Here is a 57,671-nt window from a genome sequence, read left to right as displayed (position 1 = left end):
GTATGAAGTGTACCGTAGGCGGCGCGAAAGAGGCATACCGTGAATTAAGGGCACTTATCTTTTTTTAATATTTCCAAAATAAAAATAAGCCCCTCGACGAATCGAAGGACTTACCATTTCTATCTGTTTAACTCGTTGCAACAGTCTGTTTAAAGTGCCCCACGCTTGGCCTTGCCAACTCCAAATGTTCTCGCAAGGTGGAACCCGTGTACTCGTTTCTAAACAATCCTCTTGCCTTCAAAATAGGAATAACCTTATCAACGAAATCCGTTAAATCATCCGGGAGAACAGGCGGCATGATGTTGAAGCCGTCGCACCCATAAGAATGGAACCACTGTTCCATGAGATCCGCCAGCTGCTCTGGCGTGCCTACGAATTGCATGTGTCCTCGCGCTGCGAGCATACGACGTCCAAGTTCAAGAATAGAAAGCTTCTCTTTCCTCGCCACATCCATGATGAGTTGAATGCGGCTTTTCATCCCATTGGAGGCTTCCACTGGATCTGGAATTTCAGGAAGTTCCTCGTCCACGGGGTAACTAGAGAGATCGAAGCTTAGAAATCCAGATAGCATCCGAACTGCCGCATCTGGCGGAATCAGGGCCTGTAGTTCCTGATATTTGCGCTGAGCCTCTTCCACTGTGTCGCCAAGGATCGGTGAAAGTCCTGGCATAATGCGGATCTCCTGATCGGTTCTGCCATACTTCGCCAGCTTTGCATGAACCTCACTGTAGAAAGCCTGTGCAGCTGCCAGCGATTGTTGTGCCGTGAACACGACTTCGCCTATACTAGCAGCAAAATCCTGCCCTGGCCCAGAGGATCCAGCTTGGATCAGCACGGGATATCCTTGCGGTGGACGTGGAACATTGAGAGGGCCCTTGGAGGCATACCATTGTCCTTTGAAATCAATCGGTGTAATTTTCGCAGGGTCAGCGAATTGGCCTGATTCTCGATTCAAAACGAGCGCATCATCCGCCCAGCTATCCCACAATTGCGTGACCACGTCAACGAATTCACGCGCCATTTCGTAGCGAAGTCCATGTTCAGGATGCTTATCCTTCCCGTAATTGTGCGCTTCAATATCCTGCTGGGAAGTCACGATATTCCAGCCTGCTCTACCACCGCTGATGAAATCAAGCGAAGCAAATTTCCGCGCCACGTTGTAGGGCTCACTATATGTCGTCGACACCGTTGCGGTAAGGCCGATTCGCTCTGTTGCTTGCGATAGCGCTGACAACAGTGTTAACGGTTCGAGCATACCCGATGCGGCTTGTTCAACGCCATATACATACAGCAAATCAGCAAAGAAAATCATATCAAATTTTCCACGCTCCGCTGTTTGTGCCAACTTTTTATAGAGCTGAATATCGAACATTTGTTCCACGCCAGAGTCAGGATGACGCCAACCTGCACTATGATGTCCTGTATAATAAATGAAGGCTCCTAGATGTAGCTGTTCATCTCTTTTTGTCATCTTATCTTCCTTCTTTCTCGTTCGCTAGTTTTTGCTTATCCTTTGAAGGTATCGCGCCACGTGAGCCATTTGCGTTCGAGCAAGCGTACTGATGAGTCGGATAGCTTACCCACAAGGGCAAAGATCACAATGCCAACAAACACGACATCGGTCTTCGAATACGTACGGGCATCCTGGATCATATAACCAATTCCCGCGCTCGTTCCCATCAACTCAGCTACGACGAGTACAAGCCATGAAATGCCAAGTGAAAGCCGCAAACCTAGTAAAATATGAGGTAAAGCTGCTGGCAAAATAAGCTTGGTAACTTGCTGATATTTGGAATATTGCAAAACACGGGAAACTTCATAAAGCTTCTCATCGACACTTCTCACACCTTGAAAGGCATTAATGTAGATGGGAAAAAATGCCCCCAATGCGATCATTAGCACTTTAGAAAACTCCCCAATGCCAAACCATAAAATAAATAACGGAATAAGTGCCAATAACGGGACGGTTCTTAACATTTGAAGAGAAGGATCCATGACCCGCTCCACGAATTTACCTAACCCCGCGGAAAGTCCGAGCAATAGCCCTATGCCTCCCCCTAGAAGAAAGCCAAGCGCAGCTCGATACATACTAATCTCTAAGTTACTCCACAGTTTGCCGCTCGCAGCCAAGTCGATGAACTGTTTCAAGATCGCAAGTGGTGTAGGCAATAGACTCCCGGGTACTAAGCCATACATCCCGGCTGCCTGCCAAGCGATCATGACGATAACCGGAACGATCCAACCGTGCAAATAGGGAGGTATGCGATTTCCTGATGGACGCAGCGTTGGCCGAGTACTGACTGGTAATTGGCTCATTGTCCACCTTCCCCTCTAAACGTTCCACGCCAACGCAATAAGCGATGTTCTAACCATTTAACTAAGGAGTCCGTCAGCTTGCCTACAGCAGCGAATACGATAATTCCCACAAATACGACAGACGTAATGGACATAAACCGTGCATCATTGATCATATAACCTACACCTGAGCTGGAGCCCATCATTTCGGCAACAACAAGTCCTAGCCAAGCAATGCCTAGCGATAAGCGAATGCCTAGAAAGATATGAGGCAGCGCTGATGGCACAATGAGCTTCGTAATCAATTGCCATCTGCTAAATTGGAGAACGCGTGCAACCTCGATTAGCTTAACTTCTACGGACCGAAGACCGAGGAACGTATTCACGTAGAGCGGGAAAAATGCCCCTTTCGCGATGAGCAGTATTTTGGACGTCTCCCCAAAACCGAACCAAAGCACAAATAATGGCGCAAGCGCAAGGTGAGGCAGTGTGCGCAGCATTTGTATGGAAGGATCGAGAAGCCTTTCGGTTCGATAGGAGAACCCCACCCATAGGCCCATTAGAAAACCAAGTCCACCGCCAATAAGAAAACCGACGAATGCTCGCCAAGCTGAGATTTGCAAATTACGCAAGAGCTCACCAGAAGCTGTCATGGAGATAAATTCCTTAACGATCGTCAGTGGCGATGGCAGCAAGATCGGATTCAAGATGCCGAGTGCGCTTCCCACTGACCAGATGATAAGAAGAACGACTGGCAGCAGCATGCCCAGCGCGATATTAACAACTTTGATGGACGGGCGGTACCCTCCTCTTACCTTCCTACTCCTGACTACAGAAACAGGAAGGTGTTGTTTGATCTGAGATTCATTTGAGAGCATAGGAAACGCCTCATTTCTTTTTCTCATCAGCAATCTGTTTAAGTGCTTTCTCTACATACTGATTATCTATGATATCAGCGACTTGGATTTGTTTACGGATCGACTTGATACCGAATTGGAAATCTGCCGTCTTTTGCAACTCAGCAGCAATTTCTTTGCTTGTCGCGATATTGATCATTGTGGAGCGTTCGAATGTTCCCTTAATGACTTCCACAGGAACCTTGCGTTCAGCTGCATATCGTTTCAAAGCTTCGTCTTTGTTATCATTTTCCCACAGGCGTGTTTTCTCCAACACTTTCAAGTAAAGGGTAACCAGATCCGGATATTTCTCAGCAAATTGCTTGCGTACAATATTGAATGAAGGTGATAGGACGCCCAATGCCTCGCCATCTGCTAAAACACGGCCTTTACCGTTCAACGTATTCAAGGTGATGTACGGATCCCAAGTTGCCCAAGCATCTACACCGCCATTTTCAAAAGCAGGCTGAGCTTCATCTGGCTGTAGTTGAATGACTTCAACCTCCGATGTTTTCAACCCACTTTGCTCTAAGCTGCGGTATAAGAAGTTGAAGGCGTTACTCCCTTTGGCAACCGCGATTTTCTTGCCTTTAAGATCTTCAAGCTTTTTGACCGGACTGTTCGTCGGAACGATGAGAGCCACATTCTTCTTACCATCTAGAATCTGAGAAATAATTTTGAATGGAATATCGGCGGCTTGCGCTGCAACGACCGGCATGTTGCCAAGTCCAGCAAAATCAAGTCGATTGGAAGCCATCGCTTCCGTCATCGGAGGTCCGCTTTGGAATTCAGACCATTCTACCTTTACGCCTAGCTTTTCAAATTCCGTCTCAAACCACTTTTCCTCACGAGCTTTTCCGAACAGCCCTCCACTGCCTTGCACCCCAAGCTTTACCGTTAGCCCCTCATAATTCGTTGCTGCCGCTGTAGATGTTGCATTGGCAGGCTTATTTTCCGTTTGTTTGGCGCAACCACTCAAAACGATAGTAAAGACAACCAGTATGGCGATGAGTAAACGAATATTTTTCATAGTAATACCCCCCAATAATTTGTGTAATTAAATGCCCGCTCCATCTATGCTTACGGGTTCTTCAACCTTCTCAAACTCACTGAGAACAATACGTCGCAGCTCCTGAAAAGAATGACTAGCTTTCTTACGTGGAAAAGGTAAGTCGTTCTGCACGATATTGCGGATATGCCCTGGTCTCGCATTCATAATGACTACCCGCTTGGCTAGGAATACCGCTTCATCGATATCGTGTGTGACGAACAGCATCGTTGTGCGATTCTTCTGCCAAATGTCGAGCAGCACTTCTTGCATATGCGATCGCGTAAAGGCATCCAGTGCACCAAAAGGCTCATCGAGCAGCAGCACATCAGGGTTCCGCAGCAATGCTCTTGCAATCGCTACCCGCTGAGCCATGCCCCCAGATAATTCGCGGGGATACGCTTTGGCGAAGTCTTTCAACCTCACAAGCTCGATCAGCTCATCCACCTTGCCTCTAATCACAGGATCCTTCAAGGAGTAATTCGCAGCAATGTTCTTTTCCACGGTGAGCCAAGGAAAGAGTCTCGGCTCTTGGAAAATAACCCCCTTCTCGATGCTCGGTCCGTCAATCGGTTTACCGTTGAGAAGCACTGTCCCGCTGTACGCTGTATCCAAGCCAGCTATAATCTTGAGCAGTGTGCTTTTGCCGCAACCACTGGGTCCGATGATGGTAATAAATTCACCCTGTTGCAGTTCCAACTGAATATTACTCAGTGCAATTGTACGGCCAGTCGGCGTATCGAACTGCTTATTCAAACCGGAAATCGTAAGCGTTTGAGTCGACACGATGATCACACCTCTCTTATCATACTATTCACATAATATTACTCGGTATTAAAATGCAAAAAAGAGACTCAACGCTTCTAAATGACACTTAAGAAAGCATACGTCGAATCTCCAGTTGGTCTGGTCGATTGATCTTATGTAGTTATTCGTTTTTTGTTATATCCCACAAACCGAATTTCGATTCGGTTTGTATGAACCATATCTTAACAACTACGCGGACGTATTGTCAACACTTATTTTCTTAATTCCACTTGGAATAATCGGATTATACTTTCGGTCTTTGGTGTAATGTTAATTTCAAGACCAGGTGCCCTTTGCAGCGTTAATCCTTGAATTAAGCTAACGAAATAAAAAGCCAGATCCAATGGGTCTTCTTTGCCAATGATGATGCCGCCGTCTTGGCCTTCCTTCATAATCGCAGCAACAGGCTGCAGATTGTTGGTGAACCGCTCCGTAACAGCTTTTCGAATTTCGAGCGGGACACTTTCTGTTGTTCGCGCTGTTTGGATAAGAATTGTGAACGCCCAGTTGTTACTATTCGCCAGCCACGTCGAGCAGATATACCGCAGTTTCTCGATCGCGTTGCCTTTCATTTGCGAAACCTCTGTTACGAGATGTCCGTAATCACTCTGTGTCGCATAGAGCAACTCGCCAAAGATCTCTTCCTTCGATTTAAAATAATGATATAGATTCCCGATGCTAATGCCTGCTGCTGCTGCAATATCATTCATATGGGTAGCACCAATTCCCTTGGTTGCCGTGACCTGAACCGTCGAGTTTAATATGTGTTTCTTGCGCTCTTCTCGCAATTGCAGATCTTTTTCGATGTTCCGTGGTGACATGAATTCTCCTCCTACTCGCAAGTAATACTATAGTCATTCTACGTCCTGTTACAGGAACGTTTCCAAGTATACTAGAGGTACCCTCATCTTTCAAAGCTCAAATCGTCGTTTGATGGTTGGCCATACGAAATAACTGGATTTTCTCCAGCTAAATTCGCTCATTTCGCCAGGTAATCAAGATGAACTGGATAACGTACATCTAAATTCGGCCATATGTGCCATATCGAGCTCATTCAGCCGAATTAACTACATGTTTTACATCTATTTGGCGAAATGGTGGGTGATCGGCGAAATTAGCTGTATGTTTTCCAGTTATTCGGTGGGGGGGCTACACTTCACTATACTACACTACACTACACTACACTACACTACACTTCACTTCACTTCACTTCACTTCACTTCACTTCACTTCACTTCACTTCACTTCTCTTCTCTTCTCTTCTCTTCATCCCACTCATTCCGCTATTTCCATCATTCCCATCATTTCCACTCATTCCACCATCTCCACCATCCGAGCTCCAAAGCTCCACCTTAGTCATTTGAGTAGCTGAGTTTGAAGTGACTGCTCCACCTATTGCCTCTCTGCAGAAATAACTGGATTTTCTCCAGCTAATTTCGCTCATTTCGCCGGGTAATCAGGATTAGCTGTATAAAGTACATCTAAATTCGGCCATATGTGCCATATCGAGCTAAACCCACCGAATTAACGACATGTTTTACATCTAATTGGTGGAATGGTGGGGGAGCGGCGAAATTAGCTGTATGTTTTCCAGTTATTGGCTGCTAAGGAGCTGCTTGAGGCATGATGAAGGATAGATACTGGGGAGGGCTAAGGAAAGCTACTGTAGTGAGACTGAGGTGCGTTACTGAGCAGCGTTACTACTACTGGAGTTGGGTTACTTCGCCCCCCACTACTTAACTCCACGTAACTAAGTGAACTAATAGTGCCTTCTTGTCGGCCAACCCTGCCTCCCTTATACTTACAGCACAATGGTAAATGAGAGGATGATCATAGCAAATGAAATATCGAAATATGGGACGCAGCGGGTTAAAAGTAAGTGAAATCGCCTTAGGAAGCTGGCTTACCTACGGGACTGCAGCCGAGCAAAAAGCCGCGGATGCTTGCATCGCGAAAGCTTTTGACAGCGGCATTAATTTCTTCGATACCGCGAATGCTTATAATCGTGGCGAAGGCGAGAAAGCGATGGGTGCAGCGCTGAAAGGGTACGATCGCTCGAGCTATGTGCTCTCGACGAAGGTCTATTTCCCGATGGGCGATGGCCCGAACGATCGCGGATTGTCCCGCAAACACATTATGGAGCAATGTGATGCCAGCTTGAAACGACTTGGTGTCGACTACATCGACATCTATTTTTGCCATCGGTATGACATTCACACACCGCTGGAAGAAACGCTTCGCGCGCTCGACGATTTGGTCACGCAAGGAAAGATTATCTACCCCGCCGTCAGCGAATGGAACGGCGCTCAAATTACCGAAGCCGCAGCCATCGCTGAGCGTCTTCGTCTACGTCCGCTGATTTCCAATCAGCCGATCTATAATATGTTCGAGCGCTATATTGAGCGCGAGGTACTTCCCGTATCCGAGCTTAAGGGGCTCGGTCAGGTCGTCTTTTCCCCGCTTGCGCAGGGCATTCTGACAGGCAAATATAAGCTGGGACAGCCGCTTCCTGCCGATAGTCGTGCTGCGAACAGTTCCGTAAATGGTGTCATCAACAGCTATCTGAATGACCGTGTACTGCAGACCGTACATGAGCTGGAACAGGTTGCTCAAGGACTGGATATCTCGATCGCTCAGCTCGCGATCGCATGGGTGCTTCGCCAGCCGGGCGTAAGCTCCGCGCTGATTGGAGCGACAAAACCTGAGCAAATCGAAGAAAACGTGAAGGCTGTGGATATTGAATTAGACGTAGCAGCGTTAGAGCAAATCGAAGCTATTCTCAAAGGTATCGCAGACTTCTCGCCAGCACGATAAAGTCAAAAGCTTGGAACTATATGAATAAACTATTTTCTGCCAAATAAGCTAAACAAAGAAGCCGTTCCTAAGGTCGGAAGACCTTAAGAGCGGCTTTCATGGTAGAGTAGGGTTTATTTCCCCCATAGGAAGTCTTGTAATAAATACCTAAAACGAGGCGTATTACTTCTTATCTAACAAATTAGAAAATGGGAGGCTTTTATGGATAACCGGCATATATTATCCGCTTTAAGCTATTTCAGCGTATTTTTCGCTCCTTTTCTTTTGCCCATCGTTATTTATTTCGTTGTTACGGACCGAGAGGTTAAGCATCACGCCAAATGGGCGTTCCTCTCACATTGCTTGCCCATCGCAGGCTTCATTCTTACCTGGATATTGGGTTTAAACAGCATAGTTAATGGCGGTCACATGTCACAGTTCATCATACCATTGATACTAACCGGGCTTGCCTATTTGGTCGTATTTATCTGGAATATTGTCATGGGCATTAAGGTGTTAGCTCAATAAAAAAACCACCCAACACGCCTTCGTGTCAGGCAGTCTGCATGCATGAAATGTCTTAACTCACATTCACTCTTACCGTTTGCTTATAGAAACCGACCTGACCAGTTTCGACAGCACTCTCATTGATTAAGCGGAGCTTTCAGCTGAATGTCTTATTGTAAGCTTTCACCTCCAAATCATCCGCCGCAGAGTACGACTCGAATTTAAACCTTTTGAGAGGATGAAAAATGTCGGTGAAATTACGCTGGAGGGCATTAGTGAATTGAATCCGGAGTACATCTTCATCGGCAAAGACCGAAATTTGGGGACCTCTAGCCATGGGGCAAGTTAAAGGGTTGGATTACATGTCCAAGCTATTCTCAGTTAAATAAAAGCTATGCGCACAATGAAAAAGCCTGTATGTCTCCTTTTTATGAAGGGATATACAGGCTTTATTTGTTCAACGAAAGTGACGCTCGTGCCCTGCACGGTTACTGCCCCCTTTTTGCATACACATAGAAATTATAGATATACGGATTCTCTGCATCTGTAATTCCCTGTTGGGCGGAAATCTCATCCCACTCCGTATAGTCAACCTCTGGAAAGTAGGTATCTCCATCGAATTCATAATCGATCTTAGTCATATACAGCTTGTCCGCATAGGGTAGGAATAGACGGTAAATTTCCTCTCCGCCAAAAATGAAGATCTCTTCTTCTCCACTGCACATGGCTATGACTTCTTTAACGGAATGGGCGACCTCGCACCCCTTGGCAGAATAGCTCGTATCTCTAGTCAGAATGATGTTCCGTCTGCCAAGCAACGCTTTGCCGATAGACTCAAAATTCTTCCTCCCCAAAATGATTGAATGCCCCATCGTCGTTTTCTTTACGTACTGCCACTCTTTGGGGAGTCGCCACGGCAGATCATTATTTTTACCAATAACGCGATTCTTGTCCATTGCTACGATGAATGAGATTGTCAAAGCGATCACTGCCTTCCAATAGATTTACTACTCCGAAACAGTCAATTTCATCCGTATACCCGCTATGGTTTGTCCCGTATGATTTGTTTTTTTCTCTACCAAATAGGGCTTAAACCCTAGCTTAGTGTAAAATATCAATGCTCTTGTGTTCACATTATGGCAAACGAGATGCAGCTCTTGCACCTTTAGCTCATCTTTTGCTTTTGCCATCATTGTGCGGATTAAAGATTCGGCCGCTCCCGTACCTCTGGCTTCCGGAGAAACAATAACGTTGCCAAGCCAACAGTGTTTATTATCCTCTACACCATATATATTTGCATACCCCAGTATCTGCCCCTTCTCATCTACCACGACCGTTTGCTTTAATCTACTCTTGGTTGATTCCACGAGTTGTTCAGAAGTAAGTGGGTATTGCAGCACAGGTGACATATAGTACAGCTCTTCTGCATTGCGCGGAAAGGAGCTAATAGTCTCGAAATCCTCGATAGTTGCTGATCTACATGTGAACATGGGGACCCCTCCTTTTATGGTTAACGCCCAAAAAGGGCGTTACTGTGCTCTTTCCGCGCCGCGCGGCAGCCGTGGGAGCACTGTAAGGCCCGAAATGGGCCTTATTCTCCTGCGCCCCGGCGCGACCCTAGCTGTAACGCCCAAAAAGGGCGTTACTGTGCTCTTTCCTCGTCGCACGGCAGCCGCGGGAGCACTATAAGGCCCAAAATGGGCCTTATTCTCCTGCGCGCCGGCGCCGCCCCTAGCTGTAACGCCCAAAAAGGGCGTTACTGTGCTCTTTCCGCGTCGCGCCGCGGCTGCGGGAGCACTGTAAGGCCCGAAATGGGCCTTATTCTTCTGCGCGCCGGCGCCGCCCTAGCTGTAACGCCCAAAAAGGGCGTTACTGTGCTCTTTCCTCGTTGCGCGGCAGCCACGGGAGCACTATAAGGCCCGAAAAGGGCCTTATTCTCCTGCGCGCCGGCGCCGCCCTAGCTGTAACGCCCAAAAAGGGCGTTACTGTGCTCTTTCCTCGCCTCGCGGCAGCCGCTGGAGCACTGTAAGGCCCAAAATGGGCCTTATTCTCCTGCGCCCCGGCGCCGCCCCTAGCAGTAACGCCCAAAAAGGGCGTTACTGTGCTCTTTCCTCGCCGCGTGCCAGCCGCGGGAGCACTATAAGGCCCAAAATGGGCCTTATTTCTACTGCGCGCCGGAGCGACTCTAGCTGTAACGCCCAAAAAGGGCGTTACTGTGCCCTTTCCTCGTCGCGCCGCGGCTCTTTCCTCGCCTCGCCGCACAGCTGCCACATCCCTCTCATGCGCATAGCCATACAAATTCGAGAGGAAGCCCGCGTTTCCTTTTTTGTCATCTACGACGCTATCAAACGACAAAATCAGAGACCCCATGTCGAATAAGGAAATATATGGGTGGGTCCATGTAAGCAGGACCATAAGCACTTACTAGACTAGTCGAATCTAGTATTTAATTAAAATAACCATTGGTCAAATACATAGATTGATTTTGTTTTCGATTTCGATTTCGATTTCGATTTCGATTTTGATTTTGTTATCGGTTTGTCTTTCAGTTTCATACTCTATTTTGCAGGAGGTCTCCTATTGAAAAACTACACCTCGAAGATGACTAGAGTTTTACTAGCAACAAGCTTAACCGCAGGACTTTTCTCAACGGCTGCATTCACAACAGCGACATCTGCGTTTGCAGCAGATTCCGATCACGCTGAAGCACTCGAAGCAGCACCGGTCGATTTCAATATCATCGATGATGACCGCTTGGCCAAAGGGTTAATGGACCGAGGTCTATTAAGTAAAAGTGCTACACCTGAACAAATCAGCAAAGCTGTCAAATCGTATGTTGCTGCAAAGAACAATAAACTGGCTCCAACAACCAAAATGGACAAGCAAAATAATGAGATCGACAAAAGATCGAAGGATTTCATTACAAAGCAAAAAGGCAAGCTTTTATCACAATTAAACAAAGGCCATCTCGATTTGAAGAATGGTCTCCCGGGTGGCATCCCCATTCCATCCGCTAAACAAGATGCCTACAACGGTCCCGTGCGCGAGGATAAAGTCCTTGTTCTTTTGACCGAATTCTCGGATTTTAAACATAACAATGTCAAGCAAGAACCTGGATTCATGTTTGCCAAAGATTTTAATCGTGACCACTATCAGAAGCTCATGTTTGGCAATAAAGATTTCACTTTATTCGATGGCTCTAAGATCAAAACCTTCAAACAATACTACGAAGAGCAATCCGGTGGCAGTTATACGGTAAATGGCTATGTCTCCGATTGGTTAACCGTTCCAGGCAAAGCCGTAGAATACGGTGATGACAACCCTGCGGGAGGTCATGATAATCTCAACCCCAAAGGGCCTCGAGATCTAGTAAAAGATGCACTGAATGCTGCGGTGGCTACCGGCCTCAAATTAGCTGACTATGACAAGTTTGACTTATATGATTTAGATGGCGATGGCAATCAAAATGAACCTGATGGTCTAGTCGATCATCTGATGATTATTCATGCGGGTACGGGCCAAGAAGCTGGCGGCGGTCAGTTAGGCGATAATGCCATCTGGTCTCATCGTTGGACACTTAGTAGCGTGTATGCAATTCCAGGAACAACAGCAGGTGTAGATTATTGGGGTGGCCAAATGGCTGCTTATGATTATACGATCCAGCCTGAGGATGGTGCTGTTGGCGTTTTTGCTCATGAATATGGTCATGATTTAGGATTACCAGATGAATATGATACCCAGTATTCCGGGCAAGGGGAGCCCATTGCCTCTTGGTCCATCATGAGCGGTGGCAGTTGGAACGGCAATATTGCTGGGACAACGCCTAGTTCTTTTTCACCTCAAAATAAAGAGTTCTTCCAGAAAACCATGGGTGGCAACTGGGCCAATGTGACTGAAATTGATTCTTCCGACATTACGAAATTAGGTAAAGCCGCCATCATTGATCAGAGTGTAACGAAGTCCAACAATCCAGGTATCGTCAAAGTGACTTTGCCGGATAAAGCAGTGGCAGGCATCCAGCCAGCATTCGGGACGAAGTATTATTACAGCACAAAAGGCGACAATCTTCATACGACGCTTTCCACACCTGAATTTGATTTATCGCAAGCACAAACGGCGAAATTTGACTTTAAATCCCTTTATGAGGTCGAGTTCGAATATGACTACTTAACCGTTACAGCTTCGACCTACAACGAACAAGTTACCCTCGATATCATTGGTGATACGGACACGAATGGCGATGCACGTGCTGAAACCACGAACGGAGCTTGGGTAGACAAGTCCTATGATTTAAGCCGTTTTGCTGGTAAAAAAGTAACTCTCCACTTCGACTACGTCACGGATGGCGGGCTTGCATTGAATGGTTTTGCAATGGATAATGCGAAATTAACTGTCAATGGTCAAGTTGTGTTCTCCGATGATGCCGAAGGAGCTTCCCAGTTTAAACTAGACGGCTTTGTCGTCTCGAACGGGATTGAATTTAAGAAACACTATTACTATCTGGAGTGGAGAAACTACGCAGGGTCTGATAAAGCTTTAGCTTTTAGCCGTGGTGTCAAATATAATACAGGACTTCTCGTGTGGTACGCAGATGACAGTTATTTGGATAACTGGACTGGTATCCATCCTGGACAAGGCTTCCTCGGTGTCGTGGATTCGCACGCTGATGCGATGATTTTCAAGAAAGACGGACAAGATTCTGTCTCTCAAACGACGCGTTATCAAGTAGCAGATGCAGCCTTCTCGCTGGACAAAACACCATCTTGGTACATCAACAACCCTACCCGTGGTGAGTATACGTATAAGTCTCTGCAAGGCGTCGAAGAATTCTCTGATGCCAAGAGCTATATGAATACATTGATACCAGATGCCGGACGCCTAGTGCCGAAATATGGATTAAAGTTCCGAGTCGTCGGTGAAGCCAAAGATAATTCTGCTGGATTAGTTTGGATTCATAAGTAATTATGTTCACACAAAAGCCTGCTACTATGCGGGTTTTTGTGTTTTTTTGCATTGAATATTTGGATATATTTATTTGAAATAAAACTTCAATAAAAACTAATAATTTAAAATTTTATTGCAAACATAATAATTTTTGATTATCATGGTAACTAGTTCACGACAACTACCACAATAAAGGAGGCAAATGTATGTTTAGTTTTAATAGATTTAGAAGGCAAGTTTCTATGATGTTAGCCCTTGCCATATTAATGAGTTCATTTTTAGGATTCAATGTAAACGCTTCCGAAAATGAGAGCCCTCTTCCTACAACCGCAAATTCAGTAAGTGTTACGAACGCTACGTACAGCAAAATAGAACTTACTGCTGCTTCGCTCACGATTGCTCCCAGTACTACTCAGACTTACACGCTTAATGCTTACGATTCAGTTGGCACTCCTGTCCCCATTGCATCTGATCAGGTGACATGGCAAGCAGATAGCAGCATTGGCACCATCTCATCTAGCGGGGTACTAACCGCACCAGCAGCTGTTTCTGGTTTCGCGCACGGGTATGTGCATGCAACTTATGATGGACTTACGACTTCAAGCCTTGTTCTAGTAGGGAATAAAGTGTCTACTGTTTTTGAAGATTTCGAGAGTACAGCTAAAAATGGAAAAACGCTGCTGAGTGCGGACAGAACGACTTCTACAGCTCCTATAGCTCCCCCCTCATCTTCTGTCTTGAGTATTGTCAATCGACAAGCAGATCCGGTACTTTACGGCAATAGTTCAGCAAAGCTTTCATATAACATGTTATTGAGTCCTCCCGGTACATTCGGAGTGTATCTGAGCTTACACGATTTAGCGACTGGAAGTTTAAATCGTCCCATGACAGATAACCCTCTGAAGGTTGGTGTCTGGGTTTATGGAGATGAATCCCTGCATTGGCTTCGTGCACGACTAAGGAATGTAACTACGAGTGCTGTCGCCACAATTGATTTCGTTCCAACTGCAACAGGTATCAACTGGAAAGGATGGCGGTATGTCACCGTCGATATTCCGAGCAATCATAAATTTATGGATCTCTACGTGGTTGAAACGAATAATACGAGAAAGAATGCAAGCGTTATTTACTACGACCAATTAAGCGTCTTCTATACGAATACGACAACGTTTGGTTTAGACATTCAGGGACTTACACCGATGCAAATCGGACAAACGAGAACAGCACAAGCTTATATAACGAAAAAAGATAGTGTAGCTCCTGAACTTACAACTAGCGGTGTCACTTATTTGAGCAGCCGTCCAGATATCGCTTCTGTAGATGGCAATGGTCAAGTAACAGCTCTAAAGTCAGGCAAAACATCGATTGTTGCTCTCTATGCAGATGCACAGCCAGCTGTTTATGAGCTAACCGTAAGCGATACGCCACCTGTTGTTGATGCCATTGAATTATTTGGTTCACCGACGTTGGAAGCAGGTAGAACGAATGCCGTGCTGTTAAGGGCTACCTTTGCAGGTCAAACTGCTAAATTAGATGTTACATCTGTTAGCGGTGCGAATATGACAAGTTCTAATACTGATGTAGCTATTGTGGAAAGCACCGGTAAAGTAAAAGCACTAAGCGTGGGTACTTCAACGATTACAGCTACGTTCGGTGGGCAAACCGCTTCTTACTTAGTAACCGTTATTGAACCCATACCCGTACTTACAAAAATTCAGTTAGCTGATGTGCATTCGCTTACAATTGGGTCTACCCTTCAGGCCAACGTAAATGCCATCTATAACTTGCTTGATCAACCGCAAGCACCTGTCTTGGTGTCCCAAGGCGTTACCTTCACGAGCAGTAAAACAAATGTAGCAACGATTGATGCATCCGGTGTTATTACAGCATCTAATGTCGGGGTAACGCTGATTACGGCCACATTAGGAACTAAAACTGCAACCTATTCGCTGGTTGTCAATCAGGTTCAGTCCGCTCCAAAAAGAGAGATGAGAGCCGCATGGGTAGCATCGGTTGAGAATATTGACTGGCCGAAGAAAGGCGTCGTCAATGCCGAGCAACAGCGGCAAGCATTCAAAGACCTACTAGACAGCCTAGCCGCTACGGGTATCAATGCCATTATTACACAGGTAAGACCGACTTCAGATGCGCTTTATCCATCAGAGCTTAATCCATGGTCGGAATGGTTAACCGGCACACAGGGCCAAGATCCAGGCTATGATCCCCTGGCGTTCATGATTGAAGAGGCTCGCAAGCGGAATATGGAATTCCATGCTTGGTTCAATCCTTATCGGATCAGGAATGATCAAGACACTAGTAAACTTGCCGCGAACAGCCCAGCAAAACTACACCCCGAGTGGGTAGTCAACTATGGTGGAAAGCTTGGTTACAATCCCGGCATTCCAGCTGTGAAACAGTATGTTATCGACAGCGTGATGGAAGTTGTTAAAAAGTATGACATCGATGGTGTTCATTTTGACGATTACTTCTATCCATATCCAGTGACGGGCGTGGATTATCCAGATAGTGCTGAGTTTGCTCAGTATGGAACTGGCCTCTCCTTGGGCGACTGGCGTAGACATAATGTCGATTCACTCATCCAAGCATTATCACAGGAAATAAAACTAGAGAAACCCTATGTACAATTTGGCATAAGCCCATTTGGTATCTGGAAGAATAAGTCCGTTTCACCGGATGGTTCGGATACGAACGGATTGCAAAGCTACGATACGATTTATGCGGATACCGTCAAATGGATTCAACAAGGTTGGATTGACTATGTCACCCCACAGTTATATTGGTATATTAACTACGGTCCTGCGGCTTACGATAAGTTGGTCGATTGGTGGAAAGAGCAAGTAAAAGGAAGAAACGTCAATCTGTATACAGGTAATGGCGTTTATAAAGTCGGTGAAGACATCGATCCGAACTGGCAAGATCCTGAACAGATTTCTAATCAAATTAAGTACAATCGTAATTTTGCAGATGTGAAAGGTACAATGCTCTTTGGTGCAAGCAGTGTGCTTAATAATCCGTTAGGCGTGAGGGATAATCTTGCTAGTTCACTGTTTCGTTATCCTGCCTTATTGCCGAAAATGAGCTGGCTGGATGCAGTTGCGCCTGATGCCCTGCAAGAGGTTTCCGCTCAGTCTGTACGTACGGGTGTTAACTTAAATTGGCGAGATACACAGGCAGACACAGCGTACTATGTTATCTACCGAGCACAAGGCGAAGATGCGCCTGACATCAACAATCCTGCTACCATATTGAAGCAAGTCAGGAAACAGCCAAATACAACTCAGAGTATTGTGGATACAAGTGCGATTTCCTCCGAAACCTACTCATATATCGTAACAGCTGTGGATCGGCTTCATAATGAAAGCCCAGCTAGTGAGCGTAAGACAATTACTTATGTTCAGCCCGAACCGGAACCAGATCCAGATCCAACGCCAAATCCAGGACAAGGTTCAGTGTTGCCGTCTGCGCCAGCTACTGATGTCCAAGAAATTCAAGTGTCTGAGCTGCAAAGCACGAATGAGACACAGGTAACGATTACCGTTAAACCTAATGTAGAAACGATTCAATTGCCTGCGCATACAGCTAGTCTACTTGGCGGCAGCAAAGATCTCGTTCTTCAGTTGAATGCCTTATCCATCACCATACCTAATTCCGTATTAACAGCAGCTGAACAAGTAGTTCCGAGCAATGACAGCACGTCTAAACTTATCTTCTCCGTTATCCCTGTATCGGGGGATCAGTTGACATCCTTGGAGAATAAAGGCGGGATTGCACATGGAGCTAAACTTCATGCCGCTGCTGTTTATCACTTGAAGTTAACGGTTCAGAGCTCTGAAGGGACAAGTACGGAAATCAATACATTTGTCAATCCAATGCGTTTCACATTTGCAGTTCCGCAGGGCATCGATGCATCCAAAGCAGGAGTCTATTATGTGACTGAAAATGGCGAACTCGCTTATGTAGATGGACAATTATCAAACGACAAGAGCTCAATTACAGCAAGTATCTCCCACTTCAGCACGTACGGCATTTTCGAATTCAACAAGACTTACAATGATGTTGCCAATGGACATTGGGCGTACGCAGCAGTGGATGATCTGAGCCGTAAACTTATTGTAAACGGTGTGGACGATGATTCCTTTGGTCCAGAGCGCAGCATAACACGTGCCGAATTTACTGCTCTTCTTGTAAGGGCATTAGGCTTGAAAGAAGCATCTTCCACTCCTTATCAGGATGTGAAATCTTCTGATTGGTTTGCTAGTGAAGTTGCTATTGCTCAACGGTCAGGGATCGTTACAGGCATGACAGATACTATTTTTAATCCAAATGGTACCGTGAGTCGTGAGCAGATGGCGAAGATGCTAGTGAGAGCCTACCTGATTAAACACCCCCTTGTTAAGGAACTGACCGGGGACTCTAAGTTCTCAGATTTCATGAACGTACAGGAATGGGCTAAACCATTTGTTAATCAAGCTGCACAATTAGGCTTGGTTACGGGGCGTGAAGCAAATGTATTTGCACCTTCAGCAATCTTAAGTCGTGGAGAAAGTGCGCAAGCCATATTTAATTTACTTCATCTGAATCCATAATTGAAAACCACCCCTTCGTACAGTCATTGGTTGTTATAACCATGGAAGTATATAAGGGGTGGTTTTTTGGGGATGTGCAATCCCCGTATTAATCTTTCAGCCATTCGAGACCTCATATAATCTCCGAATACCTCCATTTATCTCCCTTTATCTGCCATTCCTTCGGTTGTCAACCTGGTAGGGGTCTGCTACTCTTTGGATAACAAAACCTATAAACGGGAAAAGGGGCTACCCCCATGCTGAATCGGAATCTCATGTTAACGGATACACAGCGATTTTTGCTTCGAAATGTGTCCATCATTGTGCTCGGTCTCTTCATTAACCAAATGCTCCAAACCGTGGGAAGCATCGTTCTAGCTCGTGTCTTAGACGATCCTACCAAATTCGGGCAAGTGAATCTCTTGTTGCAAATTTTCGGTATGGCCTCCTTGTTTCTTAATGTCGGATTCAACTCCTCCTTGATCTACACCTTTTCTAGGAAGCCGGCCCAGGCGATACAAACCAATTTTCGCGTAGCCTTTTTCGGGAGCTCACTATTCGGCGTTATTTTCGGGATCCTACTCGCGCTACTCGCACCAATTCTAGCAAATTATTATCATTTACCTGAGCTAAAAGGTGCCCTGATCCTGAGCTCGATCATGTTTGTTTTCAACTCCCTTATCAATATTGGTGTCGCTTCTTTCTCAGGAAACCGTGATTTCGGTGTTCAGGCCTTCTTCATGGTCATTACTACTACGCTTGCCACTTCGGGTACCGTTGTCGGCGTATTATTGCCCGTTGGTTCGTTGAACCTTCTCGAAAATATCTCGCTATGGATGAGCGTAGGGGCGATCCTTACGGCTCTTTTTATTGGCTGGAAAGTTGAACGTGTGCATAATCCGAAATGGTTCGGTGGCATCCCCATGCAAGAGGTTCGGGGCATGATGGCATACGGCTTGCCTTCCTGGGCGGGTAATATCGCGAAAGCATTTCAGCAGCCTTTTCTGGTCATGATGGTTGGTTCCAGTTCGGTTATCGCTGTTGGTTATTTATCGAATGGATTCCGTATAACAGGCTTCATCGGCATCATTACATGGGCGTTCATGATTGTCACCTTCCCATTCGTGGCCGAAAGCGCGCAAGATATGAAAGAAAGCAAGCACCGTGGGACGAGCTGTGTCCGGTATAACAACATTTTTCTGTATCCGCTGACAGCGCTCATTTGTTTATATCCCGATCAGATTAACGGATTTCTATTCGGGGAGAGCTTTACATCCGGGGATTCCGCTGCTTATATTCGACTGATGGCTTTAGGCGTCTTATTTTCCTCCGTAGGTCGGCTTGGCGGCAGCATCTTAGCGGGAATTGGCAAAACGAAAGCGAACTTCTGGGTCATGATCGTGGCTGGGATTTTCGTCATTGCCATCGTCCCCTTTATTGCAGCTGAGAGTCCCGTCTTGGCCGTTTGGATTTATACGGGAGGTTGGGCTGTCTCCGCGCTCGCGATGATTGGATTTTTCTATTATGAAAAATTTCCGCTTGATTGGTGGAAAGCTTACGGACAGCCTCTTCTACCTACAATTGGAATGATGGCCATTATGGAAGCTGGCTCGTTTGCCAAGGGATGGTATCCCATTTTCATCGTCGCTGGACTTGTGGGGTTGCTCCTGTTTACGATTATGATTGAAAAACGCCCCCATACGGGGACCGACATACATACGCCAGCAGCCCGCTGAATATAGGGTTACATGCAGAAAAGCACTTCAAAGGCAGTCATACTGCCATGAAGTGCTTTTTGTTTGCAAATGTTAGATTGAATACGCATATTTGTTATTCGGTGTAATATCCCCTAGGGCAGGATTCTGCTCCTTCACCAATATGCGATCCAGAATCAACTGTTCAAAATAGGCGAACCCGCTGTCCCGCACGCGGGGCCGTGGGAGCGTGATTTTCACATCGAGGGCGATCTGGCCCTCTTCGATTAGAATAACACGATCCGCCAGCTGAACGGCTTCCGAAACGTCATGCGTAACGAGCAGCGCCGTAAACTTCTGCTGATACCACAACCGCTCAATCAGTTGCTGCATCTCGATGCGGGTCAACGCATCAAGCGCGCCGAGCGGCTCATCCAACAGCAGCAGGCGAGGCTGCCCTGCCAAAGCACGGGCCAGTGCAACGCGTTGGCGTTGCCCCCCAGACAGAACCCCCGGCCATTCATTCGTTCTGTCCGCAAGACCTACTTGCGCAAGAACCTCCTCAGCTCTCCACCGCGAGCCGTCTCTCACCCCAACCTGAACATTCGCGAGCACGCGGTTCCATGGAAGCAGACGCGCATCCTGGAACAACACACGTGTTTCGGAATGGATGCCTTTGAGCGTCTGGCCATCGACCTCGATTTGGCCGCTCGAAGGCTTATCCAGCCCGGCGATTAAGCGCAGCAGTGTGCTTTTGCCGCAGCCGCTTCGCCCGACAATCGCAATAAATTCACCGGGTGCTACGTCCAGCTCCACACCTTGCAGCACTTGCTTTTGCCCAAAAACCTTCGCAGCCTGCTTCACTTGTAATCGAATGCCAGTACTTTCCGCCATCGTGCCCACTCTCCTTTATGGTTTCAAGAAATTAGGATGCCATTGCAGCCATGCATGTTCCAGAAGCTTCGCTATATAGTCGGATATTTTGCCTAGCAGGGCATAGACGATAATACTCAGAATAACAACATCCATTTGCAAAAATTCTCTAGCATTCATCGCCATGTAGCCAATCCCTGAAGAGGACGAAATCGTTTCGGCCACGATTAAAGTTATCCACATAATACCTAGTGAGAAACGAACCCCGACCAAAATCGAGGGCAGCGCACCCGGAATAATGATTTTGCGGAAGAGATGAAAATGGCGAAGCCCGTAAACACGACCCATTTCGATTAAACCTGGATCGACAGACCGAATACCGTGGAATGTATTTAAATAAATCGGAAAGAACACGCCTAATGCAACTAAGAAGAGCTTGCCTTCTTCACCAATACCAAACCAGAGGATAACCAACGGAATCATCGCTAGATGAGGAATATTCCGCAGCATTTGTACCGATGTGTCCGTCACCTTTTCAAGGATAGGAAAGAGTCCATTAATTAAACCTAGGGCAAAACCGATACTCCCACCAATCGCAAAGCCGATGAATGCTCGTTTGGAACTGGCACCAATATACGTAAATAGGGTACCTTTCTCTGCCAAATGGACACCAGCCGCGAATACGGCTGAAGGTGTAGATAGTATTCGGGTGGAAATGACCCCAAATTGCCCCAATAGCTGCCATAAAACGATAAGTACAATCGGAAGCGCCCACGGGAGCAGCCCTTTAACCAGAGACTTTGACAGGTTGGTTGTCATCGGACCGAACCCCCTTTGCTGGCTTCGGCAACTCCGTGTTGGCGATGAGTTCTCCAAACGGACTTACGTAATTCGCAGATTCAGAAGAACGCTTCTTTTGCGTGTTCAATGGCAAATGCGGGAATAGCAGCTCCGCTGTCCGATAAGCCTCTTCCAAGTGCGGATAGCCCGAGAAAATAAACGTCTCAATACCTAGGTCCGCATACTCTTTCATTCGTGCCGCAACCGTCTCCGGATCACCGACCAAAGCTGTCCCTGCACCTCCGCGCACAAGCCCGATGCCCGCCCACAGATTAGGACTAATTTCCAGCTTGGTCCGATCACCCTTGTGCAGCTCTGCCATACGGCGTTGGCCAACAGAGTCCATAGTTGCGAATATTTTCTGCGCAGAAGCAATGGTCTCATCGTCCAGATGGGAAATGAGGCGATTGGCATCTGCCCAAGCTTCCTCTGAGGTTTCACGTACGATGACATGCAATCGAATCCCAAACTTCACCGTGCGGCCGCGTTTAGCTGCAGCTTCGCGAACTGTTTTAATTTTCTCAGCAACTTGAGCTGGCGGCTCTCCCCACGTTAAGTACACATCGACATGATCTGCTGCTACTTCAATCCCAGCTGGTGAGGAGCCACCGAAATAAATCGGCGGGTACGGTGCTTGGATCGGCGGATAGACAATCTTCCCACCTTTGACTTTCAAATGTTCACCTGTGAAATCGACTTGTTCACCGGCCAGTTCTTTGCGCCAAATGTGCAAGAATTCGTCCGTCAAATTGTATCGAGCATCATGCTCCAGGAAAAGTCCCTCCGCTTCAAGCTCCTTCGCATCCCCGCCTGTGACGACGTTAATCAATAATCGACCATCCGATAACCGATCGAAGGTGGAAGCCATTCTGGCCGAAAGGGTCGGCGACATCAAGCCCGGTCTGACTGCGACTAGAAACTTCAGCCGCTCTGTCACGGGAATTAAGGACGATGCGACTACCCATGCATCCTCGCAAGATCTACCCGTCGGCAACAGTACGCCACCATAGCCTAGTTGATCTGCCGCTTGCGCAATCTGCTTCATGTAGCCATAGTCAACTGCGCGCGCCCCTTTCGTTGTTCCAATGTATCTGCTGTCTCCGTGTGTCGGAATGAACCAGAATACTTCCATCTTCATCGTCTCCCTTATTCTTTATGAGTAGCTCGAACCTATTTCGTAGCTGGCAATACGGCATCTTTTACTTTAATTTCTTTGGGAATCAGTCCTAGTTTGAAAAAGGTATCAGCGATTTTCTGTTGTTCATTGATCAAAGCATCATCGATTGGCAAAATGCCGTATGTTCTGCGTTTTGCCGCGCGTTCCAGGGAAGGTACGTCAATACCTAGCTGCGGAGACAACGTTTCGGCAAGCTCTTTCGGGTGATCTTTGGACCAGACATCTACTTTGGCCAATTGATCTAATACAACTTTGACCGTATCTTTATTGCTTTCTGCATAAGAACGTGTTGCTAGATAAAATTCGTGATTGGCTACAGTGTCTTTGCCGTCAGCTAAGATTTTTGCTTTGGCAGACGTTTCTGCCGCTGAGAAGAACGGATCCCAGATGACCCAAGCATCGACGCTGCCTTTCTCAAACGCTGCTCTCGCATCTGCTGGTGGTAGGAAAACAACTTGAATATCTTCATATTTCAAACCAGCTTTTTCGAGCTGCTTCACTAACAGGTAATGCACGTTGGAACCTTTATTCAAGGCAACTTTCTTGCCTTTCAGCTCAGCAACCGATTTAATCTCGGATTTCTCAGGAATGAGAATCGCTTCACTAGCAGGGCTTGCGGGTTCATGCCCTAAGTAAACGAGCGGCGTACCTGCAGCCTGTGCAAAAATCGGCGGCGCTTCTCCCGTATGCCCCAAATCAATGCTGCCAACATTCATCGCTTCTAGCAGCTGAGGACCACCTGGGAACTCCGTCCATTGAATGGTGATGCCTTTTTCTTTAAGCGCTTTATCTAGCTCGCCGTTCGCTTTCAAGAAGTTTACTGTACCGTATTTCTGATAACCGATGCGTAGTGTCGTACTTTTCTCTGATTTTGTTGTAGCCGCTGGCGCTTTCGTATCAGCTGCGCCCGTTGTCGACTTAGAAGCCGTTCCGCAACCACTTAGCACCGTAATTAACAACGTGGATAATACAAGACTCGTGAGTAGATTTTTTTTCATCATAAAGCCCCCCTTATTTCTTATATAGTTTGTTTACAGCGTGCATCGATTGGATACAAAAAAAGAGACACAGCACTTCCCCTTCATGGAAGTTTCGCTTGTGTCTCCGGTGGTCCGGTCGATACATAATTATTCTGATAAGATTACTTGGTTTTAATTTATCAGCATTCTTGGTGTACGTCAATAGTTTTATTAGAAAATTTTGTAACTTGTGGCCTCCGTCTCATTCTCCTACCCGATAACCCCGAAAAGGGAAGGGTGAGTTGGAGGAAGCGACGCAGCATCGAAAGAAGAGGACGCAGATGGTGAATCCAGCCGCATTTGTTGGAGAGGGAATGGAGGAAGCGACGCAGCATCGAAAGAGGAGAACGCAGAGGGTGAGTCCAGCCGCCTCAGTTGGAGAGTGGAACGGAGGAAGAGACACAGCATCGAAAGAGGAGAACGCAGAAGGTGCGTCCAGCCGCCTCAGTTGGCAAAGTTGGTATCCGTCGAGGCATGTTCCAAGGAACTAGGACGCCCGTGCACTGTTTAGATGGAAAATCTACAGTTAAATTTGGCGAATTCCTTGGATTTCGGCGATTAGATGGAAAAAGTCCAGCTATTTTAATCGCTATCTAAGGAAACGGGGAAAAAGTGGAATATTAACTGTAGAAAATACAGCTAGTTCGTCAAATTGGTGGATTCAAGCTCAAATAGATGGAGAAAATCCAGTTAGTTATCCAACTGAGAGCTAGCCAGTCCCAACATCCCCAGCAAGTATAGAGTAAGCCAACATCGAAAAAGCCAACCACCCCAATCGGCAGTTGGCTTCCTTTCCAAACTCAAGTACTCAAGTCCCACAAAACGTTTGATATGCACAAGCCGAAGGTTCCGGCAGCGCGGCATACTCCACCTGCTCCGGTGCGTGCGCGAAGGGATTCGCTAGCACAGAAAGAAGTCGCTCCATCACGCTATAATCACCGTGTTCGACCGCGGCTTCTAAGGCTTCTTCTACGCGATGATTGCGTGGAATAACCGCAGGATTAGCGCTGCGCATCAATTGCTGTGAGGCCGTTTGATCTTCCTTTTGCCTCCCCAGTCTTGCCTGCCATTGTTCCTGCCAAGGGGCAAATTCTGGGGCGCTGAACAGGTCTGATTCCTCTGTTTTATTAAACGTCAAGGCTAAAAACGTATTCGTATAATCCGCACTATGCTTCTCCATCATACTTAACAATCCTTCGATCAGCGCAAGATCGTCTTGCTCTTCATGAAAAATCCCTAGCTTCGCTCTCATACCCGTGAGCCACGATTGTTGATAGGTCGCGGAAAATTCGGACAGCGCACCCTCGGCTAGCTTAATTGCTTGCTCCTCATCAGCATGCAGCAGCGGCAACAGCGTTTCTGCCAATCTAGCCAAATTCCACACCGCAATACGCGGTTGATTGCCATAGGCGTACCGACCATGCGTGTCGATAGAGCTGAACACTGTCGCTGGGTCATAGCCATCCATGAAGGCACAAGGACCATAATCAATCGTTTCTCCGCTAATCGCCATATTATCGGTATTCATCACGCCGTGAATAAAGCCAACAAGCTGCCATTTCGTAATAAGCTTGGCTTGACGCTTAATCACTTCCTGAAGGAAGTGAAGGTAACGTTGCTCACTCCCGTTCTCACTTGCATCAACTTCTGGGTAATGTCTCTGTATGGTGTAATCCGCAAGCGCCTGAACATCCTCCACCGACCCATATTGAGCAGCATATTGAAACGTACCAACGCGAATATGACTTGCCGCTATGCGTGTCAGCACTGCACCAGGCAGCTCCGTTTCACGGTAAATAACATCCCCTGTTGTTACAACAGCTAAACTTCGCGTCGTAGGAATACCAAGTCCGACCATCGCTTCGCTGATGATGTATTCACGCAGCATCGGTCCAAGGGCAGCACGGCCATCCCCTCTTCGGGAATACGGCGTTCTGCCCGAACCTTTCAGCTGAACATCCACCCGTTCCCCTTGGGGAGTGATCTGTTCGCCCAGCAGGATAGCACGACCATCCCCTAACATGTTAAAATGCCCGAATTGATGTGCCGCATAAGCTTGCGCAAGCGGTATCGAACCTTCTGCAATATGGTTGCCTGCCAGCGTAGCCACACCCTCTTCGCTTCGCAATGCCGAAGCATTCAACCCGAGCTCCTTGGCAACGGGCTCATTCAAAACAACCAACTTCGGTGCGCGCCCAGGCGTGGGATCAACCTTTGTAAAGAAGGTTTGCGGCAGACGTGCATAACTGTTATCAAAGTTCCAGCCTGTATCTTGTTTTGCCATATGATCTGTCATCGTATCTCCTCTTTCTTGCTCCAACATCCTACTTTCCCAATTATATCATAGTCGACAAAAAAACCTCTTCATAAGCATTATCGAAGAGGTTTCCCATATAGTTTTCTAAGACTGATGCTGCGTTGCAAATCGTTTTAAAATGGATATTGTATTAAAATGCATGCCCTCGTGATACATTGTGAAATTTAAGAACTCCCCAATGGTACTTAGAAGTAGACCGCTGCCTGTTGTGAATGGCTTCGACACGCTTTCATCTAAACGATCGCGTAATAGACGCTGAATCCGCTTTGGTTGCTCAGCAAGCAACACAAGTAACTCATCAAGCGTAGGAAGTTCCTCGTTCCATTCGGATGGTCTGGTTCCTTTTGCAAATAATCGCTCAAAGTTCTCAGGAATTTGTAACGGTTCGCCAACAAAATGAAAAGCAAACTTCTCTTGCACGAAAATAATGTGCCCCAAATTCCACCGGATGTTGTTATTAAATCCTTCGGGTATGTGGTCTATTGTGTTTTCCGATAGCCCTGCAACCGCTTTGATGGTAGATTGACGAATAAAATCCAGTTGCTTGAGCGTGATTTGCTCCATAAGATAGCCTCGCTTTTTTACTCTACTGTAGCACGTTTCCAGCAAGCTTGCGCCACATTTTTCAAAATCAAGGCTTGCTCCCACCGACTGGAGAGCTCCCGACCACCTTGCCCTTTGATCGCATAAGGTGCAGGACCAAGCTCGCAGACGAAAGGAAGCACATCACCAGGCTTAGCCCCTTGAAGCCAGTAGCGCATCGCTTGGGTCCACCATTTCTCATAACGTGCCAGCATCGCATCTGAATAACCAACATCGACTTGAATTTGCTCACCCGACGAAATACGGCTATGAATCGCTGACGTTCGTTGCAGCACCTTATCAAGAAGAGGCTCGGCCTTCTCTTGCATCTCCGTCATTTCCCCTGCCAGCACATAGTGGGAGATATCTAACGTAAACCGAAGATTAGGCAACGCTTGCGCGTATTGCACAGTGCGGATCAAGTCTTGTGTAATTTTGCCACGATGCGTCTCTGCATAAAATGGCATGCTATGCGCAGCCGACACAGCGACGAGTCCACCTAGCAACTCAATAGCCTCTTCATCTATCACAAAAGAGTCCGCCACCTGCCCATTCACATATAGCATATCCATATCTGCAGCATGTTGTATATGTGCCGATAAGTCACTCGAGCTGAACGGGAAACAATGTGAGCCAAAGCTCAGACTGTATTGATTGAGCAAGCGTTTCCACTCATCTCTTTCATTTATCTCCGGTACCCTCGCCAGAATGCCAGTAAAGCCTGCGCCTGCAATACGCTCAAGCTTTGCCTCTAGCGGAAGCTCAGTTTCTAGCTCCATCATCGCCCACATCGATTGATGAATTTCGAGTCGTGGGGGGCGATTAGAGCCATCATTGATCCTGGTCATATCGAATTTTTCCATCATTCGTATTAATAGCCTCCTAGGCTACCCGCCGGTTTATTTTTATTCAGATCACCATGCGCCTCCATGTACACAGCACGTTTCTTCACGGTTCGCTCCGCTTCTTCCTGTGCCGCACGCGCATCACCGCCATGAACATCTTCAATCATCCAACGCTGTCCAAAACCTGCATGCACAACCTCATCTGCCCAGTCAAAATCTTGAAATGTCGTCATAAGCGGATCCTTCGCGATATCGCGGCAGAACTCCCACTCCTCGCGCTTACCTGGCGGATACTTCATGGCTGCCTTCTCAATGGCAATCGTCAAATGCGAATAAGCTTCTGTGCCCTCGAACAGTTGTGCCGTCATATCGTACCACCCCGTCCAGCTCGGGAATTGATACACATCGTACCCCTTCGCACGAAGCGCGGCCTCGCCGAACCAGCTGTGGCGAACCTCATCCCACATATGTCTAGCGGTATCGCGATAGAAATGCCATGGTTTGCCCTCTGTTGTGAAATGAACGTAAGCTACGCCTTCAGCTGGAGACATCTCGTAAAACCTCGACAGCATCATCGTCATGAATCGACCTTCCACATCGTCTGAGAGGTCCAATCCTTGCATTTTCACAACCTGTGGGGTAAAGCGACTATCTCGTGTACTAATTTGCGGCATGGCGAATGGTTCAGTGATGATCCGAGCAGATGAATCTACGGGAACTCGTTCCTCCCATCCTGTCACACCGCCCGCTGCTGCAAGCAGCTGTTCCACATACATTCTCCAGAGCTGCGCTTGTTCCTTCTCCGCGTCTGATGCGGATTGCAGCAGATAGTGAAGCGCCTCGCGTCCCCAGTCCATTTGCTCCTCGCGGTCGATGAGCTGATGCTTCATGATATGAAGCGTAGGTTCATCAACGAGAGGCTGTGCTTTGCCCTTATAGGCATGTATGGCCGCAATTTGCGCAGGCTTCACCACATCAAAGAGCGCCGTCAACAAACACAACGTTGTTGCTGAATTCAGCACCGTTTGCATAAGCTCGTTCAGCGATGCATCTGGACATTTATCGAATGCTACCGTGCTCATGCGCAGCTGCTTAATGCGATTGCGGAATTGATCGTGATGTTCCGCATCCTGCGAGCTCAAACGCGCAAGCGCTCCTTTTATTTCATATTCGGGTCTAGCCGCCATATGCGCAGCCTCAATCCGCATAAGTTGACGATCAACATAAGCAATACGTTGTAAGGTTTTGGCCGATTCCTCTACGGACATGCCGATACGATCCCAATCCTTGATTCCCATGAATGGATGCAGCATAAGTACCCCTCCAGTATCTTTGCACTATAATATGAACTCATGAACTTATCATAGTGTTATTTACTATAAGAATACATGCATTGAATCACATAGAAATTTGCACTATAATACATATCACTCCTGATTATATTTCCTCGTCTGGGCCGATAAAACCTAGTCGAACGGTCATTGCCCATTTGGCAATTTTCAACGTTTCTGCTATGGTCGAATAGGAAAGCATCGATTGCTTATCGGTTCCTTGCAAACCCCATACCACGATACTTTCATCTTGCGGGACTTTGACGCTCTGTTGTAATTTCATTTCACCTGTTAGTCCAATTCCCACTGGTTTATCTACCCTGACGGCCGAGCTATAGTAACCATTACGTCCGATGATTGCATATTCCAACTCGCTATAGACAACACCGTTAGGGTCTTGGCGATCCTTAAACGAATAAACAAAATCACCTTCGAAATGGTAATTCCCCTCCTCGTCTTTGTCCTTCTCCATCATGGTCATGCTCGTGCCCGCTGACGTATTCTTCTTCACACCATCACTCCAATAATCGAAACTGACTGCAAAATTCTGTTGCGGCCCATGATATTGAAGCGCAATTGAACCCGACATCAGCCCCATAAATGGCTTCAGCTTTTCATTGGTTTTATCAAATAGCGGTTCAGGAGAAGCAGACCACATGGATCTGTCTGTTTTATCATCCACCTGAAACTCAGGAACACTCATAACTTTACGGCTTGAGGCGTCATTCACAACAGCCCAAGTGATTAGACCTGCCAATACGATGACTGAAAGTATCTGCGGTATTTTAGTTGCACGCATTCCTGTGCACCTCCACGAAGTAATAAATGCTTATATTTTATAATACTACCACAATTTGGTTGAATCAGCGTGTAAACGTTTCGCAAGTGGAGAGTGGAGCCTCAGATTGCCATGGCAAATTCCGCTTGTCAGAATTAGCTGGATCTCCTACATCTATTTCCGGGTAAAACCAGCCTTTGGGGAGTTTAACTGGATTTCCTACATCTAATTTTGCTCGAAATGTCTCCTTTGACCAAATCGGCCTAAAATAACGGGAGGAAATCCAGTTAGTTTGCAAAATGCCGCCATTTCGATTAAATTAGCCACAGAAAATCCAGTTATTTGCTTGGCCGCTAGGATCCCCTGTGGGTAGCACCGATGCTTGTAGCTGTGCTTAAAGCATGTGCATATGCTTGTGCTTGCACCAGTACGAGGAGTAATGCCTGACACATAAGAAAAAGGACGATAGTCCGCTTCATCAAATGACTTTGCGGGTATCGTCCTTTATTTAACCTCTTTTTATCGGTGCTGCAAGCACGATTTTCCCTCTTGGATTTTCTCCTACAGCATCTGGTTCAAGTGTAATCGCCACTGCATCGTAATTCTGTGGATTGAACGAATAATATAACGCCCCATTGCCATCTTGAGATAGGAAGGTACCGGCATTAAACGTATTCTCGCCTTTGATTAGCCAAACTTGATAAGCTTCCGTGCCTTTTAGTTCTGGCAAATTCTCGGCTTGCACAACAAGATGAGTACCGCTCTTATCCACGACAATCGTGGCTAATCCTTTGGCTACGATGTCCTTCGTTGCTGGATTTAGCGTGACGGCTTCATTCACTTTAAGCCCTTGCACTGGCCCAGTGCTGATAGCAATTTGCTGCTGCAATTGGTTCACGTCTTGACGTAACTGCCCTGTATACAGGGTCAGTCCGATCACAGCGGCAGCCAACCCTAGACTGGCATAGCGCCAGGAACGGTTTCCACGCATTGGAATTGCCCCTTCTTGCTTACTTGGAGTAATCAAATTCCCCCGAACCATAGCCGGACTTTCACTTTCCGCTTGCTTCGCTATTTCCGATTCAATTTCTGAAGCCAGCACCCTTGTCAAAATTCTTGACTTCATCCCTGAAGGCACTTCCATCTGCTCCGATGCAAGAGGAAGAAGTTCTACGATCTGCCGTGACGCTTCCACCACTTCCTGACAATCCCTGCATGTCTTCAAGTGAGCTTCAAAGCTCATCTTTTCCTCACCCTGTAAGGCCCCTAACGCATACAATTCAGCTAATTCACATGGTAGATTTCTAATGTCCGTCATGAACCCGATCCCTCCTTCCCCAATGACTTAAACGTTGCTGTAGTTGCTTCATGGCCAATCTGACCCTGCTTTTGACGGTTCCAAGCGGGATCGACGCGAGATCTGCTACTTCCTGCTGCGTGAATCCCTGATAGTAAATCATATCAACAACCTGTTGCTGATCCTCATTTAGCCCCTGCAGCGCTTCCTTCACATGCTCCCCAATCATGCGTAACTCGACGATGTCCTCTGTCGTTTCCTTATCGCGAATGAGATTCAAATAGTCCGTGTCGACTGTCTGGTGCGCAGTTCTTGAACTGCGTCTGCGAAGATGGTCTATCGCAATATTGCGCGTAATCGCAAACATCCAAGAAGATAACTTCCCCTGCGAATGATCATAATTCTCTGCTTGATTCCAAATCCGCAAGAACAATTCCTGCATCACTTCTTCGGCCGCCATCGCATCCTTAACAATCCGGTAAGCAAAGTTATAGATTATCTGTTCATATCGGTCGTAAAGTGTTTCGAGGGCTTCCGAGTCTTTATGTGAGATCAGTTGCATCAAATGCCTATCGTCCACTGTATCGTTCAATCCATAGTCCCCTTTCCTCGCCATTCCCTCATAAATCTTTCGTAAGAATTCCCATGTTGGATTTTTATGAAGGTTCACTATAGAAAAACTTTTTTTGGCTCCGAGTGATCCAACTCTATATCTCTTTCGTTGCACTAAGTATAACCGCTTTTCACAAGCGGACCAACTTTGAATAAGGGAGTGAAGAGAATGAAAAGCTTACAAAGTAAATTTGCCATTCTACTGTTATGTTTCAGTTTATTACTACCAACACTAGCGAGCGCACATGAGGTTAAAACAACAGGTCCAGCACCCGATCTGCAGATAGCTCTAGGCCAATTACTTGGAGAACACGCCTATCTCGCCATCATCGCCATGCAAAAAGGTTACGACGGGTCAGCTGATTTCGGTGATGCCGCTGCCGCACTTGGCAAGAACACCGATGACTTATCTGCAGCGATTGCATCGGTATATGGTCAACCTGCCGGTGATGCCTTCAAGCCTATTTGGTCCTCACACATCGGTTACTTCGTGGACTACGTGAAAGCAACGGTAGCCAAGGACGAAGCTGGACGACTTAAAGCGATCGCTGAGCTTGAAGATTATCGGATGAAGCAAGCCGAATTTTTCAACAAAGCGAACCCTGCGTTTTTTGATAAAACAGCCATTGCTGATGGTTTGAAAATGCACATTACCCACCTGCTCGACGCTTTCAACGCCTATGTGAACAAAGACTACGATATGGCCTACACCGACGCACGTACCGCTTATGCCCATATGTTTATGACTGCAGCCGCACTTGCTAGCGGCATTGAAGCTCAATTCCCAGAGAAATTCCCAGCTGCCACTGTGAAATCCCCAGGTATTGACCTTCGTGCCGGCCTTGGGCAACTGCTTGGCGAACATGCAACCCTAGCCGTCCTCGCTATGCAAAAAGGGATCAACGGCGCACCCGATTTCGCTGCTGCTGCAGGTGCACTTGGTAAGAACACCGACGATTTAACTGCAGCTATTGCTTCTGTATACGGTCAATCTGCTGGTGAAGCGTTCAAACCGATTTGGTCTTCCCACATTGGCTATTTCGTAGACTATGTGAAAGCTACAGCAGCGAAAGATGAAACTGGCCGCACTAAAGCAGTTGCTGAGCTTGAAGAATATCGCATGGAGCAAGCCGAATTTTTCAACATGGCGAATCCTACCTACTTCAAAACAGCTGCGATTGCTGATGGCTTGAAAATGCACATTGATCATTTGCTCCAAGCTTTTAATGCCTATGTAAACAAAGACTACGCTAAGACATACTCAGATGAACGTACCGCTTATGCGCATATGTTTATGACAGCAAGCGCACTTGCTGGTGGGATCGTCGCGCAATTCCCTGAGAAATTTCATGGGCCTGCCGCTCCAACGTCACCTACCACTAGCATTTGGATGAAAATTGGAAGTGGTGCACTTACCATTAATGGCACGACAACTTGGATGGATGTGGCTCCATTCATGAAAGACGGCAACACATTTATCCCATTACGTTACTTAGGTGAAGCCATTGGCGCCGAAGTCACTTGGGATGCAGCTACGCAAACTGCTTGGGTCAAAACAGGCGGAAATACAGCCACGTTCTGGATCGGCAAGCCTTATATGGAATTGAATGGACAGCGTAAAGAAATCGGTACGCAGATCTTCCTGCAAGGTGGACGTACACAAGTTCCTCTACGTTTTATAACTGAACTTCTCGGTTGGGATGTCACATGGAATGAATCCGATTGGTCCATCATGTTAACGAAACAAATGGCCATGGAGATGGGGCATTCTCATTAACACTCGTTGCCGTTACAGCCAGGGTTATTCTGCCGATCTGCGATCGATAAAATGAGAAAAAAGGGCTTTCCACCTAGTGACTAGGGGAAGGCCCTTTCTTATAAGACATATTTATGTTACTTCTCGCCATTGTCCAAAATAAGCATTTCCTCATAATTGATCGCCTGCAATAATCCAAGAACAGTTCCGCTTGAGATTTGATTAGCCTCTTCCAGCTCTTGGATCCCATCCCGCTTCATCTGTACGCTTCGCAATTGAACAATCTTCAGTTGTTCTAAGAATTCAGCTTCCGAATGCGCGCTTAACCACTTTCCGTCGTGTTTCTGGCTGCGAGCGTAGTGTTGGATAACGAGCAACGCCTCTAACTGATGCTTCGGCGATTGCTGTTTGCGAATGGCTTTAACGGCTGCTTCTTGCAGCTGTTTCTCAATCGATTGCAGTTGTTCGAACATCTCGGTGACGGATCTGAATTTCTCAGGAATCCCTTCTCTTCGGTGCTGCTGAATCTTGCGGTTAAGTAGACTCAACTTCAATCTAACCCACATGTATTGCAACCTTGCAAGGAAGAACGATTCCGACTGGGGCTGATGGAGTAAAGTAAATACGGACTGCAACTGCGGCGAAATCACACCTTGCGCAATCAACTCAGCTAGCCTAGCAGCTTCGGCAGTTCGCCCAATTTGCTGAAGCTCACGAATATAAGGCCCCGATACCTTGACAGTCCCATAACAGTCCATCCGAATTTGCTCCTCTAGCTGCTGAACAACCGCGAGAGTAGCATCGTAGTTTTCCTCATTTTTCTCCGATTTGAGCGCTTGAATCGTTTTCTTAGCCAGTTGAATACTTGCTTCTTTCAACGACAATGCTGCTTGGTCGGACGTTGCCGCGGTAACTGACTTTCCAATAAACGGCATTGCGAATGTAGCTGCTAACATACTGATCAAGATTACACTGGCTGAAATAAACAAAATCGTATGGCGCAGAGGAAATGCCGTCCCATCTGATAATTCAAAAGGGATCGATAAAGCCGTTGCTAACGTGATCGTACCATGGACACCACAAAAACTAGCCGCTAGAGCAAAGCTCCTTCTGCTCGTTCGTGAATTCGAGTCTGGCGTCTTTTGACTTGCAGGAATAAACTCATCATGAAAAAGATAGACCCAGATGTACCTAGCCGCAAATAATGCCGCGAAGATTGCAACCGCTAATCCAAGCTCCTTCAAGATAGAAGCCTCACCACTATGCACTAATCCTGTAATGACCTCCGGCAGCAACAAGCCTAACAAGGCAAATACGAGTCCATTCAAAATGAAGCTAAACACTGACCATGTGTTGGTCGAGATAATTTCCAGTTTGGTCGTAGTTTGCTGTAACCGGTCACGTTCTAGCCCGTGCACAATCCCCGCAACTACTACAGCTAAGATACCTGAAACATGGATTTCTTCAGCAATCAAAAAGACCACGAACGGCGTTAGCAACTGAATAGTGACAAGCGAGTTGACTTCTTCCAGCCCTTTTCTTCGTAAAAATAATCTGAAATTCACCAAGACTGCCCCTAGTACGAGTCCAACGATAATGCCACCTATGGCGACAAGCAGGAATTCCCAAGTTGCTGATCTGACCGAGAAGACGCCTGTCATCACAACCCCCAAAGCTACTTTGAAGGAAACTAAGCCTGCTGCGTCGTTTAACAACGACTCCCCTTCTAAGATCGGCATTAATCCTTTGGGGAATGTCCGCCCCCTTGTCATCGATTTCACTGCAACGGCATCTGTTGGAGACATCACAGCCGCTAGAGCGAATGCGACAGGCAGTGGCATCGCAGGAATTAGATAATGAATAAAATATCCAATACCTATAACGGTAAACACGACAAGCCATAACGCCATAAGCAAAATGGGCTTGCGGTACTCCAGCAATTCTTTACGTGAGATGACACGTCCATCTCCAAATAAAATAGGCGCGATAAGACAGACCATAAAAGCTTCTGGTTCAAAGTTGAAATCCGTAGGAACAAACGGCAACCATGACACCAAAGCGCCTAAACCAATTAAGTAAAAGGGCAACGGGATTTGGGGAAAGCGCTTATTGAGCAGTGTAGCTGTTACGATTACTGCTGCCACTATGAATAAAGGCAACAAAAGTTCCATCAAAACTTGCCTCTCTTTCATTTCCTTTTAGAGGAATTATTGGGTAGCATCCGCTATAATCCCTAGTTCTATTCCTAAAGAAAAGGAGCAGCCAGAACATCCTGACTCCCCCATAGTTCCTTTGCATAGAAAGCCGCTCAATACCAGCTTGTAAACACCGAAGAAGTTCCATACGCCAGCGGTACTGCTGCTCCCATCATCACAATCGGTCCCCACCAAGTAAACATCGAGATGCCTGCTACTAAGCTAATGACCATCATGGCTGGCAGCACTAAGATCGGAATGGCTGTCTGAATCGCTTGGTGTTTCATCGTATCTTTAATCGGGAATAGAGATAGGAATGGCGCCGTCAGTTCATCCTTGCAGAACGATTTGCGCCAGAAGACCAGCAAGACAGCCGCAAGGATCCAGACGAGAATTTTAATCGCACCTGGCAAAATAAATAGAGCTCCGCTGATGACAACCACAAACTGAATGGATTGCCGCCATTGCAAACCATTACGGTAATACGATTTCACTAATAGCTCAGCAATACCCGTGCCAGCTCCCTTTCCTTTGAGTAAACGCTGTGATCTGCTGAACAGAAGAGGGTACCTACGGGTTGGTTTTCTTTTACGCTCCATTACACGGATTAACATAAGAGAAACGATCCGCATCCGAGCATCGCGTTCGCGAGCAACATCTGCAAAGAAGGTGCCTTTTTCACGCAGCCGCGTCCGTGTTAGAAGTAGGAATGTGCCGATTAGTACCAAGATGACAAGCCAACCGTACACAAGTTGATCCCTGATCTCCACGACCAACCATTGGAAGGCGAATACGCCTCCTGCAAAAATGACAATTCGCAGCAACCACAGCAGAAACCGCTGGAAGCGCAGCGCTAGCAATTGCCGAATGAGGCCAATGTTTAGCTTCACCACATAGGTCAACAGCCAATAACACACGACCTGCGCGATGCTAAACGAATAAACAGGTACTAATAGTGGTAGGAAGAGAAGCGTAACAAGCAACGACGTAACCCCTTGCAGTACCACCGAATACCGATAGCCGAGATGCATGAGATGTCGAAACCAGCCTTCATTTTGCCGGAGAAATAACTGATCTCCTTCTTCAACAAAGTATCGCAACGTGCCTAACCATGTGAAAATATAAAAAAGTGTAGCCACCGTATGTATGGATATCCCGCTTAACCATGTAGGAGGCGTCATGTACCACGCATAATAGTGATAGCCCGCCACGATCAGCAGAGGAATGACGAAATAAATAGCGATGACCCAATCCACGGCCATGCGTAATGCTCGATACTGAAATTTTAAATCCGAACGTACTCTGCGTGTAAAAACCTGAAAGCTGCTGTTCAACCCACTCTCGCCCCCTCTCATAGTAAGGAATGGAAGCAGTCGAATAACGTAGCATCCGGCATGTCGCATTGTTTTTGAATGTCTTGCAGGGTTCCGTTCGCTACCAATCTACCACCCGAAAGCAGTACAAATGAACTGCAAATCCGCTCCGCTGTATCTAGCACGTGGGTACTCATCAGAATGCCTGCTCCACGCTGACGCTCCTCTTCCAGCATCCCCAAGAAATCCTTAATCGCCTTCGGATCTAGCCCAATGAAGGGCTCGTCCACGATGTAGACATCAGGTTTATTCAAAAAACCAAGAATCAGCATAATCTTCTGCTGCATCCCTTTTGAAAATTTCCCAGGCAATTGATGCTTCTCATCCAAGAGCCGGAACCGATGCAAAAGATCGTCAGCACGCTCTAAGAATACGGTTCGATCCAACTCATATACCGATGCCGCGAACTCCATGTGTTCCCACAACGTCAATTCATCATACAGAATGGGATGCTCGGGAATATACGCGTAGCTTTTGTTTTCACCCATGAAAGAGATCTTGCCTTTAAAATCCTTCAACAAACCGAGAAGACTCTTAATTGTCGTGCTTTTGCCGGCACCGTTCGGACCTAGCAATCCCACAAGCTCGCCTTGCCTCACTGTAAAATGAATCCCCTTAATAATATCCGGCACCTCATCGTAACCGGCCTGTTCAATATATACATCTAATACAGCTAATTGTTCATCTGACATTCCGTGACTTCCCTTCCATTTTCATCGTGCAACCTATTCACATTGCTTTGCCAACATCTTATCATGAAAGTTTGCCCAATGTATGAAGGTTAGATAAAAATGAGAAAAAACCTTTAAGCGCAGCCACCCTTAGACGAGCGACTGCGTTAAAAGTTGACTATACAAGATGAGGCATGCATGCAACGAAACCTAACATAATAAGTCTAGTACCATCTCAAAGCAACAGGCAGACATTGGATAAACAAAACTAGGTTTTTCATATGTTTCATCATCGTATTCACCCTTTCAAAAAGACAGAAAACGCCTATCCTGTGGTAGGATAGGCGCCATTGCCTCGAATATTAGTTGCACATCGTCGTGCGGTTAATTAGAGTATACTTCTGTAATATATTTATGTCAAGTATTATAACACAAGTTTTAAAATGAACTTCTTTTTCGTTATTCATATTCATTTTGCGTTATATTACATGACATATATAGTTTAACTCACTATTTGACCAACATCTCCGCAATCAGATCAGCTTGTCCCAGAATGGAGATAGGATCGTAATGAAGATACGTCTTGTAGTCCAGAATGTGTACTTTATTGTTTTTAACAGCAGGGAGTGTCTTCCAAATCGGACTATCCAGAATCGCCTTCACCTGCTCATCCGTCGTACCAATATTCATACAGATAAAAATATGATCGGTATTCGCATAGGTTGGCAATGTTTCCATCTGAATCTCGACTAGCTGCTTGCCGCTGTCAATGGCTTCCTTTTGTACGAAATCAGGAGCTTTCAGCTTCAGCATATTGTAAATGACTTCCCCGCCCCGACCATAGTTATCACCGAGCAAGGATATCTTCTTCTCTCGGACATTGATAATAACAGCCGTTTCCCCCTCTTTCACCGAACCTTTAATTTTCTCGCGACTCTCTTTGGCTTTCTGCTCATATTTGGCTAACCATTGTTCCGCTTCTTTCTGTCTGCCAAATGTATCTCCGAGCAGTTTCACTTCTTCACGAACATTTTTGTAAGCCGTATAGGGGATGAACACCGTTGGCGCAATCTTCGAAAACTTATCGTAGTTATCTTCCGAGAAGCCATTTATAACGATTAAATCTGGATCGAGCGAAGTCACCTTTTCAAGAGAAGCCGGTGAGCCGATATCCGTCATCTTCGCTTCTTGCTCCGTGAGGAACGGACTTCCCATCCACCATTCTTTACTAGCAGCAATCGGTGTCAAGCCTAACGCTGTCAGCGTACCGTGATAGTAAGCTGCAGCGACCCGCTTCGGTTCTGCCGGAATCGTTACTTCTCCCTTGGCTGTCTTTGCTACAACCGTCTTCGGCGCAGCAGGAGCTGACGCTTCGACTTTCGCCGTAGGTGGAGCTGATTCCACCTTATCTGTACTGCTGCCGCATGCACTCAATACGAACAGCAGGGCTGTCATCCCCGCGGATAACCATGTTTTCTTTGCAATCATGCTGTATATCTCTCCTCTTGATAATGATAATAGTTCTCACTAGAATCATATCAACGACTTTGTTATGCCGTCCATACACATTCATGACGATATTCACTTACAAATGTGATGAAAGCCGCCGGGTCATTTCCTGAAGTTGGAGCTCCAGGGAAAGAGGATCAAATCCATAAAAGATATCCGGATTCACATCATACACTTGATCTTTGCGCACGGCAGCCAACTTCTTCCAGTTTGGATGCACCTTAAACGACTCCGCTCCCTCTTGCCAATTGGACTCGTAATTAACGAGAAAGATGTGATCCGCTGAATACTCGCTAAGCTCAGCAAGTGAAACATAACGGTTTAGCAGCTTAGCATCGATAATGCGTTCCTTGACGATACGCGGAGGGGGCAGCTGTAAGCCTTGATAGAGCATAGGACCGCCCAAACTTCGCAGGTCGCCATAGACATATATTTTACCCGAAACAATCTTCATGATAAGAAATGTATCTTCGGGATCGATCATTCGTCCGAACTTCTCTCTGGCTGCAGCAATTCGTTGATCAAGCGCTTGAAGCCACGCCTCTGCCTCCTCCTGCCTCCCTACTACATCTGCAATAAATCGCAGTTGTGCCCGCCAATCCATTTTCTCTAAATTGAAATCAGCCACAGGCCCTAACGTACGAATCCACGCTATATCCTGTTTATGTACATTGCTGAAAATCAGATCTGGCCGCAGTGCTTTTACTTCCTCGGCACCATGTTCATCTAAGCCTTCAATCGGCTTAAACTCAGCCTGACTCAGTACGCCTTGATAATGTGCCATCATCCAAGGATTAATGAACCCGATACGCGGAACAACACCCAACGTCAATAAGCTTGAGGTTACCCAAGCATCCAGAGTGACATACGTTTTGGGTTGTTGCATGTACGTGCTTGGTGAGACTCCCACCATTTGCTTAAATTTACGACTAAAATAATATTGACTCTGAAAGCCAACTTGCTGAGCGATTTCTTGCACATTAGCCCTCGAGAGCTGCAGCAGCTCACGCGATCTCTCCATACGAAACTGAAGCAAATAGTCGATAAATCCCATGCCCATTTCTTTCTTGAACAATCGTGAGAAATGCTCCGGGCTGACACCGAGCTGCTCTGCGATCTGATCACGTGTCAAATCATCTCGATAATGCTTATGAATCAGCGTGACCGCATGCTCGATCACATTGTGCGCCTCCGGGGGACGTGCTTCACCTGTATTTTGAAGAATCATATTCATCATCGTATAGAATAAAATTTGCCTTTTGAACACATCCTGCTGCTGGCTACTAACTTGCATATCCTCGAGCTCTTGAGAAACTTGCAACGCCCAGTAAGGGGTTTGCAGTTGGATGGGTTCTTGAAACATCCGTTGTACGCTATAGGGAAGATAAGTGCCCTTCTCTGCAGGCGAACCGCTTCTGATGATCACATCGAAGGCAATCCGATCCAATTGCAGTGGAATGCTGCTGGTGTTGACGACATACATCCCGCTGCCAGAAGGCGCATAGACGACTGTCCCGTACTTGAGTACTACCTTTTTGCCATCCATAAACAGCTCGCCTGTCCCTTCGCGAACGAGCAGCAGCATATCCACCTCTGTCACGTTCCACTGCTTCTGCACGAAAGGTTCATAGATTAGCAACTTAGCATCATGTAAAATAAATTGCGGCACTTCCTGCGGCAATCGAATCGCGCTCTGCGCACCTATTTCAACTGACTCCACAACGTTCCTAGCTCCCAGTTGACTCTGCTCCTTTAACACTTTGCGCACCTCAGTTACCTCCTCTTCCGAGAGCTTACCGAGATGCTTAACTACACGATGCTTATTCTTACCAAACTCATCTTTATATGTACTGACGATTTTATAGTAGACATAGGACTTACCATTGCGAGTAAACATGCTTTTTTTCACAAACATGCGTGTGATTCCTCCATGCTATTGGTGACTTTGTTGGGTACTCAAACTATTGCATACTATTATACTATGAAATAGCGAAATCAACTTTTTAAGAAGTAAAAAAAAGAGTATCTCCTAATTCCTACCACGAAAGGGAACAAGGGTACTCTATTTGCGTTAAAAAAGGTGAACTCGTCATCGAAAGGGAACTACTGTATCTTATTTCTTTGAGAAACGTCAACAATCGCGAAAACGGACCCCATAGTGCCTTTACGTTCCCCCTGGCTCTCCTTTCGTCCGATTTCGGCCCAATAAGGCATCTACGTTCCCTTTCGATTTCGTTTCAGATAACAAAAAAGCTGTCCTATAGTAGAAGCTTCTACTTATGGGACAGCCACTCTGTTCAATTGTCGGTATTACTGCTGCATCTCCTCAACGCTGTAGCTATTGATGACCGCTGCCGCAAAGGTTACACGATTGTTCCGGAAATAGTGATATAACAGACGAGCCTCTGCAGATTCTTCATCATAGCGCGAGAAGTTAAAGAAATCGTCATCAGCCCAACCTTCCTTGCGCAGACTTTCCATGGATTCCGCAATTTTGCTAGGAATGACTGGTTTGAAGACGTTAGATGCTTCTGTTGTCATCGTTCTAACTCCACCTCTCACTAGAATCTACTATTCTAGTAAAAGGATACCCATATCTAGCAACGGATAAACATGCCTGATTACTTAGTATTCCACATAACTCGTCACGGATTTACCCGGCAGCGTAACCGTAATCGCTCCGCCAGTCACAGCCATATCCGTCAATTTGGCCAGATCCTCCGTGGCGCTGGTTCGTCTTCCTGAGACGTTAGCCAACGTCAGACCGCTAATCGTCGTCGTTATCGCCGACGTACTGTTATTGATCAGCACAACAGACGCGCGCCCCGTCCCATTCTTCCCGCCTATCGCAACAAGGTTGCTATCGCTCGAGGATGCCAGAATGCGGGTATCGTCCGGACGCAGGTACCGGCTAAATTGCCCCATAACATAAAGTCTTTTATTCACTGTGTACGCATTATTCGCCCCTAGATTAATGAGCCCTTCACCTGAGGTGCTCCCAGCCGGATTCACTGCCCACCAGTACAGCCAGCCTCTCTCGCCCCGCTTCAAATCAGCAGCAATCATGTTCGCCCATTTCAACCCATCCGTGATGCTCGGATCATTGGCCATTTGGAAATTGCTAACCTCCGTCGCGATCAGCGGTTTACCATAATGGTTCACATCGACATACGTACTGTAATCGTGGACCGGGACAAAATCCAACTTCGCCCTCGTCGCCGCGCTGAAACTGTTCATGTAATTGTTCGAGGCAGTTCGATTTGAGCCCTCTGGCGCACCAACCAACACGCCTTGATTCAAGCTGTGAACCGCATCAGCAACCTTTGCAGATACTTGATCCAATTCACTTGTCGTATACTGCGTCGACGCATAAGGCGTAGCTAAATCGGGTTCATTTTGCACACTGACCCATTTGATATTGAACCCGAATACATTCCGATATTGATTCACATACGTCTTCATATAAGTTGCGAAATTATCGTATTGCGAGGTGCTCAGATGACCGCCGTTGTTCGGCGAACCGTTCGTCTTCATCCAGCCCGGGGGACTCCAAGGCACAGCATAGAACTGATTCATCCCGCGGTTCTTCGCCTCTTGGGCGAACCATCTCTGATGCAGATCCGTGTTCCAATCGGTCACACCTGAGGAAGGCATGAATGTCGTTTGCACAGCATCTTGCGCAGCCGTATAAGGGTTGATCTCCATCCTGACGATCGACAACCCTGCGTTAGAAGCATCCGTACGGAATAGTTTATCTAGAATTTGTCCTTGCGTGGTTGCATTGTAATTCGTTTTCAACTCATTCACCGGGTGATTGGCAGCAGCACCGAATCCCCATATTGTTTGATACGTCGTGTCTTTGTACAACGTCACCGTACTTGCTGCTAAAGCTGGGGGAGCCACGCTGACCAACATCGCAATCGTTAACCCAATTACACCATAAACCTTCTTTCTGCGTGAAATCATTCTGCATGCACCTCTTTTTTCAAATTTGGTCCACGTTCAACCTCCCTAAATTTATACTGAAATCGCTTTCAACACACTGAGGTAAAAAGGTTATTTACTGCACCAATGCGATGCAAATGCGGAAAAGCGCTGGCTCTGTGCTCGATCCACTTACCTTTTGCCTACTCTGCGTCCGATCCGTTTGCTTTTTGCCTACGCCGCACCCGATCTCCTTACGTTTTGCCTCCCCCGCATACACTCCACCCTCACCCCGTACCTCATTCACCTCCAAACCGGTCCTTATATTCCATCGGGTTCAAGCCATGATATTGTTTGAAGATACGGGAGAAATGGATGCTGTTTTCGTACCCGACCTGTAGGGCAATCTCGTAGCTCTTCAAGGACGAAGTGAGCAGCAAATCTCGTGCTTTACGCATCCGAACGTTGACGCAATATGTCCAGATCGTCATTCCCGCCTGCTCTTTGAAAAGCTTCGCTAAATAAGAACGACTCATCGCAACATGATCCGCTAGCTCTTGTAGACCCCAATTCTCTGCATAATGCTCCTCGATATACCGTTTGACTTGGTCGACGACGCTCTCCTTCTGCAGGTTCTTTGCCTTGCGTGCGCGATCCATCAGAATATTCGCCGCTTGCTCCAGCCTTCTCACCGCACACAATCGGAAATACTGCCTCACATCGGAGTGCTTCAGGTTATGCTCGCCAAGTTCGACGTCCTCGCCTTCCTCATACTTCACATGGATGTCCTGTTTCTTCAACTCTTCAATGACAAGAGATGTCCATGCCATGGACAGTTCATTCAGAATTTCATAACGTCCTTCCACCCATGACTCCAACATCGCCAGCGTATCTACGATAATCAGCGGCTGCCCATGCAAATAGACCGATAACACCATCTCCAGCCAGCTGTCCAGCATCGGCTTATAGACGGGCAGCTTATGCAGCAGAAGCTGATTGGCCTCATTACGCCGGCTGCTGCGGATGCGGGCGTTGGCCTTCTGGACAGCCTCTTGCAAGAGGGTGCTATCCGTAGGCTTCAGCACATAATCGACGGCGCCAAGCTCAATACTCTTTTTGGCATATTGGAAATCATCATAGCTTGAAATCACAATGCAGATCATCCAAGGATACTGCTGATTAATCTCTTTCATTAATTGCAGCCCATCCACAAGCGGCATCCGAACATCCGTCATGCAAATATCTGCATAATGATCCTTGAGCCAATCCAGCGCTTTTTTGCCGTTCGGGAGCGTTCCGGATACCGTGACTCCTTCCATTTCTGACACTTGTATCGACAGGCTTTCACGAATAAGATCTTCATCGTCCACAATAATCAGTCTGTTCATCTGATCGCGCTCCCCTTTCTACGTATCCAAACTATCTTGTAATGGCAATAAGACTTCAATAACCGCTCCCCCAGCAACAGGATCATTAAAGAACGTAATCTTAGCTTCCCCCGCATAAAACATATGCAAACGGTAAATCAGATTCGATAGACCGACTTGATTGTGCCGATACTGGTGGGCGTGTGAATCCGCTTGCTCCTGGGTCAATCTGACTAACGTCTCCGCCGAGAATCCTGGTCCATTATCTGCAACGGTCAGGAGAAGCTTGTCCCCCCTGTCCGCCTGCACGACTTCCCCGCGAATACAGATATGTACGGATTCCCCCGTCGTTTCTCTGCCATGCTTAATGCTGTTTTCCACTAGAGGTTGCAAAAGTGCTTTCGTACATATCGCTTGCAAATGCTCCTCTGGCACCTCAATGCTATACGTGACTTCATCTTTGAATCTGACTTTCATAATCGTCAAATAATTCTCCAAATGCTTAATCTCTTCTTTGAGAATGACTTTCATATTTTTGAAATCGGACGTGTAACGCAGCATATTCGAGAGATTGACCGCTACATGCCCAATATGCGACTGCTTCGCAATGACAGTCATGGAATTGATCGTTTCGAGCGTGTTGTATAGAAAATGAGAATTAATTTGCGACTGAAGCGCCGAAATCACAGCCCGATGCTGCAAGACACGCGTCTCCGCATGATCATGAATGGATTGCTCCAGATGACCGAGTAGATTGTTAAAGGAGATGCTCAAATCAGCGACTTCATCCACTCCCTCTACCTCAGCACGTAAATGGAAGGAGCTCGTCAACTGCATGGCTTTCATCATTTTACGCAAACCTAGAATCCGTCTTGTAATGGAAGAAGCGGCAAAATAGGTGAGCAATACCGAAATAATCAGAGCAGAAATTGCTATCACAATCGTGACATTTCTAGTGTAGTTAATACTTTGGGCAATTTCTTGATAAGGGAGAATCGCAATAATTTTCCAACCTGTCATCTGAATGGTTTGAAAAATAATGAGCTCTTTTCCCGACTTGTCGAACACAGAGCCCTCCTGCTGCCCCTTCACCGCTTGTACAATATGATCATCCATCTGCCCCATCACCTCTGCCGAATGAGAATGATGAATAATTGTTCCGGCTTGATCCATAACGAGGGCTGAGCCCGTGTTCGCAATATTAATTTGAGACATGACACTTTGAGATGGTTTCAGGGAGATATCGATTTTCAAATACCCATTGCTCAGCTGTTTAAAAAGAGTTAGGACAGGGATCTTCATTTTCTGATTCGCTGCATCGATATAATTCTCGGAAATACCGGTGATAAATTTAACCTTTTCATAGTTCCCGCTTTGTGCAAAATAGGGTTCATTTTTAATCGTATATTTTAAGGGAAGGGCGTACGTATTGACGAAATGCTGCTCAAACCCGCTCGGATTATACAAAGAGACCGATAATACCTCGGGATATTGCAGAAACAAGCGATTCAAATAATTATCTTTGATTCTCTCGTACGTACGAATGAGTTCCGAAGATACATTAGGGGAAGAGACACGCATCCAATCCCGAACTTCGAGACTGTTGCTCAACATAAGAAAAGCTAACTCATACTCTGAGTAATAACGGTTTAAGTTCATATTAGCTTGCTTGAGGACTTGCATACTCAGATGATCGATATCTTTACGAACAGAACTTCTCGTCTGCATATAGCTGGAAATCCCAATCGTTGAAACTGTAAAAATCAGAATAGTGACGATGATCGAGATGAGCCGCCATTTCAGGGAACGCTTCAGGCTCTTGACCATATAGTTAATCAAAGTGATCTCCCCTTGTAAACAGACGATGATATGCCTAGCATGTCGTAGTTAAATAATATGCCCAATTTCGGTCCCTAGCAATGAGGTAAGCGTTTTATTCACTGCAGGGATCGTACTTTTTTATCTAAAATACGACAAAAACCGCGCCTACGAATAGGCACGGTAGAGTATTGCAACTTATTAGTAGATAAATTGGAATAATCTGTACAACATAACAGCAGTTTCAGCTCTGGTCGTATTGCCCAGTGGATTCACTTTGCCAGCGTTGCCTTCGATTAAACCTTGCTGAACGAGGGCATGGATGGGCTGGACCGCATAGGAAGCGATATCTGCTCCGTCCGTGAATGTACTTGCGTTATTCGCTGTAGGTAATGATTTATTGACTTGAGCCAAAGCTCTCGTGATCATAACGAACATATCTTGACGCGTGATATTAGCTTGCGGATTAAAGTGTTGATCGTCTACACCATTGACGATGCTTAGTTTATTCGCGATGCCAATAGCCTTCTCATAATAAGCACCCTTCTGGACGTCCGTGAATTGCGTCTCAGACATCGCTTGTAGTCCAAAGGTTTCAACTAGCAATTTCGTGAAGTCTGCTCGTGTAATAGAAGCCGTCGGATTGAATGCTTGAGCACTAATCCCTTGAATAATTCCTTTCGCAGCAAGCGTTTCAATAGATTTCTGAGCCCACGTCGTGGAAGCGAGATCCTGGAAAGCTGGCTTGTTGTAGGAAACTGCGTACTTACTGAAATGATTCGTGCTGAATTCCATACTGCCCGTAGCAGCGTTGTAACTGCCTGTCGGTACGAGTTGAGCTTCACCTTGTGCAGTCACGTACCAGACATTTAACAGCTCAGGATGAGCTTTCTCTTCTGGAGATAGCGCGTATGGAATGCTGACTGATACGATAGCATCCTTGCTCTCGAATGTTATCGGCTGCCCGGATGCCGTGAATTGCAAGTCGATGACAACTCCTGTTTTACCTTCCAGATCGGTTTGTGCAGGGAGTTTATCGATTGAAATGTTGATCGTAAGCGTAGACTTTCCAGCCGCTGCTGCGTTATTAGCAAACGTATTGCTAGGTAGTACAACTGTGCCAAGTTGCGTTGATATTTCAAGCCCATACTTTGAAGCTTGCTGTGTCAGAAACTCCGTTGGCAATTCAAGTGCGTAGCTGTTAGCTCCTGCGACTTGCGGAACTTGCAGCGTTACTTTCGAACTCGTACTGCCTGCTTGTGCATCCATCTTCTTAAAGGCTTCTTCCAGTGTTGCTTTATCAATGGTTGCTGTGGCTTTCCCATCTTTTGTTGTTACGCTAGTTGCTGGGAAAGTTATCTTTGCTTCCCCGTTGTTAACCGTAATCGTCGGTTTCTCAGGCTCTGGTTGCGCCCCAGTCCCTGTAGATGGTCCAGTTGGAGCAGGAGAAGATTGCGTTCTAACCTGAAGCGTTGGACCATTGCTTGACCAATTGTTCGCCGCATCTGCCGCTTCGACCTTGAAGTCGTAAGCAGTATTCGCAGATAATCCCGTTACTTGCCAAGTGGTGTTTGGCGTAGTTGTCACTACATTGCCATTCATCAACAGTTTGTATTGCGTTACACCTATGCGGTCAATCGCTTGGCTCCATGAAAGTTGAATGGCATTCGATGTCACGCTTCCTTGTGTCAAAGCACTTCCCGCAGGCCAACCAGGCGCTGTTGTGTCATTTGGCACTGGGAGTTCTGGATCATTCGTGCTCGGCCCAAATACGGTCGCGTTGCCGACATAATCCTTCGCTTCAACTTTATACACGGCTGAACCGTCTGGTGTACCCATGATGGAGTAACTTGTATGAGCAGCATCTACTTGTGCAACTTGAACACCATTACGGTATATGACATACCATTCAATGCCTGCGTTATCTGTAGCCCTATCCCATTCCAAGTTTTCGCGATCTGACAACTTCGTAGAATTGATTCTTGCACCTGTCGGCCATTGCGGTGTAATCGTATCTAGCTTATAGACGCTGTCTGTCAATTGCAGCGGTTGTGAACCATTTCCTGCCTTGTCCATAGCGACAACGGAGAAAGGATACTGTGTATTGGCATCCAAGCCATTGATATAATAACTTCTTACCTCATTGGCAACATGCGCAATTTCCAACCCATTCTGCTCAATACGGTAAGCATGGATTTCCGTATCATCTGAAGCTGTAGGCCAATTTAGTTTTAAACCCGAAGAAGTTTTATCTGAAACGACTAGTGCGCTATTCTGGCTCCATGTGGGCGGAGTCGTATCCGGTGCAAGTGTTGTTACCTGAATCCCAGGTCCCGAAGCACGATTGCCTGATGCATCTCGCGCACTCACATGGAAGTCATAATCTGTCCCAGCAGTAAGTCCTGTTACATGATAGGTTTGCACATCACCATAGACAGAGCCTACAACCGAATTTCCACTATAAATATCATATGCTGCTATACCATACTGATCAGTAGCTGCAGGCCACTGTAACGTAACACCAAAACGTGATACATCTTGCGTAGATAAGACAGCCGTTCCTGACCAAGTTGGTGCTAGGATATCTGCGCTTGGTGTTGTAAGGCTAGTTGTCGGACCTGTCGTTGATTCTAAGCTTGCATCCCGGGCTTCAATCTTAAATGTGTAACCTGTCGAAGGTGTTAACCACGTTACTTCATAGCTGTAGACATCCGAGCCAACCGTGCCAATCGCAGTACCATTCCGATAGATGGTATAGCCATTAATGCCCCTCTGATCTTGTGCACTGGACCAAGTCAGCGTGGCTCCAAGAGGTTGAACTTGTGTGGCACTTAATGTACCGCTGCTCCAAGTAGGCGGCGTCGTATCCGCGGGCATTTGCTCTGTACCGACAGATAAGTACGGCTTATAAATCACGTTTGCACCCGTTGCTTCTTTGGAATGAATATCAACATTCTGATCCAGCCAAGCATCGTCCTGAAGCTTGAAGGAGATCGTTCCATCACCACGGAGTTCTGTGGCAACCTGACTCGTTACTGAGAAAACTTTCCAAAAATTAGCATTCCGTACAATGGTAGAAGCTATCTTGGACCCGTCAATAGGCTTGTTCAACCAGTTTACTGGTGTTGCGCCCCCTTCTGACCAGTTATCACCAGTCTGATAGAGATCCATATTAATGTCCATATTCGGTGTTTGAACAGCAAACACATAGAGATTCAGTGTGGCATCATACACGTTTCCAGTTACCGATGTTAAAGGGAACTTTAGATAAGCACGTCTGTTATTTCCTATATTTTTGTTCGTATCACTCGGCGTAGCACCTGCCGCATTCTTATAACGAAGATAGGCAATATTATTGTTCGTACCTGCACCTCCAAATGTTGCTGGCGCTTGGATGAAGGTATCATCACTCGGGTACAGAATTTGCTGCGTTCTAGTCACTCCCGGGACGGTCGTTACCGTAACCGACGGCCCGTTCGCGCTCCAATTTCCCGTCGCATCGCGAGCTTCGATATGGAATGTATAGTTCCCACCTGCAGTCAAATTGGTTACGGCATAGGTCTGTTCTGACCCATAGACATTCGCAATGACGCTGTTGTTTTGAACCACCCGATAACCGGATACACCCATGTTGTCCACAGCAGGCGTCCAGTTTAACGTCACCGTGTGATCAGTTAAGGCACTGTACGTCAGCATACGGTTAGTCGGCCACTTCGGTGCTAAGCTATCCGCTCCTATATTCGTTTTAACCGTACTTACCGGCCCCGTTACAGACCAGTTATTGCTGCCATCTCCAGCTTCTACTTTGAAGGAATAGCTCGTGTTAGGTACTAACCCGTTCACTTGGAATTGTTGCGTTGTGGCTGGCATTGTCACCAACTCTTGATTCCCTTGATATACACGATAAGCCGTCACTCCGCGAGCATCTTGTGCGGTGTTCCAGTTTAATTTCACACTAGTCGCTGTGGTTTCCACCGCATTAAGTTGATCTGAAGATGCCCAAGAGGGAGCTGTCACATCTGTCACGCCGAGTGTTTTGAATGTAACAATGGGTCCACCCGCGGACAAATTCCCCTCAGCGTCCTTCGCTTCGACGCGAACGGTATACAGACTGTTCTCAGTCAGACGACTCAACGTATACGAGGGCACAACAGAGTCTCCTACGATTTGGCCGTTAACATAAATGCGGTAGCCTGTCACATCATCATCAAATGCTGCTGGCCAAGAAAACGTAGCCCCTGTCTCCGTAATGTTGGAATTGTCTATGGTGATAAATGAGCCCTTGTTCCAGCCAGGTCTTGTCGCATCCGCTGCCGATCCTGTTGCAGTTTGAATATCTGGGCTAGGAAGCGAAAGATTGCCATTCGCATCTACTGCCTGGACACGCAGCACATAAGTTTGCCCCGGTGTTAGTCCTGTCACATCATAGCTCGTCACATTCGCTGTCGTTTGTGTCACGAGGCTGCCGTTATTAAAGATACGATACCCCGCCACATTCAGATTGTCATGAGCTGCTGGCCAACGGAATGTCAACGAAGTCGGTGTTGCCTCCGATACGGCAAATGTGCTGCCATACGGCCAAACTGGTGCTGTGATTTCTGAATTTTGAGCAGGAACAGCTAGAGGCACGAAGGTATTCGTTGTTCCACCTTGTGACGGTACTCCCCATACAACGGAAACTTTGTTATCTTGCCCTTGCAATAAGGAAGATTTAACCGTCTGACTTACCCCGTCCTTCGTGATGATAATGTCATAGTCCCCATAGAATCCACGTGTTAGGTACTGGCCGCTGGCATTTGTCGTGCCCGTCACGTCCGTCCACCAAGTTCCGTAGATCAGATTGCGCCACTGTTCGCCTGAAGGTTTCAACGTCCAGTTACTGCGGAACAGCGGAGCGTTATTCTGCCAATGGGCGCCATCCCAGAATCCCCACATCGTAAACGATGTCACATTCGGATGGCTAAACGAAGCAAGCAAGATATCTCGTGTAAATTTCCCTTGAATATCTTCTTTCGGTGAATTCACGTCAAATTCGGTAATGGCAATTTCAGGTGCGTACTGCGTAAAATGTGTAAGTTGATTATAGAACGCCATCGGACTTACCGGCGTACTGCCGAAATGTGCCTGAATGCCGACCCCATCTATAGGAGCGCCGTTATCTTTCATAGATTGCAAAATGTTCGAAAAATTCTGGATCACAGGCGCATCTACACCAAGAATTTGCGTTTCGTTAACATATAGTTTAGCCGCAGGATCCGCTTCTTTGGCCATTTTGAACCAATTCGCCATCAGTGCACCTTGGTCTGTATACGTACTGCGGATCATACTGTTCAGAACAGGTTCATTCAGCACATCCCAGTTATAGAGTCTTCCTCTGAAGAGGCCTGCCAGCTCATGGAAATGATCTTGAATACGCTTCTCTAGTGCTGTCTTATTGCTCACCATACCTGGAATATCTGCTGGCACGCGCGTTGAACCATCCCACAACAAGGCATGTCCTCGAATATCAAATCCGTTGGAACCCAACCAATTATAGAGATTCACAGTGCGGCTTCGATCTTGTTCCCACCATTGCCACTTCATCTCATTTTCCATAACGACCGAATTAAAATTCTCTTTGAGCTTAGTACGATATGTCTCTGCATTCGCATCCGTACCATTAATCATCGTACTATTGACAGCTGTACCGAACTTGAAGTCATGCTTCGTCATCTTCACATGGACATCTGCGCCTTGGATGGGAAGACCGCTGGCATCCTTCACCTCAACCTGCATATCCCCTTTGCGGATCTGCTCAATACGTTGATTGGCTTCTGCGCGCCATGGGGCATCTTCTTCCATGCCATCGTAAATGACTGGCGTGCTCGGCAGGCTATCAAATGTAACCGCTTTCTTATAATTCACAACTTTCAGACTGCCGATTTCGATCTCCTGTGGCTTATAGCCAAGGCGGAACGCAATCTGTGGTGTGTTCGTTTCCATTAACAAGGCAGCTTTAATCGGCACAATGAATTTCTTCCACTGTGTAGGAACCGTTATTGTCTCGGTAATCGACTTTTCAAAATTCCCTCTCTTCTCCATCACTAATGCGACTGTGCCTTCAGCCGTTTCAACTGTCGATCGCAGCGTTCTTGCATAGAATGTTGCCAGAATAACATCGTCTTTCTCGATACTCGCTTCAATAGGGAGCACATATTGCAATAGATATGTACTAGCAGGCTGCACGTTCGTCGCAAAGCGCAATGCCTCAGTAAACGGTTGCCCTTCCACTGTTGAGTTTGCAACAGTTCCATACAACGCAGCATCGGGGTTCAGCGCCGCTCCCTGCATGCGAATATCAGAAATAAGAACCTCACTGCCAGGCAGTTGACCCAATTCCTCTTCCGTCAGCACCTGTGCTAGGGAAACCTTGGGTTGGAACGGTACAACCAGCATCGCGCTGATTAACAGGAGAGAAAGAAATCTCCCCATTTTACCCATTCTCATCATCACCGATCTCATCCTTCCTTCATTTACGTCCATCATTCATAAAAGAGGACCCATCTGAGCGAGTATCCTACCAGCTTCAGATGGGTGCATATCAAACCACTACCTTACTTCTTACGGTTAGCGTTATACCAGTCGGTCAATTCCTTAATCGCTTTGTCTCCACCTTGTTTCTTCCAGTTCGCTACGTACTCATCAAAGTAGTCCAGCGGCTTCTCGCCAAGAATAATTTTAGCTGCAGCTTCCTGGAAGGAGCCTTTATAACCAAGATCTGCGTTCTTCGTCAACGTTTCTGAAGGCGGCATACCTGCCGTTGGATTCGGGATACCTTCTTTACGGGACGTTTCGATCGTTTGAATCAGCTTGTTGTAAGCTTCATCGTTATTGATCAATACTTTTTGAGCTTGCTCATGGAAACCATGCATTTGGAACACAGCAGAACGCCATTTCAAGTCAGGATCTTTGTCCGCATTGTACTTAAGTGCTGTGCCTTCTTTGGTATAGGATTGTCCTTCAATACCAAGCTCCGTGAACAATTGTCCTTCTTCCGATACGAGCCAATCGAACATTTTCACAACAGCCTCGGGATTTTTCGTATCTTTGTGTACGACAAATGTTTTCAGTACAGGCTTCTCAACGCGTCCCAATTTCCCATCGTAGCCTTCACCTCTTGGTGTCGGAATGCCGAGTACGTTAGGCTTCTTATCAGGAAGCAATTTACTAAGTTCCTTTTGCCAAGGATCCCATGCACCGAATACGACGTGGTTCCAAGAACCTACGAGGTCGGATTTAATTTTTTGATCCCAAATCGCCCGTGTGTTCGTTAGGAATTCCGTATCAATCAACTTCTCTTTATACATAGTATTCAGCATGCCCAACGCTTTTTTCATATTCGGGTTCACATAACCAGGCATAACCTCGTTATTGTAGAGACTGTTGGAGTCCAGATTCACACCGTACATGCCGAAAATGTTATCCGCCCACTCGAACTTCTCACGGGAAGCAAAAGGAATTTCATCCTTCTTGCCGTTTCCATTCGGATCTTTATCACGGAAAGCACGCAGCATATCCAGGAATTCAGCAGATGTCTTCGGCTCCTTAATGCCTAGCTTATCCATCCAATCCTTACGTACATAGATGACACGTTCGGCTGGTGCATTCCCCTGTGCTAATTGTGGGATCGCGAGGATTTTGCCATTCAGCGTAACCGCGTCCCAAGCGGATTGCGGGATGTTTTTCTTCAAATTCGGACCGTATTTATCGATTAATGGCTTCAAATCCATCGCTAAACCATTGATAACAAGATCAGAGGTCTCAATGCCCCAAACCATGTGAACGTTAGGAATATCGCCGGAAGCGAACTTCAATTTCAGCTGATCCATATAGTTTTCATGCGGGAGGAAGGTAATGTTTAGGTCTGTATTTGTTTTCTGAGCGAGATATTTAACCGTTGCCAGGTCCATCGATTTCCCTGCCGGAATCTGTTGAGCGTTATTGGAGACGAATATGCTAATTTTCTCCGGTGCAGCCGGCGTTGTACTCTGACTTGCCACAGGTGTCACGGAAGGTTGTGTCGTTGTTGCCGTGGAGCCCTTATCTGAGGAACAAGCAACTGTTGCACCTGCAAGACATACCATACATACAAGCGTAACCATTTGTTTCATATTTACTTTCATCGAATAGACCCTCCCTAATTTCTTCATTATAGTGTACTAAGTTTGAAATAATCATCTGGGCATTACTGGATTACGTTTCATCACCTCTTTTATAGAATCAGGTCGAGGGCATGTGCCGTCTCACTATTCCTTAACCGAACCCAATAGTGCACCTTTGATAAAATGTTTTTGCAAAAATGGATATACAATGATAATTGGAAGCGTGGCAATGACAATCGTCGCCATCTGTAATCCTTGTGGAGTTACGGCTGTAGAAAGCTCTAGAATCGATTGACCTCCAGCAGAATCCATATCGAATTGTGAAATGAGCTTATACAGATACAATTGTAAAGGCTGCAGTTCTCGATCGGTTATGTACAAAAGTGGGCCCAAATAGTTGTTCCAATGCCCCACGGCGTAGAATAAAATCAGCGTAACGTTGATCGGCATGGATAATGGCGCCACGATGCGCCACACAATGTTGTATTCGGACATGCCATCCACTCGTGCTGCTTCAAAAAGCTCCTCCGGAATCGACCTCATGAAGGTGATACATAGCATCATATTGAACGCGCTCAGCGCACCTGGGATAATCAGTGACCAGATACTATTGAGCAGGCCTAGACTTTTGATCAAAATGTACATCGGCACCATCGGTGCCTGAAAAATCATCGTGAATATGATGAAAAGCAGAATCGCCTTGCGGCCGCCCAGCCACCCTTTGGATAGCGGATAGGAGGTAAGAATCGTAAGTGCCATGTTGATTGCCGTTCCAATCAGAACGATCTGAATCGTGACCCCAAACGACCTCCAGAACACCGCATTGCGGATGACAAAGTCATAGTTGTGGAGATTAAAACCTACAGGCCAAAGTGATACTTCGGAATGGATAATCGCTTCATTGGAGCTGAGTGAGCCGGCAATGACATTCATCAATGGGATGGCAACTGCTGCACAAAAGAGCAGTAAGAGAAGTGCATTCGCTGTATCAAAAGCGACTTCACCTGGTGTTCGTCTAATTTTCATCGTCGTATCGCCCCTTTAATATAGCCCTTCACCGGTTGTCCATTTACTCACACGGTTCGCAATGACGAGTAAGATAAAACCAATTACCGATTTGAACAATCCGATGGCTGTCGTTATGCTGTACTGACCTTGCAGAATACCTGCCCGATAGGTGTATGTATCCAACACATCCCCTGTCTCGAACGTTGCCGGATTAAGAAATTGATAAATTTGCTCAAAGCCTGAATCCATGATGTGTCCCATTTTGAGCATAAGCAGGATCATGATAGCCGGCAGCAAGCCTGGGATCGAAATATGTAAGAACTGCTTCCAACGATTCGCGCCATCCATCCTCGCTGCTTCATATAAAGATGGGTTAATACCCGCAAGCGCAGCGATGAAAATAATGGCGTTCCAGCCCATTTCCTTCCATATGCCGGAAAAAATAATGATAGAGCGGAAATATTCAGGTTTCTGAAGATAGGCGACGGTATCACCACCGAACGAGGAAATGACGTGATTGATGAGTCCCTGTGTCGGTGACAGCAACATATACGTAAGTCCGAACACGATCGTCCAGGATAAAAAATGCGGTAAATACAGCACAGTTTGCGTAATTCGCTTGAATGCCATCGATCGCACTTCATTGAGCATGATTGCCAATAGGATCGGCAATGGGAAGGCGAATACAATTTGATATAAGCTGATTAGCAGCGTATTTCGGAGCAACCGTCCGAACTTGTCGTACGTGAATAGTTGATGGAACCATTTGAATCCCACCCATTCACTTCCTGTGAAGCCTTTGAAAATGTTGTAGTCCTGAAAGGCGATGAAGCTCGCCAGCAGGGGTACATACTTGAACACGAGGAAATACAGCAGCCCAGGAATCAGCATGATATAAAATGCACGATGCTGCAGAACGTATTTCCACCAACCTTTCTTCTTTGTTGCACCGGTTGACCGCTGGACAACCCCATTAACAGTAGCGGATTTCATCTGCTCTCACCTACACTATCTATTTGTCTTATGTGTTAATTATAGGTTTGAGGGCGTGGGACCAACAATGAGGGCGGATGTCGATTTACTGTAGTAAAAGTCTTTTTGTGGGGGCTTGAGGAGCATCAACCTAACTTAAATTTCACCAGTGCAACATATAGCCCCAACACACGGCCATCACACCTTAGCTACAAACTAATTACACAACCTAATTACACAACCTAACTACTTATCCTAACTACACAGCCTAACTGCACACCCTAACTACACACCCTAACTACACAACCTAACTACACATCCTAACTACAGAACCTAACTACACAACCTAATTGCACACCCTAACTACACAACCTAACTACACAACCTAACTACACAACCTAACTACACAACCTAATTACACAACCTAACTACACAACCTAACTACACAACCTAACTACACAACCTAACTACACACCCTAACCACACTCCTCCGCTACCAAAATGCCACTTTCCCCCATCTCCCTACCATCCCGTGGAAAATAAATGGAAATTATGCAGCTAATTCTGGCTGATTCATCTGTTTATGGCATATAGATGGAAATTATGTAGCTAATTTCGCTCAAATCGATTGTTTCGGGCGGAATGTCTCGAATTAACTGGAGGAAATACAGCTATTCGCTTCAAAAGCATGTTTGGTGCGAAATTAGATGTAGGAAATCCAGTTATTGTTGCCTGAGTGCTGCAACTCGGCGTGAAAAACGCAAAAAAGAGCTGTCCCCCAGTAGCTATTGCTGCTGAAAGACAACTCTTTATCCAATTAACCAAACTTACCAGAACAACTCACCATGCCCGAGCAACCGGGAAAGTCCCTCTACGAAATAGTAGTCGCCGTAGATGAGCGGCACGTCGATGTTTTTTCCTTCTGGATAGTGGCTTGTTCCATGGGTGACTAACCCTTCTTCGGTTTCGGAATCCCATGCGCCGTAGTTCGTGTACAGCGAGTGCAAGATGCGCTCACCCGCTTCGCGGTAGAGGGCTGCCTCTTGGCCGTTCACTTGCTCCGCGATCAGGAGCAAACCGCAAGCCGCACACGCGCCAGCCGAGGAATCGCGGTACGCCGGAATGCCATCTGGCAAGCGGAAATCCCAATGTGGCACATGATCTTCCGGCAGGTTCGCCAGGAAGAAATGTGCAGCACGCTTGGCCGCATGCAAGTACTTCTCATCGCCGGTGTACTTGTAGCTGAGGCTCATACCGTAAATCGCCCACGCGGTTCCACGCGACCAGGCCGATTCCGGTGCAAACCCTTGCCCACCGTTCACGGAAAGCTTCTCACCGGTGGCCGCATCAAAAATCACGATATGATTCACCGATCCATCGGGACGAATAAAATGATCGACTGCCATGTCGGCATGCCTTACCGCGACTTCTTTGAACCGCGGGTCGCCTGTAGTCAACGTAGCCCAGTGCAGCAACGGCAGGTTCATCATGCAGTCGATAATGGCCCAACCTGCATTGTCTTCGCCTTCGCGCCAAGGATTCCACGCGCGAATGTAGCTGCCCTTCACATTGAAACGTGCTGCAAGCAGATTCGCCGCGAGCAAAGCGCGGCGCTTGGAATCATCTGCACCCGTTAGCTTGTAACGGGCAACACTCGTCAACGTCCACATGAAGCCGATATCATGATCCAGACGAT

39 protein-coding genes (1 of these 39 cut by a window edge) are annotated in these 57,671 nt (G+C 46.6%); 6 read left to right on the top strand and 33 right to left on the bottom strand.

Annotated elements, in window-relative coordinates:
- Positions 1-127 precede the first annotated feature (127 nt).
- The 6 genes from HQN88_RS20525 to HQN88_RS20500 form a co-directional block, all read right to left on the bottom strand.
- Entirely contained in the window at positions 128-1,471 is a 1,344-nt protein-coding gene (locus HQN88_RS20525; RefSeq protein WP_173115964.1) for an LLM class flavin-dependent oxidoreductase, read from the bottom strand.
- A 35-nt stretch (positions 1,472-1,506) separates the two neighbouring features.
- The gene (locus HQN88_RS20520) at positions 1,507-2,316 is read right to left on the bottom strand and encodes an ABC transporter permease (protein WP_173115962.1); all 810 of its coding nucleotides are present in this window, start codon (positions 2,314-2,316) and stop codon (positions 1,507-1,509) included.
- The gene (locus HQN88_RS20515; RefSeq protein ID WP_246320364.1) at positions 2,313-3,059 is read right to left on the bottom strand and encodes an ABC transporter permease; all 747 of its coding nucleotides are present in this window, start codon (positions 3,057-3,059) and stop codon (positions 2,313-2,315) included. Before HQN88_RS20515 ends, HQN88_RS20520 begins: the two co-directional genes overlap by 4 nt.
- Before the next feature lie 124 nt (positions 3,060-3,183).
- Positions 3,184-4,221 carry an aliphatic sulfonate ABC transporter substrate-binding protein gene (locus HQN88_RS20510; RefSeq protein ID WP_173115958.1) on the bottom strand — a complete coding sequence of 346 codons (1,038 nt, stop codon included), beginning with the start codon at positions 4,219-4,221 and terminating at the stop codon, positions 3,184-3,186.
- Between the two features lie 27 nt (positions 4,222-4,248).
- Positions 4,249-5,025 (bottom strand): ABC transporter ATP-binding protein, encoded by a 777-nt coding sequence (locus HQN88_RS20505; protein WP_173115956.1) that lies wholly within the window; start codon positions 5,023-5,025, stop codon positions 4,249-4,251.
- Positions 5,026-5,258: 233 nt separating this feature from the next.
- Positions 5,259-5,867, bottom strand: coding sequence for a TetR/AcrR family transcriptional regulator (locus tag HQN88_RS20500; protein WP_173115954.1), 609 nt, complete (start codon positions 5,865-5,867; stop codon positions 5,259-5,261).
- Positions 5,868-6,885: 1,018 nt separating this feature from the next.
- Here HQN88_RS20500 and HQN88_RS20495 point away from each other — a divergent pair.
- Both HQN88_RS20495 and HQN88_RS20490 read left to right on the top strand, forming a co-directional pair.
- Positions 6,886-7,860: an aldo/keto reductase family protein gene (locus HQN88_RS20495; protein ID WP_173115952.1), complete on the top strand. Its 975-nt coding sequence runs from the start codon at positions 6,886-6,888 to the stop codon at positions 7,858-7,860.
- A gap of 201 nt (positions 7,861-8,061) precedes the next feature.
- Positions 8,062-8,367: a hypothetical protein gene (locus HQN88_RS20490; protein WP_173115950.1), complete on the top strand. Its 306-nt coding sequence runs from the start codon at positions 8,062-8,064 to the stop codon at positions 8,365-8,367.
- Positions 8,368-8,834: 467 nt separating this feature from the next.
- Here HQN88_RS20490 and HQN88_RS20485 read toward each other — a convergent pair whose 3' ends face one another.
- Complete coding sequence (locus HQN88_RS20485; protein WP_173115948.1) at positions 8,835-9,326, bottom strand: dihydrofolate reductase; 492 nt, start codon at positions 9,324-9,326, stop codon at positions 8,835-8,837.
- Positions 9,327-9,353: 27 nt separating this feature from the next.
- Positions 9,354-9,836, bottom strand: a complete 483-nt coding sequence (locus HQN88_RS20480) for a GNAT family N-acetyltransferase (protein WP_173115947.1) — start codon at positions 9,834-9,836, stop codon at positions 9,354-9,356.
- 1,111 nt (positions 9,837-10,947) lie between these two features.
- On the opposite strand from HQN88_RS20480, the gene HQN88_RS20475 reads away from it, so the two are divergent.
- From HQN88_RS20475 to HQN88_RS20465, 3 genes are all read left to right on the top strand, one after another.
- On the top strand, positions 10,948-13,308 hold the full coding sequence (locus HQN88_RS20475; RefSeq protein WP_173116034.1) for an immune inhibitor A domain-containing protein: 2,361 nt from the start codon (positions 10,948-10,950) through the stop codon (positions 13,306-13,308).
- Positions 13,309-13,496: 188 nt separating this feature from the next.
- Positions 13,497-17,897 (top strand): family 10 glycosylhydrolase, encoded by a 4,401-nt coding sequence (locus HQN88_RS20470; RefSeq protein WP_173115946.1) that lies wholly within the window; start codon positions 13,497-13,499, stop codon positions 17,895-17,897.
- A gap of 236 nt (positions 17,898-18,133) precedes the next feature.
- Complete coding sequence (locus tag HQN88_RS20465) at positions 18,134-19,612, top strand: lipopolysaccharide biosynthesis protein (protein ID WP_173115945.1); 1,479 nt, start codon at positions 18,134-18,136, stop codon at positions 19,610-19,612.
- Between the two features lie 72 nt (positions 19,613-19,684).
- On the opposite strand, the gene HQN88_RS20460 is transcribed toward HQN88_RS20465, so the two are convergent.
- From HQN88_RS20460 to HQN88_RS20410, 11 genes are all read right to left on the bottom strand, one after another.
- On the bottom strand, positions 19,685-20,464 hold the full coding sequence (locus tag HQN88_RS20460; protein ID WP_173115944.1) for an ATP-binding cassette domain-containing protein: 780 nt from the start codon (positions 20,462-20,464) through the stop codon (positions 19,685-19,687).
- A gap of 15 nt (positions 20,465-20,479) precedes the next feature.
- The gene (ssuC, locus tag HQN88_RS20455; RefSeq protein ID WP_173115943.1) at positions 20,480-21,262 is read right to left on the bottom strand and encodes an aliphatic sulfonate ABC transporter permease SsuC; all 783 of its coding nucleotides are present in this window, start codon (positions 21,260-21,262) and stop codon (positions 20,480-20,482) included.
- Complete coding sequence (gene ssuD, locus HQN88_RS20450) at positions 21,231-22,415, bottom strand: FMNH2-dependent alkanesulfonate monooxygenase (protein WP_173115942.1); 1,185 nt, start codon at positions 22,413-22,415, stop codon at positions 21,231-21,233. Before ssuD ends, ssuC begins: the two co-directional genes overlap by 32 nt.
- Positions 22,416-22,453: 38 nt before the next feature.
- Positions 22,454-23,461 carry a sulfonate ABC transporter substrate-binding protein gene (locus tag HQN88_RS20445; protein ID WP_420794170.1) on the bottom strand — a complete coding sequence of 336 codons (1,008 nt, stop codon included), beginning with the start codon at positions 23,459-23,461 and terminating at the stop codon, positions 22,454-22,456.
- A gap of 826 nt (positions 23,462-24,287) precedes the next feature.
- Positions 24,288-25,775 (bottom strand): protein adenylyltransferase SelO, encoded by a 1,488-nt coding sequence (locus tag HQN88_RS20440; protein ID WP_173115941.1) that lies wholly within the window; start codon positions 25,773-25,775, stop codon positions 24,288-24,290.
- Positions 25,776-25,880: 105 nt separating this feature from the next.
- Positions 25,881-26,360: a DinB family protein gene (locus tag HQN88_RS20435; RefSeq protein WP_173115940.1), complete on the bottom strand. Its 480-nt coding sequence runs from the start codon at positions 26,358-26,360 to the stop codon at positions 25,881-25,883.
- A gap of 17 nt (positions 26,361-26,377) precedes the next feature.
- Entirely contained in the window at positions 26,378-27,244 is an 867-nt protein-coding gene (locus tag HQN88_RS20430; RefSeq protein WP_246320356.1) for a sugar phosphate isomerase/epimerase family protein, read from the bottom strand.
- A 5-nt stretch (positions 27,245-27,249) separates the two neighbouring features.
- A complete protein-coding gene (locus HQN88_RS20425; protein ID WP_173115939.1) occupies positions 27,250-28,536 on the bottom strand; it encodes an RAP domain-containing protein in 1,287 nt (428 codons plus the stop codon).
- 124 nt (positions 28,537-28,660) lie between these two features.
- The gene (locus tag HQN88_RS20420; protein WP_173115938.1) at positions 28,661-29,353 is read right to left on the bottom strand and encodes a hypothetical protein; all 693 of its coding nucleotides are present in this window, start codon (positions 29,351-29,353) and stop codon (positions 28,661-28,663) included.
- Between the two features lie 487 nt (positions 29,354-29,840).
- Positions 29,841-30,650 carry an anti-sigma factor gene (locus HQN88_RS20415; RefSeq protein ID WP_246320355.1) on the bottom strand — a complete coding sequence of 270 codons (810 nt, stop codon included), beginning with the start codon at positions 30,648-30,650 and terminating at the stop codon, positions 29,841-29,843.
- Entirely contained in the window at positions 30,637-31,221 is a 585-nt protein-coding gene (locus HQN88_RS20410; RefSeq protein WP_173115937.1) for an RNA polymerase sigma factor, read from the bottom strand. The genes HQN88_RS20415 and HQN88_RS20410 overlap by 14 nt, the downstream gene beginning before the upstream one ends.
- Before the next feature lie 189 nt (positions 31,222-31,410).
- Here HQN88_RS20410 and HQN88_RS20405 point away from each other — a divergent pair, with 189 nt between their 5' ends.
- Entirely contained in the window at positions 31,411-33,018 is a 1,608-nt protein-coding gene (locus tag HQN88_RS20405; RefSeq protein ID WP_173115936.1) for a copper amine oxidase N-terminal domain-containing protein, read from the top strand.
- A gap of 116 nt (positions 33,019-33,134) precedes the next feature.
- Here HQN88_RS20405 and HQN88_RS20400 read toward each other — a convergent pair whose 3' ends face one another.
- The 14 genes from HQN88_RS20400 to HQN88_RS20335 form a co-directional block, all read right to left on the bottom strand.
- The gene (locus HQN88_RS20400; protein WP_173115935.1) at positions 33,135-35,168 is read right to left on the bottom strand and encodes a Na+/H+ antiporter; all 2,034 of its coding nucleotides are present in this window, start codon (positions 35,166-35,168) and stop codon (positions 33,135-33,137) included.
- A gap of 137 nt (positions 35,169-35,305) precedes the next feature.
- Positions 35,306-36,526 (bottom strand): ABC transporter permease, encoded by a 1,221-nt coding sequence (locus tag HQN88_RS20395; protein WP_173115934.1) that lies wholly within the window; start codon positions 36,524-36,526, stop codon positions 35,306-35,308.
- A 17-nt stretch (positions 36,527-36,543) separates the two neighbouring features.
- Positions 36,544-37,257: an ABC transporter ATP-binding protein gene (locus HQN88_RS20390; RefSeq protein WP_057308850.1), complete on the bottom strand. Its 714-nt coding sequence runs from the start codon at positions 37,255-37,257 to the stop codon at positions 36,544-36,546.
- Between the two features lie 489 nt (positions 37,258-37,746).
- On the bottom strand, positions 37,747-38,724 hold the full coding sequence (locus HQN88_RS20385; RefSeq protein ID WP_173115933.1) for an ABC transporter substrate-binding protein: 978 nt from the start codon (positions 38,722-38,724) through the stop codon (positions 37,747-37,749).
- Between the two features lie 97 nt (positions 38,725-38,821).
- Entirely contained in the window at positions 38,822-40,660 is a 1,839-nt protein-coding gene (locus HQN88_RS20380) for an AraC family transcriptional regulator (protein WP_173115931.1), read from the bottom strand.
- Positions 40,661-41,055: 395 nt separating this feature from the next.
- The gene (locus tag HQN88_RS20375) at positions 41,056-41,286 is read right to left on the bottom strand and encodes a hypothetical protein (protein ID WP_173115929.1); all 231 of its coding nucleotides are present in this window, start codon (positions 41,284-41,286) and stop codon (positions 41,056-41,058) included.
- A gap of 84 nt (positions 41,287-41,370) precedes the next feature.
- Entirely contained in the window at positions 41,371-42,711 is a 1,341-nt protein-coding gene (locus tag HQN88_RS20370) for a glycoside hydrolase (protein WP_173115927.1), read from the bottom strand.
- Between the two features lie 257 nt (positions 42,712-42,968).
- Entirely contained in the window at positions 42,969-44,057 is a 1,089-nt protein-coding gene (locus tag HQN88_RS20365) for a response regulator transcription factor (RefSeq protein WP_173115925.1), read from the bottom strand.
- An 18-nt stretch (positions 44,058-44,075) separates the two neighbouring features.
- Positions 44,076-45,875: a cache domain-containing sensor histidine kinase gene (locus tag HQN88_RS20360; RefSeq protein WP_173115923.1), complete on the bottom strand. Its 1,800-nt coding sequence runs from the start codon at positions 45,873-45,875 to the stop codon at positions 44,076-44,078.
- A 180-nt stretch (positions 45,876-46,055) separates the two neighbouring features.
- Positions 46,056-52,343 (bottom strand): fibronectin type III domain-containing protein, encoded by a 6,288-nt coding sequence (locus tag HQN88_RS20355; protein WP_246320363.1) that lies wholly within the window; start codon positions 52,341-52,343, stop codon positions 46,056-46,058.
- Between the two features lie 104 nt (positions 52,344-52,447).
- The gene (locus tag HQN88_RS20350; RefSeq protein WP_173115919.1) at positions 52,448-54,016 is read right to left on the bottom strand and encodes an extracellular solute-binding protein; all 1,569 of its coding nucleotides are present in this window, start codon (positions 54,014-54,016) and stop codon (positions 52,448-52,450) included.
- 123 nt (positions 54,017-54,139) lie between these two features.
- Complete coding sequence (locus tag HQN88_RS20345; RefSeq protein WP_173115917.1) at positions 54,140-55,021, bottom strand: carbohydrate ABC transporter permease; 882 nt, start codon at positions 55,019-55,021, stop codon at positions 54,140-54,142.
- A gap of 15 nt (positions 55,022-55,036) precedes the next feature.
- Positions 55,037-55,996 carry an ABC transporter permease gene (locus tag HQN88_RS20340; protein WP_246320354.1) on the bottom strand — a complete coding sequence of 320 codons (960 nt, stop codon included), beginning with the start codon at positions 55,994-55,996 and terminating at the stop codon, positions 55,037-55,039.
- A gap of 806 nt (positions 55,997-56,802) precedes the next feature.
- On the bottom strand, positions 56,803-57,671 hold the 3' portion of the coding sequence (locus tag HQN88_RS20335; RefSeq protein WP_173115915.1) for a glycoside hydrolase family 88 protein. It continues 262 nt past the right edge of the window; 869 of the gene's 1,131 nt are visible here — the last part of the coding sequence; its start codon lies beyond the right edge, outside the window — the gene reads right to left on this strand; it ends in the stop codon at positions 56,803-56,805.

It is taken from the genome of Paenibacillus qinlingensis (assembly GCF_013204845.1).
Classification (GTDB): domain Bacteria; phylum Bacillota; class Bacilli; order Paenibacillales; family NBRC-103111; genus Paenibacillus_E; species Paenibacillus_E qinlingensis.
The sequence above is the reverse complement of the archived record's forward strand: the minus strand, read 5'-3'. Positions and strand labels throughout refer to the sequence as shown.

Coding starts and splice junctions, on each gene's coding strand:
- HQN88_RS20465 (WP_173115945.1), top strand. CDS start 18,134: ATGCTGAATCGGAATCTCATGTTAACGGATACACAGCGATTTTTGCTT.
- HQN88_RS20515 (WP_246320364.1), bottom strand. CDS start 3,059: ATGCTGCTGCCAGTCGTTCTTCTTATCATCTGGTCAGTGGGAAGCGCA.
- HQN88_RS20490 (WP_173115950.1), top strand. CDS start 8,062: ATGGATAACCGGCATATATTATCCGCTTTAAGCTATTTCAGCGTATTT.
- HQN88_RS20510 (WP_173115958.1), bottom strand. CDS start 4,221: ATGAAAAATATTCGTTTACTCATCGCCATACTGGTTGTCTTTACTATC.
- HQN88_RS20350 (WP_173115919.1), bottom strand. CDS start 54,016: ATGAAAGTAAATATGAAACAAATGGTTACGCTTGTATGTATGGTATGT.
- HQN88_RS20435 (WP_173115940.1), bottom strand. CDS start 26,360: ATGGAGCAAATCACGCTCAAGCAACTGGATTTTATTCGTCAATCTACC.
- HQN88_RS20495 (WP_173115952.1), top strand. CDS start 6,886: ATGAAATATCGAAATATGGGACGCAGCGGGTTAAAAGTAAGTGAAATC.
- HQN88_RS20345 (WP_173115917.1), bottom strand. CDS start 55,021: ATGAAAATTAGACGAACACCAGGTGAAGTCGCTTTTGATACAGCGAAT.
- HQN88_RS20380 (WP_173115931.1), bottom strand. CDS start 40,660: ATGTTTGTGAAAAAAAGCATGTTTACTCGCAATGGTAAGTCCTATGTC.
- HQN88_RS20430 (WP_246320356.1), bottom strand. CDS start 27,244: ATGATGGAAAAATTCGATATGACCAGGATCAATGATGGCTCTAATCGC.
- HQN88_RS20460 (WP_173115944.1), bottom strand. CDS start 20,464: ATGGCGGAAAGTACTGGCATTCGATTACAAGTGAAGCAGGCTGCGAAG.
- HQN88_RS20520 (WP_173115962.1), bottom strand. CDS start 2,316: ATGAGCCAATTACCAGTCAGTACTCGGCCAACGCTGCGTCCATCAGGA.
- HQN88_RS20420 (WP_173115938.1), bottom strand. CDS start 29,353: ATGCGTGCAACTAAAATACCGCAGATACTTTCAGTCATCGTATTGGCA.
- HQN88_RS20365 (WP_173115925.1), bottom strand. CDS start 44,057: ATGAACAGACTGATTATTGTGGACGATGAAGATCTTATTCGTGAAAGC.
- HQN88_RS20500 (WP_173115954.1), bottom strand. CDS start 5,867: ATGTCACCACGGAACATCGAAAAAGATCTGCAATTGCGAGAAGAGCGC.
- HQN88_RS20385 (WP_173115933.1), bottom strand. CDS start 38,724: ATGATTGCAAAGAAAACATGGTTATCCGCGGGGATGACAGCCCTGCTG.
- HQN88_RS20425 (WP_173115939.1), bottom strand. CDS start 28,536: ATGCTGCATCCATTCATGGGAATCAAGGATTGGGATCGTATCGGCATG.
- HQN88_RS20375 (WP_173115929.1), bottom strand. CDS start 41,286: ATGACAACAGAAGCATCTAACGTCTTCAAACCAGTCATTCCTAGCAAA.
- HQN88_RS20340 (WP_246320354.1), bottom strand. CDS start 55,996: ATGAAATCCGCTACTGTTAATGGGGTTGTCCAGCGGTCAACCGGTGCA.
- HQN88_RS20370 (WP_173115927.1), bottom strand. CDS start 42,711: ATGATTTCACGCAGAAAGAAGGTTTATGGTGTAATTGGGTTAACGATT.
- HQN88_RS20405 (WP_173115936.1), top strand. CDS start 31,411: ATGAAAAGCTTACAAAGTAAATTTGCCATTCTACTGTTATGTTTCAGT.
- HQN88_RS20390 (WP_057308850.1), bottom strand. CDS start 37,257: ATGTCAGATGAACAATTAGCTGTATTAGATGTATATATTGAACAGGCC.
- HQN88_RS20440 (WP_173115941.1), bottom strand. CDS start 25,775: ATGACAGATCATATGGCAAAACAAGATACAGGCTGGAACTTTGATAAC.
- HQN88_RS20475 (WP_173116034.1), top strand. CDS start 10,948: ATGACTAGAGTTTTACTAGCAACAAGCTTAACCGCAGGACTTTTCTCA.
- HQN88_RS20480 (WP_173115947.1), bottom strand. CDS start 9,836: ATGTTCACATGTAGATCAGCAACTATCGAGGATTTCGAGACTATTAGC.
- HQN88_RS20355 (WP_246320363.1), bottom strand. CDS start 52,343: ATGATGAGAATGGGTAAAATGGGGAGATTTCTTTCTCTCCTGTTAATC.
- HQN88_RS20525 (WP_173115964.1), bottom strand. CDS start 1,471: ATGACAAAAAGAGATGAACAGCTACATCTAGGAGCCTTCATTTATTAT.
- HQN88_RS20415 (WP_246320355.1), bottom strand. CDS start 30,650: ATGACGGACATTAGAAATCTACCATGTGAATTAGCTGAATTGTATGCG.
- HQN88_RS20445 (WP_420794170.1), bottom strand. CDS start 23,461: ATGATGAAAAAAAATCTACTCACGAGTCTTGTATTATCCACGTTGTTA.
- HQN88_RS20400 (WP_173115935.1), bottom strand. CDS start 35,168: ATGGAACTTTTGTTGCCTTTATTCATAGTGGCAGCAGTAATCGTAACA.
- ssuD (WP_173115942.1), bottom strand. CDS start 22,415: ATGGAAGTATTCTGGTTCATTCCGACACACGGAGACAGCAGATACATT.
- HQN88_RS20470 (WP_173115946.1), top strand. CDS start 13,497: ATGTTTAGTTTTAATAGATTTAGAAGGCAAGTTTCTATGATGTTAGCC.
- ssuC (WP_173115943.1), bottom strand. CDS start 21,262: ATGACAACCAACCTGTCAAAGTCTCTGGTTAAAGGGCTGCTCCCGTGG.